We start from the raw sequence: 42,503 nt of genomic DNA on the forward strand, positions 1-42,503 counted from the left end.
CTGGAGCACCTCGCGCGCGAAACCGAAGTCGACAGCCGCGAAACCGTCCATCTCGTCAGGTTACGCGCGATCGGGCTCCGACGCCCCCTGTTACCGCCGACGCCCCCTCGTAACCGCGCAGGCAACAGGGGGCGTCGACGCGAGCAGGGGGCCTCGGCGCAGCTGGGCATGTTCCGACCTCTCGCGTGGTTGCACCCACCATGCGCATCGATCTAGACGGCAAGACCGCACTCGTCACCGGCTCCACCCAGGGCATCGGAAGGGCCATCGCCAGGGCCCTCGCCGACGCCGGCGCACGCGTCGCCATCAACGGCCGCAGCGCCGACACCGTGGCATCCGTGATCGCCGAGCTGCAGGCGGAGTCGGGCGAGCGCGAGTTCATCGCGGCGCCGGGCGACGTCACGAACCAGGCAGGGGCGGATGCCGTGCTCGCAGCGACCGGCGACATCGACGTGCTCGTCAACAACCTCGGGATCTTCGGGGCGGCGGATGCGCTGGAGATCTCCGACGAGGAATGGCGCCGCTACTTCGACGTGAACGTGCTCGCCGCCGTGCGGTTGATCCGCGCGACGCTGCCCGGCATGAAGACGCGCGGGTGGGGGCGCATCCTGAATATCGCCAGCGACTCGGCCGTCGTCATCCCGGCCGAGATGATCCACTACGGCATGTCGAAGACGGCGCTCCTCGCCGTCTCGCGCGGCTTCGCGAAGGATGCCGCGGGCACGGGCGTCACCGTGAACTCGGTGCTCGCCGGCCCGACGCATACCGGCGGCGTGGAGACCTTCGTCTACGAGCTCGTCGACTCGGCCCTGCCATGGGATGAGGCGCAGCGCGAGTTCATGCGCCTGCACCGGCCGCAGTCGCTGCTGCAGCGCCTGATCGAGCCCGAGGAGATCGCCAACATGGTGGCGTACCTCGCCTCCCCGCTGGCATCGGCGACGACGGGAGCCGCGGTGCGCGTCGACGGCGGGTACATCGACTCGATCGTTCCGTAGCCCGGCCGCACGCTCGCACAAGAAGGGCGCCGCGGCCGAAGCCGCGACGCCCTTGCACCCTCAGTGAGCGAGGGTGATCACTCGGTGACGACCCAGTCGAACTGGTCGCCGTTCTCCTCGAGCCACTTGTCGACGGCGTCGGCCTCCTGGCCCTCGCCGAACTCGTTGACGACGAGGTCCTCGAGCGAGCCGTACTGGTCGTCGTCGAGCTTGATCTGCTCGATGAGCTCAGCGGCCTCGGGGAACTCCTCGGCGAAGCCCTTGTGCGCCATGAAGTTCAGCGTCTCAGCCTCACCCATCGCACCCAGCGGGTCCTCGAGCTCCTTGACGTCGTACTTGCTGTTGGCCCAGAAGGGCTTCCACAGCGTGACGACGAGGTCCTCCTCGTTGTCGATGGCCTCACCGAGAACGGTGAGCATGCCCGAGGTCGACGACGTCTCGAGGGTGTACTCCCCGTCGAGGCCGTACTCGGGCATCATCGAGTCCTGCGTGACGCCGGTGAGGCCGGCGCCCGGCTCGATGCCGATGATCTTGCCGTCGAAGCGAGCGGCCTGCCCCTTGAGGTCCTCGATCGACGTGATGTCCATGTAGCTGGGCACCGCGATCGTGAGCTTGGCGTTCTCGTAGTACGCGCCGAGGTCTTCGAGGTCGTCGCCGTACGTCTTCATGTACTCGGCGTGCGTGACCTCTGGCCATGCCGACGGGAACAGGTCGACGTCGCCCTGGGCGAGACCGGTGTAGAGCGGGCCCGCCTCGGTCAGCGTCTCGAGCTCGACCGTGTAGCCGAGCTTCTCGAGCTGGTCCTGGACCAGGTAGGCCATGCTGAGGCCGTCGGTCCACGAGGGGATGAAGCCGAGGGTGATGGTGCCCTTGTCTCCGCCTTCGCTGTCACCGCCGCCGTTTCCGCCTGCGGTGTCGTTGCCCGTCGCGCAACCGGCGAGGGCGAGGGATGCCACGGCCCCCAGGGCCACGGCGGCTGTGATGTGCCGGAACTTCTTCATGGTGCTTCCTTCCGTATGTTCTGCTGCGTTTCGTATGGGACAGGGATGGGTCTATACGGCTCCGCCGCCGATGGGTGCGCGGTGCGGTGACGCCACTGCACGCGCGGCCTCAGCCGCGGCATCCGCCTTGCTCGCCTGCTGCGAAGCGCGGCGGCGATTCACCATGCCCAGCAGCGACGACGGGAACTCGCCGGGGGTGCCGAGCGCGGCGGTGACGCGGTCGAGGAACACGGCGAGCAGCACGACGGCGAGTCCCGCCTCCGCGCCCTTGCCGATGTTGACGGTCGCGATCGCCTCGACGACCAGCTTTCCGAGGCCGTCGGCCCCGGCCATGCCGGCGATGACCGCCATCGACAGCGAGAGCATGATGACCTGGTTGACACCGGCCATGATGGTCGGCATCGCGAGCGGGAGCTGGATGCCGCGCAGGATCTGCCCCGGCGTCGCACCGAACGCGTGTCCGGCCTCGACGGTCTCGGAGTCGACCCCGCGGATGCCGAGTTCGGTCATGCGCACGCCGGGAGGCAGGGCGAAGATCACGGTGGCGACGAGTCCTGGCACGACGCCGATGCTGAAGAACACGATGGCGGGGATCAGGTAGACCATCGCCGGCATCGTCTGCATGAAGTCGAGGATCGGCTTCAGCACCGCACGCACGGTGGCGTTGCGCGCCGACCAGATGCCCAGCGGAATGGCGATGACCACCGCGACCAGCGCCGCGACGATCACCAGCGACAGCGTCTGCATCGCTCCGACCCACAGCCCCATGCTGAGGATCAGCGCGAACGAGACGGCCGTGCCCAGTGCCATCCACAGCGAACGGACCGCCCAGGCGATCAGCGCGGCGATGATGATGAGCACGACGATCGGCGTGCCGAGCAGCACTTCGGTCAGGCCGTTGACGAGGAACTTGACGATGAACGAGATGAAGTCGAGCAGGCCCTCGAGGTTGTCCTTGACCCATGCGACAGCACCGGCGACCCACTCGCCGATCGGGATGCGGAAACCGTCCATCAGCGCACCTCTCCTTCGATCGCGGCCTCGGGGGCGACGGCATCGGCCGCCTCTCCCAGCACCGCGGCGATCTCGGCGTGCGAGACGGGGGGAAGTGGCAAGGTGATCTCCTCGGTGGAGTTCGGGCCTGGGCCGAGGGCTGCGAGCAGCGTGACTCGCGGGATGACGCCGGTCAGCCGCCCCTCGGCGTCGAGCACCGCGAGCGGTAGCTGCGACTCGACAGCGGGGACGAACAGGTTCATCAGCGTCTCGTCCTCCGAGACGGCCTGCGGAACGGCCTTCAGAATTGACGTCAGCGACGTCTCGCCCTTGCGCACGAGCTTGACGGCATCACGATCGGTGACCATACCGAGGAGCTTGCGGTCGCGGCCGGTGACGTATGCCGCCGACATGTAGGCGTCACGCATCTGGCGCAGCGCCGTCCGAGGGCCGGCGGTGTCTGCGACGACCGGACGTGGACGCTCCATGACGTTGGCTGCCGTGAGCACGCGTGCGCGGTCGACATCCTGCACGAACTGCTCGACGTAGTCGTTGGCCGGGTCGGTGAGGATGTCTTCTGGCGTACCGATCTGCACGATGCGGCCGTCGCGCATGACCGCGATCCGATCGCCGAGGAACATCGCCTCGTTCAGGTCGTGCGTGATGAAGACGATCGTCTTCTGCAGTTTCTCCTGCAGCTCCACCAGCTGCTCCTGCATCTCTCGACGGATGAGCGGGTCGAGGGCGCTGAACGCCTCGTCCATCAGGAGGATCTCGGTGTCTGCAGCGAGCGCACGCGCGATGCCGACGCGCTGCTGCATTCCACCGGACAGTTGCGAGGGAAGTTTGTCGCCCCAGCCGTCGAGGCCGACCATCGCGATGACCTCGTTGGCCTTGGCAAGGCGATCGGCCTTCGGCACGCCCTTGAGCTCAAGCGGGTAGGCGACATTGTCGGCCACGGTACGGTGCGGCAGCAGTGCGAAGTGCTGGAACACCATCGACACGTTCTCGCGGCGGATCTGGCGCAGGCGGGAGGCCGGCACTCCGGCGATCTCGTCGCCGTTGATGACGACAGAGCCGTCGGTGATGTCGTGCAGGCCGTTGAGCATGCGGATGATGGTGGACTTGCCCGAGCCGGACAACCCCATGATGACGAAGATCTCACCGCGGTTGACGGTGAAGCTGGCGTCGATGACGGCAGCGGTTCCGGCATCCTGAATGTCGGTGCGGGATTCGCCCGCCTTCAGGCGGCGGACAGCCTGGTTCGGATTACGTCCGAACACCTTGAAAAGATGGCGCGCTTCGAGAGCGGTTTCGGTCACGTTTCCCCCGGTGGCTTCCGATTCTTCGGGTCTCGGAGCCGACTTCGGTTGCGCCCGGGTGATGATCACGGGGCCGCTTCGACAGTTCTGCACTGGCGGCTCAGGCAACGGATTTCGGATCCGCGCAAAGAACATCGACCGTACGCCCACGCCTCTTCGCAGCACAGCTCATCGAAGGAAGGACGTGACCGCGGACTGGTCTATAAGCCGAAAGGCCTACATTTCAACGTAACAAAAGGGCCGGTCAGGGGCAAATCTCGTCCACGTTGACGTCGTACCTTTTTATTGCCTGAACGGGGATTCTGTCGAATGTCGACAATCTGAGTGTTGGCGTGTCAGCGGCGGATACTGCGCGTCACGGTGAACTTCGAGGTGCGATGCAGCTGCTCGGTCCAGCCGATCATCCTCGTCAGTTCCGGGCGATACGCGAGGCTCGAATTGAACACGGTGAGCAGTTCGCCGCCGGGGCGGAGAAGTCTCGCCGCGGCTTCGAAAAGGCGCGTCGCCGCCCCGGTGTGCACGCTCGCGCCGAGGTGGAACGGCGGGGTCAGCAGGATGAGGTCGGCGCTGCCGTCCGGCAGTTCGGAGCCGGCATCGTCGTGCGTCACCGTCACGCGGTCGGAGACGCCGTTCGCGATCATCGTCTCGCGGGCGGATGCCGCGGCTGCCGCCGAGCGGTCGGTCGCCGTGATCTTGGCTTCGGGGTGGTTCAGCGCGTAGTACGCGGCGAGCGCTCCTGTGCCGCAGCCAAGGTCGATGACGGTGGAGGCCGCTTCGACTCGTCGCTGCGCTCCTCGCTCAACGCGTTTCGTCTCGCCTTCGGCTCGCTCAACGACCCGCGAAGGTTCGGTCGGCGCGGGATCCCCATGGTGGGTCGTTGAGCGAGCGAAGCGAGACGAAACGGGTAGAGCGACCGAAGGGAGTCGAAGCCTTCCCTCCCCGCCCCGAAGCATCCGCCCCGAAGCATCCCCTCCAGCACCCCGAGCAGCACGCGGGTTCCGATGTCGATCCGGTTCGCGGCGAACGCCCCGCCGTGCGCGACGATGGTGAGCCCGAACCCCGGATGCTGCGCCCGCTGCGGATACGGCGGCTCATCCGGCGCTGGCAGCGGCTCGGATGCCACGACCAGGCGCGACTTCCGCTCGGCGCGCTGCGGCTGCACCTCGGCGAAGCGGCGTCCGAGCACCTCGTTCTGCGCGAGGGTCATGTGCTTCACTCGCCCCCCGGCGACCAGCACCACGTCGGTTGCGGCCCAGCGGGCGACGGCATCCGCGATCTCCTCCAGCTCGGCGAGCGCCTTCGGCAGCTGCAGCAGCACGAGCCGCGCACCCGACAGCAGCGTTTCATCCAGCTCGTGGGAGGTGAATCCTTCGAGGCCGATTTCTTCGGCGTTGCGCGTCAGCGCCCGCCTTCCGGTCACGAGATCCTGATGCACGCGGATGCCGATGCGCCCGGCATCCGTCAACGCGAGTGTGATCGCACCGTACTCGTCACCGATCACCGCGATCTCGTCGCCCGGCAGATCCACGGCGAGCGCACGCTGGACGAGAAGCTCGTCGGTGGCATCCCAGGCCTGGAGGTTCGTCGCCTCCACGTCGGGGTGACGGCGAAGCCGGCTGAAGGCGAACTCTGGCACCCGCCCACTGTACGCGGGCTGTGCTGCTCGCCGCCGCTACGCGCCCTCCTTCACGAGATGGATCTCGTCGGCGACGAGCCCGTGCGCTTCCCTGTGCACGGTGTTCGCGGCCTCGGCATCCGGTGCATCGACGAGGCAGAAGATCTTCCCGCCCGGCTCGTCGACCCAATAGCGCAGGTACTTCACGTCATGCTCATCCTGCAATTGCAGGTCGGCGGCGTGCGCCTTGGCGACGTCCTCCATGCTCACGGCATCGCCGAGCGTGTGGACGTCCATGTACAGCGGCATGATCCCATTCCCTTCGTCTGGAGTCGCGAAGGTAGGCGCGATCTGATGAGGCGCCCCAGCGGCCCGATACGTCGGATGCTACGCCGAACCGATGCGCGCGGCTACGGCAGTTCGCGGACCCTCCGGACGACTGCTTAACGCCTGGGTCCACACTTCTCGCCTGCGATCCGCGCATGACTCCGGAGATTCTTCGCCGACAGGCACCCGCGCTGCTCGGAATCCGCGGATTCTGAAGAATCCTCCGGAGTTATGCGGGCGGAACGAATCACGTCCATCGCCACAAGGGTTGACGCACTCCAGGTTCTATGGTTAGTTAGTCGAGTAAGTAACCAACTGACCACCAGGAGGCATCAGTGATCGAAGAAGGCAAGGCGCTCTTCCTCCAGATCGCCGAACAGATCGAGGACTCGATCCTCGACGGCTCGCTCGAGGAGGAGTCCAAGGCTCCGTCGACGAACGAGCTCGCCGCCTTCTACCGCATCAACCCCGCCACCGCCGCGAAGGGAGTCGCCATGCTCACCGACAAGGGCGTGCTGTACAAGCGCCGCGGAATCGGAATGTTCGTGCAATCAGGAGCCCGCGAACTGCTGCTCGGCGAACGGCGCTCCGCGTTCGCCGACCGCTACATCGATCCCCTCCTCGCCGAAGCCCGCACGCTGGGCCTCGGCGCCGACGACCTCGCCGCGCTGCTGCGCGAGCGCGCTGCAGTCGCGGCATCCGCATCCACCACCGAAGGGAACCCCGCATGACCGCTGTCATCGAGGTGAACAACCTCTCCAAGCACTACAAGGACAAGCGCGCGCTCGACAACGTCTCGCTGTCGCTCGAGGGCGATGCCATCTACGGCCTGCTCGGGCGCAACGGTGCAGGCAAGACGACACTCATGTCGATCCTCACCGCGCAGAACTTCGCCACCTCCGGCGACGTGAAGGTGTTCGGCGAGCACCCGTACGAGAACGCTCGAGCACTCAGCAGGATCTGCTTCGTGCGCGAGAGCCAGAAGTACCCGGATGACGCGACACCACGCCACGCGTTCAAAGCGGCGTCGCTGTTCTTCACCAACTGGGATCAGGAGCTCGCCGAGCAGCTGATCAAGGAGTTCCAGCTGCCGATGAAGCAGACGATCAAGAAGCTCTCCCGCGGGCAGCTCTCTGCCGTCGGCGTGATCATCGGCCTCGCCTCGCGCGCCGACATCACGTTCTTCGACGAGCCGTACCTCGGTCTCGACGCGGTCGCCAGGCAGATCTTCTACGACCGCCTGCTCGAGGACTACTCCGAGCATCCGCGTACGATCATCCTGTCGTCGCACCTGATCGACGAGGTCGCCAACCTCATCGAGCGGGTCATCGTGATCGATGACGGCAAGATCCTCCTGAACGAGGAGACGGATGCCGTGCGCGATCGCGCCGTGACCGTCGTCGGTGATTCGGCCGAGGTCGACGCCTGGGTGGCGTCGCGCGAAGTGCTGCACCGCGAGCGGCTCGGACGAGTGGCGTCCGTCACCGTGCTCGGCGCGCTGTCGTCCGAGGAACGCGCACAGGTCACGGCATCCGGTCTCGATCTCGCACCCGTGTCGCTTCAACAGCTCATCGTCCGCCTCACCCAGAAGGCCAGCGCAGAAAACGGCGCAGAAAACGGCGCAGAAAACCAGGAGGTCCGCTGATGTCCCGCACGCTCAATGTCATCCGTCTGCAGCTCATCAACAAGCAGACCTTCATCTGGGTGCCGCTGATCGTCCTCGCCGGCGCCACGCTCCTGTCAGTGCTGATCTACGCGATGATCCCCGGTGGTGAGCCCAAGTACGGCGGCGGCGGTCAAGCTCCGCTGTGGGTGTTCTTCGCGGTCGGCATGACGGCGATGACGCTGACTTTCCCGTTCTCACAGGCGATGAGCATCACCAGGCGCGAGTTCTTCGTCGGGACGTTGATCACCGCGGTGCTCGGTAGCGCGTTCATGGGCGTGCTGTTCCTGATCGGAGGGGCCATCGAGCTGCTCACCGACGGCTACGGCGTGAACGGCTACGTCTTCCACCTGCCGTGGCTGTGGGAGGCCGGTCCGCTCGGCGCATTCATCGTCTACTTCACGCTCGCCCTGTTCTTCTTCGTGGTCGGCTTCACCGGTGCCACGATCTACAAGAGCTGGGGGGCCGTGGTGATCACGGTCGTCGGAGTCGCGGTCGGCCTCTCGCTGATCGGGATCATCTACCTCATCACGCGGCTCGAGCTGTGGGAGCAGGTGTGGATCGGGATCCTCGATTTCGGAGCGCTCGGGTTGGCACTGTGGGGCCTGGTCGCGGTCGCGGTGCTCGCGGGGATCTCGTTCCTGGCGTTCCGTCGGGCGAAGCCGTAGTACCCGCGCGTTCACAACTCCTCAAGAATCGGCCCGATCCGCGTCAAATGCGCCTCGCTCGGGCCGATTCTCGTGTTCTCTGAGGAGTTGTGAACGGGCCGCGTCAGATCGTGTCGTCGGCGGCGACGATGTCGAGGCCCCAGATGCGGGTGTCCGGATCGTCGGGGTCGTGAGCGTCCTCGACCTCTCTGATCAGCTCGTGGATCCGCCGCTCAAGCTCTTTGAACTCGGCTTCTGTCAGCCGCAGGTTCGCCTGCGCGAAGGTGCCGTGCACCACCGGGTCACGACCGGAGACGTACTCCGGAGCCCACGCCACGACCCTGCGCACCATGTCGACATGGTCGTCGGCGAGCGCCATCATCAACGTTCCGCCGAGCTCCTCGTCGGCGATCGGATGCTCAGGGGACCCGACATTCCATGACCCCTCGGTGGCCTTCCACACCCGATCGCGCTTGTCACGGGCGTGCTCCGGCGCCTCTTCGATGAGGCCGGCGTCCGCGAGGACGCGCAGATGGAAGCTGACACTGTTGGCGGCGACTCCGAGATCGGCGGCGACGTCCGCTGCACGAGCGTGACCGCGTCCTGCGACCGCCTTGGCGATGCGACGGCGCAGCGGGTGCGCATACGCCTTGAGCATCGCGGTCGTCGCATGCCGCGCATCGGAGTGCACCCCGTCGGCGTGCGGCTCGTCCGGACGCACGTCGTCCACGGGCGCCGGGTTCGCAGGCGCCGGGTTCGCAGGCGTCGGCACGGACGACTGCTCAGGCGCCGGCACGGACGGCTGCTCGTTCACCGAATCCTTCTCGTCTGCCATGCACTGAGTCTATCCACAACAGATATTGCGCAATCTTAGTTGCGCAATATCTCTTGCGGATCTATTCTCGAACACATGACGACCGCAATCGCTCACCGCCTGACCCGCAACGTCCGCTACATCACGTGGCTGATCAGCGACACGGCCAAGGGCCTGGCCTCCGCGCTCTTCGGCTTCGCGATCCCGTTGATCGCGCTGTTCGTCACGAACGATCCGGCGCAGGCCGGCATCATCAGCGCGGTCGGCATGACGATCCGCACCATCACCACCGTGTTCGGCGGCGTGCTCGCCGACCGGCACAGCCGCATCGTCATGATGATCATCGGTTCGGCCACCGGCGTCGTGCTCGCTGGCGCGTTCACCGCTCTGGCCCTGACCGATGCGCTCACCTTCGTGACGCTGCTGGTGATCGATGTCGCCCTCGCCGCGCGTGCCGGATTCTTCGACATCGCAGGCGAGAGCGCACTGAAGGAGATCGTGCCCGATGACGCGATGGGCAGGGCCCAGGCCGCGAACCAGGGACGCGACGCCGTGCTGCAGCTCGCGGGCGGGCCGCTCGGCGGTGTGCTGCTCGCGGCGGGCGCGTGGTTGATCGGCGCAGCAATGGCCGCGTGCCACGTGATCGCGGTGGCGACGGCGTGGATGCTGCGCCGCTCCGCCCCCGATGATGCAGCCTCGAGCGCCGCAGCATCCGGCTCCGCGAGGCGCCACCCGAGGGAAAACGCAGACGACTCGGCGCGTCTTCGGCATGTCGCGCCGCGACGCGCCGACGCCACGCCAGATGGTCTGGGTTTTCCAGAACGAGAGGCGGATGCCGCGGCATCCGAGGTCGGCCTCGCGGCCGCAGCCGCGGCCATCGGCCGCCCGAACGCGCTGCGCGAGATCGCCGAGGGATTCCGGTGGCTGTTCTCCCGACGCGATCTGCGCGGCGTCCTGTTCGTCGCGACCATCGTGAATCTCGGATTCAGCACGGCGATGACGACCGTCATCTACGCACTGCAACAGGCGGGCCACTCGACCATCACGATCGGCCTGCTCGCGACCGGCGCGGGGGTCGCCATGCTCGTCGGCGCCCTCCTCGCCCCTCTGCTGGTGTCACGGATCCGCGCGAGCGTCGTCATCATCGGCGGACTCGGCGTCGCAACCCTTGGCGTCTTCGGGATGATCCCCGCCCGCGAACCGCTCGCGCTCGTCGGCGTGCTCGCCGTCACCGTGTTCTTCGTCCCCGCGGTGAACGCCGCGCTGATGGGCTACTTCATGGTCGCGACGCCGACCGAACTGCTCGGTCGGGCGAACAGCGCATCCGCCGTCCTCGGCATGGGGGCGATGCCGTTCGCTCCATTGATCGCCGGATTCGGTCTCGCTGCGATCGGACGCGAGAACACCCTGGTCGCGGCATCAGTCCTGTGCGCGATCTCGGTGCTGCTCGCCGTCGCGAATCGAGGGCTGCGCGCACTTCCCGTCGAGGCCGGATGGTCGGCGCACGCCCGTCAGTTCGAGTGAGTCACCGGGGAATCGAGATCAGAGAGCCCCGGCGAGCGCCGCGATGCCGGCGATCACGGAGACCAGTGCGATCACCAGTGCGAGTGCGATCAGCACGGCGTGCACCTTGAGGAACGTCGTCGCCCTGCCCTCGGCCTCCCGTGCCCGCGGGTCGTTCGCGACCCGCTTGTAGAAGCGCGGCCACACGACGATGTTGAAGGCCGCATTGATGAACAGGAGCACGGCAAGAGCGATCACGTCTTCAGCCTAGGCGTCACGATGTATCAGCGATCCCTTGCCGCGCTCCTGGTAGGTGTGAGCACAATGATCTTCATGACCGACGCCTCGCCCGCAGGCGCCGTCAGCGACGGATCCGCGCGCTGGGAACGCGCAGCTGATCTGTTCGCCGACTGGCGCTCCGGAGACAGGCGCGCCATGGATGACCTGGTGCGTCTCATGACCCCCGTGCTGTGGCACGTCGTCCGCGCATACGGGCTCGAACGCTCACTCGCCGAAGACGTGGTGCAGTCGACGTGGCTCGCGCTCGTGCGAGGGCACGACAGGATCGCGGACGGCCGGGCGGTCTCCGGCTGGCTCACCGTCACCGCGCGCCGTGAAGCGTGGCGGGTGAGCAAGGGCCACCGACGAGCGGATGCCACGGCTGACGATCTGCTCGAGCCGATGCTTCCGCCACAGGAATCGGCCGAGGACGAGGTCGCGGCATCCGATGAGGCTCGGCGCATCTGGACCGCTGTCGGCACGCTCAGCAAACGCTGCCAGCGCCTGCTGCGCATCGTGGCCTTCGACGACCGACCGGACTACGCCTCGATCGCCACCGATCTCGACATGCCGATCGGCAGCATCGGCCCGACTCGCAGACGATGCCTCGTGAAGCTGCGCACCGAGCTGGTGCGCACGGGGCTCGCACCGGCCGAGGGAGGTCATGATGAGCCGCTCGGATGAAGAGTTGTTCGCGCTTCTGCGCACAGCGATCGACGAGATCGACCCGATGCCGCAAGGCCTCGTCGACCGCACGATCGCCGCAGTCGCGGTCGCTGATGTCTCGCGCGAGTACGCGCTGCTGACGCTGATGGAGAATGCGCACGCAGCCGTTCGCGGCGACAGCGACACGACCACGCTGCAGTTCAGCGACGGTGCAGCGAGCATCCTGCTGCACATCAGCCGCACCGCGAGCGGTCGGCGCCGAGTGGACGGCTGGGTGGATGCCGACGCCACGGAGCTGTGTCTGATCCAGGGAGAAGGACCGGGCGAGCGCACCTGGACAGCCGTACCGGACGAGCAGGGACGGTGCGCATTCGATGAGATCCCCCCTGGTCTCAGCCGTGCGCTGCTCGTCAGCACCGGAGCTTCGAAGGATCTACTAACGCCGCAGTTCGAAGTCTGAGAGCGACGACGAGTCCGGCGCTGACGCAGTAGAGAGGGAGAGCAATGGAGCACCCGAGAGGCTGGAGCTGGCAGGACCGCGCCGAGGGGTCGATCCCCCGTGGTGCGGCACTCGATCCCGGTGTGGATCCCGTCGAGGGCATCCGCGCGTTCCCCACGGCCTACCTGCCGGATCGGATGCTGATCACCGAGCATCCCGATGACGAGAACGGTGCCTACGATCGCGACCTCAAGGCACTGATGGAGGCCGCGGGGGCCTTCGGATGGCGGCTGCAGGTCGAAGAGGACGACGTGCTGCGTGCTGGGCGACGCCCGAACACTCTCCCCGACGTTCCTGGGTTGCATCGCGCCCGACTCACGACACCGGACGAGCCGGGTGCGGGCGAATCGCCCGTGGCGCCGGATGCCTGGCGCGTGCTCCAGCGCGCGCGCAAGATCACCCGCGATCCGATGCCGCGTGCCGGCCTCGAGCACGTGCTCGCGATCGATCCCGTCGGGCTGAATCCGTTCACGCGCACGAACCCCTTCACGCGGACGAACCCGTTCACCCGATCCAATCCGGTGCGCGGCGCGGGCGCGGTCGGCAGCGACGACTACATGGAACCGGGTCGTGGCGGCAGGCAGCCGATCGCCTGGATCGGCGCCGCACCGGTGCGCACTGCGGACCCTGAGACCGGGCGCAGGGCGGTCGTCGCGGTGCTCGACACTGGATGCGGGGCGCACGAGTGGCTGCCCGATTCGATCGTGACCAGGACGGTCGAGCTGGATGGAACACCGATCGGCCTCACCGGCGCTGACGATCCCGAGGTCTACCCCGACCTCTACGGGCAGCTCGACGGCGAGATCGATGCGGTGGCAGGGCACGGCACGTTCATCGCGGGTCTGGTACGCCAGACCGCTCCGGATGCCGACATCCTCTCGATCCGCATCGCAGGGTCACTCGGAGTGGTGGATGAGACGACGTTCCTGCGGGCCCTTGCGGCCGTCGTCGAGCTGCACCGGCGGTTCGTGGAGGGAGCAGAGGGCGGTCGGCCGATCGACGTGCTGAATCTGTCACTCGGCTACTACCACGAGACTCCGAAGGACGGACAGTTCTCGCTGCTGTTGTACGAGCTGCTGCGCACGGCGCGCCGACTGGGCATGGTGGTCGTGTGCTCGGCCGGCAACGACGCGATCGATCGCCCGTCGTTCCCCGCGTCGCTGTGGGCGTGGCCGGGTGCCGACAACGGCCTGTCGACCGACAAAGCCGTCCCGCTCGTCTCGGTCGGGGCGCTCAACCCCTCCCGCCGATCTCTGGCGCTGTTCTCCAACGTCGGGCCATGGGTGCGCGTGTTCGCGCCCGGCGCCGCTGTCGTCTCGACGACTCCCGCCTTCACGGGCGGGACGCAGGCCGTCACCAGGGATGACGTCGGCGACCTGCCCCGCGAGACGATCGATCCGGACGACTATCGCGGCGGTTTCGCGGCCTGGAGCGGCACGTCGTTCGCTGCGCCGTACGTGGCGGGGAAGATCGCCGCCAGGCTCGATGACCTCCCGCACGACGGCTGCGCACCCGCAGCAGTGGTGAAGAAGGCGACGGATGCCGTGCTGAAAGAGCTGCCGCCCGTCGCGCCGTTCGGGTAGGTCGCTGACGCTCGGCTGATCGCGGTACAGATGTCAGTGGATTTTCACAGATGTCAGCGCGCAATGGCGATCTGAGCTGACATCTGTGCTTTCGACTGACGTCTGTACCGGCGCCGCGGCTTCCGCGCGGGCCGCGAACACGGCATCCTGAGGCAATGGGGACTACTGCGCGTGAACTGTATGAGCGGGGACGCGACGCCTCGAACGCGCAGCGGTACGCGGCGGCGCGCCGACTCCTCGAGCGCGCATCAGCGAGGGCGACGGATGCCGGGGCGGATCTGCAGTCCCGGATCGCGGGGACCATGGCCTATGTGCTCGCGCAGACCGGCGAGGCGGCGCGGGCCGAGGCGCTGTGCCGCGAAGCACTCGACCGCGACGGCGTGAGCGCGGAGACCCAGGCGATCGTCGCAGGCCAGTTGGGTCTTCTGTTCACGCGCGCAGGACGCCTGGACGACGCCGACGAGATGCTCACTCGGGCGATCACCGGCCTAAGCGGAACAGCGCGCGCCAACTGTCTGTTGAATCGCTCCCTCGTGCACATGCACCGACGGGCGTTCGCCGCGTCCACCGCCGATCTCGAACAGGCGGTCACGATCTACGAGGCCGAAGGCGACGCGGCCGCGGCGGCCGAAGCGCGCCACAATCTCGGCTACACCGCGTTGCTGCGCGGCGACCTCGTCGAAGCGCTCGAGCTCATGGCCAGATCGCGCCCGGTGATCGCCGCCGGCTCCCCCGAGGGCGCGGCGATGAGCGACCTCGATCGGGCCGAGGTGCTGCGCGACGCCGGCCTCGTCGACGAGGCGGAACGCCTGCTCGACAGCGTCGCCACGACCTTCGGCGCCGCTCGGATGCGCCAGTCGCAGGCCGAGGCGGAGTATCACCTCGCCCGCTCCCTGGTGCGACACGATCCTGCGCGGGCGGAGGGGGTCGCCCGCTCGGCTGCCCGCCGGTTCCGCGCGCTCGGTGCAGAGAGTTGGGCCGCGCGCAGCGACGCCATCCGCCTCGAGGCCCGACTCGCCCAGGCGGTCGCCAACGATCGCCTGGGCATCGGCGGACGCGATGCCGCTCTCCCGACCGCCGCCGAATTCGCCGCGACCGTCGATGCGCTCAACACCTGCGGATTCCCCGCCGAAGCCACGGCCGTGCGATTCAGCGCCGCCCTCGCCGCCGATCAGCGTGGCGATGGCGATTCGGCTGAGCGCCTCCCCCTGCTTCCGCGTGATTCCCCGACTCCGTTGCGCCTGCGCGCCGCCGAGGTGCGCGCCGCTCGCGCGCAGGCGCACGGACGCGCAGCGCAAGCCCGTCGCCATGCGGCCCACGGACTCGACCTCCTCTCCGATTGGCAGCGGTCGTTCGGCGCGCTCGACCTGCAGGTGTCGCTCGCGATGCACGGCACCGGTCTGATCTTCCGAGGACTCGCAGCCGCCGGCGACAGCCGGGACCCGGCGATCCTGTTCGACTGGTCCGAGCGCGCACGCCACCTCAGTCAGCAGGTGGCTCCCGTGCGCCCGCCGCGCGACGGTCATCTCGCCGACGACCTGGCGACATTGCGGATGCTGCGCACAGATCTCTCCGGGACGGAATGGACCACCGATCCCCGCGTGCGCGCGCTTCGTGATCGAGTGCGCGATCGCCAGTGGACGGAGACGGGCGCCGGGGATCTGCGTCCACGGGTCACTCTCGACGAGTTGAGGGCCTCGCTCGATCCGGACACCGCAGTGCTGTCGTACGTCTTCACCGGAGCGTCTCTGCTGTGCCTCGTCACGACCGCCGACGCCAGCCGCATCGTCGACCTCGACTGGCCCGACGTGAAGCGCGCCTCCGACGGACTGCGTGCAGACCTCGACGTGTCGGCCGCCATCCGCAGCGGTCCGATGGCAGAGGTCGTCGCTCGCGCGCTCGACGATCGGATGCTGCGCCTCGACGAGGCACTGCTCGGTCCGCTGCGCACCGCGATCGGAACCCGTCGCCTCGTGCTGACCGTGCCCGGTCTCCTCGCCGGCATCCCGTGGGCGATGCTGCCGACCAATCATGCCCGGCCGTTCACTCTCGCCACGTCGGTGTCGCGATGGATGCAGGAGCGTCCGACGACGGCGCAGATGCGGTCGGTGGGGTTCGCCGGCGGACCGCGCGTTCCCCGCGCCGTCGAAGAGGTGCATGCCGCAGCATCCGCCTGGCCAGACCCGGCCGTGCTCATCGGCGAGAACGCGAGAGTCGATGCGGTCACGGATCTCGCCGGACGCGTCGATCTGCTGCACATCGCCGCTCACGGACACCATGCCGTCGACAACCCGCTGTTCGCCGGTTTCGAGCTCGCCGACGGCACGCTGTTCGGGTACGACGTCGATCTCATCCCGCACGCACCCGGGACGGTCGTGCTCTCGGCGTGCGAGCTGGGCCACTCGTCGGTGCGGTGGGGTGAGGAGGCGCTCGGGATGACGCGGGTGTGGTTGCACGCCGGGACGCGCAGTGTGATCGCCGCCCCCGCCGTCGTCTCCGATGACATCGCCAGCACCCTCCTGGCCGCGGTCCACGTGGGCCTCAGCCGCGGCGAGAGTCCGGCCGTCGCACTGGCCGCGGCATCAGAGGCGACCGGCCACCGGACTCCGTTCCAATGCCATGGCAGCGGCTTCTGAGCGAATTCCCGTTCCGATGTATCAGGAGGAGTACTGATCGCTCCTGATATGAGGAAGGTGTCAGGCGAAGCGCTCCGGGAGGGTCAAGGAGCGCGAGGGGCGCCGGTCACTGGGGCTGCGTGTGGGGACGCGGACGACAGACACCGACCGCTCGGGGGTGCGCGCGATCAGTTCGCGCGCACCCCTCGTGTGTTCGATGCACGGCAGCCACTGCACCCGCAGGTCAGCGGGCGATGACGACGGTGTGCCCGACGGCATCCAGACCGACGCGATCGGCGTCGGCGATCCCGGTATCCGTGATGACCGTCGGGAAGAGCTCCGGACCGCCGACGAACGCGAATGCGACCTCGCCGATCTTGCTCGAATCCGCCACCACGATGGCCCGGGCCGCGCGCGACGCCATCATCCGGTTCACGGCGGCCTCGCGCTCATCGTGGGTGCTCGCGCCGTCTTCGGCGGAGAGCGCGTTCACGCCGATGAAGGCGATGTCGAGCCGGATGCCGCTGAGCAGCTGCTCCACGAAAGGACCGACGAGCTCGTAACTGCGGGAGTGGATCACGCCACCGGTGACGACGACCTTGATGTCGGGCCTGGTCGCGAGCTGCGCGGCGATGTTCACCGCGTTGGTGACGACGGTGAACTCGCCGAGGTCGGCGCGGGCGGCGAGCGCCGCCGCGATCGCGGTGGTCGTGGTGCCGCCGGAGAGCCCGACGACGGCTCCGGTCGTGACGAGGGCGGATGCTGCGCGCGCGATGGCGTCCTTCTCCTGCGTGCGCTGGTGGCTCTTGTAGCGGACGGGCAGTTCGTAGGCGACCGACTGCGCCACCGCGCCGCCGTGCGTGCGGGTGAGCAGTCGCTGCTCGGCGAGGCTGTCGAGGTCGCGCCTCGCCGTCGCCGGAGACGCATCGAGCCGCTCGACCAGTTCTTCGACAGTCACCTCGCCCTGGGCAGCGAGCAGGTCGAGGATCGCGGTCAGCCGCGATGCGCGCTTCACACCGATTCCCGAGACACGGCGGAAGTGGTGGGTTCTGCGTCCTGCAGCGCGAACAGTCGCAGCATCCGGGCCGCCTCGTCGACGACCGCCGCACGTCCGGGAGCGATGTACTTGCGCGAATCGACCAGGCGCTCGTCGCCGTCGAGAATCGAGCGCACCGACCGCGTGAAGAAGCCGTTCAGATGCGTGGACACGTTGATCTTCGTCATGCCTGCGCGCACAGCATCCATGATGACAGCATCCGCGACGCCGGACGATCCGTGCAGCACGAGCGGCACATCCGCACCATTCCGGCCGCTCTGCCGGAGCGCCGCACGCAGCCGGTCGATCAACGCGATGTCGAGTGACGCGCTGCGATCGGTCATGGCGTGCGATGAGCCGACTGCGACGGCCAACGCATCGACTCCGGTCTCGGCGACGAACACGCGAGCCTCGTCCGGATCGGTGCGCACGCCAGGCGCATGCGCGCCGTCCTTACCGCCGACCTCACCCAGCTCACCCTCGACGTAGACACCAGCGGCATGCGCGCGGGCGGCGACGGCGCGGGTCAGAGCGACATTGTCGTCGTAGGGCAGCGCCCCGCCGTCGAACATGACCGACCCGAATCCGAGGGCGATGGCCTCGTCGACGAGCTCGGGGTTCTCGGCGTGGTCGAGGTGCACGGCGACCGGGGTCTCGGCCCGACGCGCCACCGCGAGCGTGGCGAGGGCGATCGGCTCGAGCGCGCCGTGATACTTCGCGCAGTTCTGCGAGATCTGCAGGATGACCGGAAGATCTGCCTGAGCGGATGCTGCGACCAGCGCCTCTGCCGTCTCGAGGTGGATCACGTTGAACGCGCCGATCCCGCGGTTCTGGGTGGCGGCAGCGCGGACGAGGTCGGCGGCGGAGACGAGGGTCATGCGGGCTCTTCCGGGTCGTGTGGTGCGGCGGGAACGGGTGGGACACCATCTGCGGCATGAGACACCTCGTGCGCGGTGGTGTGTCGTGTCGGCGATGATGTCTCGCCGGTAACGGTGTCGAGTATCAGCGCGCGTTCGAGGTCGCGCCACGTGGGATGGATCTCGCCCGCGAGCGGCATGAGCACTGCCGCGGCCGACCACGCGGTCGCACGGCGCAGGATCGCTTCCGGGTCGAAGCTCGCGGCGAAAGGGTCCGCAGCACCGTTGCTCGCGGCACCGACGTTCTCGTCGAGGAGCGTCGCGGCGGCGGCGACAGCCGCGTCGCCCGCGCCGGTCGGGTTGCCGGCGAGTCGCTCGGGCAGGCGGGCGCGCAGCACCCGATCGGCCGTGACCGCATACATGCCCTCGGCGCCGAGCGACAGCAGCACGAGCCCCGCCCCGCGGGCGATGAGGGAGCGAGCCCCCTCGATCGGATCGGCCATGCCCGTGGCTTCGGCGAGCTCGGCCCTGTTGGGTTTGAGGACGGATGCTCCGGCATCCGCCGCAGTGAGCAGCGCAGGTCCGGAGGTGTCGACGATCACGGGACGCCCTGCGCCCGCCGCGATGAGCTCGGGCAGAATCGTTGACGGCGCCCCGGGAGGGAAGCTGCCCGAGATCACGAGCACGGATGCCGCGGCGACCCGCCCACGCACCGCCGCTGTGAACGCCGACCACTCCTGCGCGCTCGGGTTCGCGCCGCGTTCGTTGACGATCGTGGTGTCGCCGAGTGCACGATCGACCCACGCGACGCTGCGGCGGGTGGGGGCGGTGACCGGGATGAGCACGTGCGGAACCCCGCTCGCGTCGAGTTCATCGCGCAGCTCTGCGCCGGTCGCCCCGCCGCAGGTCGTCACGGCGCAGACCTCGAAGCCCTGCGCCTGAGCGATCCTGGCGACGTTGAGGCCCTTGCCTCCGGCACGCACAGCGCCGGTGTCGGCACGGTGCGCGCCGCCGATCTCGATGCGGTCGATCTCCCACGTCAGGTCCAGCGCGGGGTTCGCGGTGACGGTCAGGATCACGCCAGCTCCCTCGCCCGCAGGGCTGCGCCGAGGAGCCCGGCGTCGCCCTCGAGTTCTGCGGGCAGCAGTTCCGGCATCCGATGGAAGCTGAGTCTTGCCGCCAGGCGCGCACGAAGCTCGTCGAACAGCGCACCGCCGGCGCGCGAGAGACCGCCGCCGATCACGATCGCCTGGGGTGCGAACATCGCGGTCAGCTGCGCGAGCGACATCGTGAGCGCGCCGAGCGCGTCGTCCCAGATGCGCTCGGCGACGGCATCGCCGGCGGCAGCGCGGGCGATGACGTCCCTGGCTCCGTCGGGCGTGGTGCCGGTCTCTGCTGCGTAGCGGCGGGCGATGGCCCCAGCCGAGGCGATGGCCTCGAGGCAGCCGCGCGCTCCGCACGCGCACTCCGGTCCGTCGGCGATGGGAGAGTGCCCGATCTCGCCGGCGTAGCCGCCCGCCGTGTACGGCTCGCCGCCGACGAGGATGGCGCCCGCGATCCCGGTGCCGATGATCAGCACCACGACATCGTCGTGCGCCCGTGCGCCGCCGAGCCGGTGCTCCGCCCAGCTCGCCGAGCGCACATCATGATCGAACGCGATCGGCAGCTTCAACCGCTCCGCCGCAAGCTCGCGAAGCGGTGCATCACGCCAACCCAGATTGCTCGCGAAGACGCCGATCCCGGCATCCGCATCGACGATCCCCGGCACGACGAAGCCCAGCGCTGCCGGCACGACGAGCGGATGCTGCGCCCGCAGCTCCTCGGACAGGCGGTCCAGCTCCTCGATCAGCGCGGCGGCCGGATCATCGCCCAGCGGCGGTGTCGGCGTGCGGCGCAGCCCGAGAGCCGTGCCGTCCGCATCGAAGATCGCCGACTTGATGTCCGTGCCCCCGACGTCGAAGGCGAGCACCGCCGCCCCTGCGCCGATGCCGCGTGCCGCGTCTTCTACTCCACCTGCGGCCCGCCGCCCACCGGATGCGAGAAGAGTTTCCCGGCTTCGCAGGTCGTTGGAACCGGGAAACTCTTCTTCCATCCGCGTCATCACGCGTCCAGGACGACCGAGCGGGTGAGGTTGCGCGGCTGGTCGGGGTCGAGGCCCTTGGCCACGGCACGGTCGAGTGCCACGCGGTGCAGACGCACGAGGTCGGCGAGCGGGTCGACGTCGTGCTGCACGAAGCGGCCACCGGTCGCCTCGACCTGGCCCGCGAGCCCATCTGGTGCGACGCCGAACTGCCAGGTGATGCGGCCGGGAGCGGCGATCGCGATCGGGCCGTGCCGGTAGTCCATCGACGGGTACGACTCGGTCCACGACTGCGACGACTCGCGCATCTTCAGTGCGGCCTCGTGCGCGAGGCCGATCGTCCAGTTGCGGCCGAGGAACGTGTACTGCTCCGCCTCGGCGAGCGCGGCGTCATCGGTCTCGGCGAGCACGGTCGAAGCATCCGCGATCGAGCGCGCGACGTCGTCATCGAGGCCGAGCGAGGAGCGGAACAGGGTGAGCGCTGTGGTGGCGAAGCGCGTCTGCACGACCGACTGCTCGTCGGCGAACGGCATCAGGACGGCCTCATCGACCAGATCGACCAGGGGCGAGGTCGGGTCGCCGATCACGCCGATGACCGGGATACGGCCCTTGATCTGCTCGGTGATTTCGAGCACCTCGCTGGTCGTTCCCGAACGGGTGAGCGCCACGACGACGTCGTAGTCACGGTCGAGGAACGCCTCGGATGCCGCGAACGCATCCGTGACGCCGAGGCCGGCGGTCTCCCGCAGAGCGGCATACGACTGCGCGATGAACCACGACGTTCCGCAGCCGATGGCGGCCACCCGTGCGCCGGCCGCTGGCAGCACCTTCTGTTCGTCGCGCATGTCGGCGGCGCGCGCCCAGGTCTCGGGCTGGGAGAGGAGCTCCGCACGCATGAACGCGCCGGGGACCGAGTCGGTCATGTGATCGAGCCTTCCGAATGCTTTATTTTGATTGATTGCTTCTGCTTTCGATCATAGAGTATCGTGCGAGCATGACGCGGCACCAGTCGGCATCAGCGGAAGTGCGAGAGCGACTCGCGGAGCCTGATGTGCATCTCAGACGACGGTCGAGCGCCGCCGGCACGCAGCGCGAGCACGCCCGCACCGACCGCCCCGTCGACGACCGGAAGCAGTTCGAGACCGGCCGCGGCATCGCCGAGGCGCTGCATGAAGGCATTCCTGACGGCACTCGGACGGAAGAGCACGCTTCCTCCTACGACGAGAGGTCCAGGGCCGGACAGCACCGCGGCGAACGAATCGGCGAGGTGCTCGCCCGCTCGACGGAGGATGCTCTCGGCCACCTGGTCATCAGCCGCGAAGGCGAGCGGTGCGAGGGCTGCGAGCTCGATCGGCCTGGCGCCGTAGAGCGCACCGACCAGATTCTCGAGTGTGCGCGAGCGCCCTTCTCTGCGGGTCGCGTCCTCGACGATGTCGAGATGCTCGAGCACTGCGCCGGTCAGCGTCGTCGCCGGACCGGCGTCGTCGAGGTCCCGAACGACCGCCCTCGCCACCCGACGCCCGATCCAGAAGCCACTTCCGCGGTCGCCGAGCAGCCATCCGAGCCCATCGGCAGTCCCCGCGATCCGTCCGCCCGAGACACGGACGGCGCACGCGCCGGTTCCCGCCACGATCGCATAGCCGAAAGGCTCCACCGAGCCGCTGAAGTAGGTCGCGAGGAGATCGGATTCGAAGGTGAGTCTGCCGGCGAACCCTTCCGCGGCCAGTCGATCACCGAGCCACGCTCCTTCGCCCTCCGCGGCCTTCTGCCCGGCCATCGCCGCCGTGATCACCGACACATCTGCGAGGGCGCGAGATGACGGTGCGAGCGCCAGAGCGACGGCATCCAGCACCCCCTGCGCGGCGAGATCAGGACCCGTGGCGATCGGGTTCCCTCGACCCCCGACGCCGTACCCGACGCACTCCCCCTGGCTCGTCATCAGCACTGCTCTGGTCGACGTCCCGCCGGCGTCAAGTCCCAGCATCAGAGTGTTGTGACCCATTTGTTATTCGCCCTAACTTGACGTTCCTCGACGGTGAGAATAGTTTTCAACGCAACGCAGACCTACTGCGACGAGTTCTGGGGGCAATGGTGCCACGCAGCATGAGCACGGGCAATGGCGCGATCGTCGCCCGCTTGGCCGAGCGTCGCGACGCCATGCCCTCCGCGCTGTCGAAGATCGCCGATCTGGTGATCTCCAACCCGACCACCCCGGCCGAACTGACGATCACCGAGCTGGCCGAGCGGGCGGGAAGCTCGCCTGCGAGCGTCACGCGCTTCTGCCGATCCCTCGGCTTCGCGGGGTACACGCAGTTCCGCGTCGCGATCGCGACCGAGCTCGGACACGCGTCCGCCGAGCATGCCTGGATCACCGACATCGGCGCCGAGTTCGAGCCGACGGATTCACCGGAGAAGATTCTGCGCACGCTCCTCAACGTGCACGTGAGCGGCCTCGAGACGACGCGGGAGGGCATCGATCTGGATGCCGTCGGCCGGGCCGCGCGCGCGATCACCGCGAGCCGGCACGTCGACATCTACGGCCTGGGCGGCAGTGCGGGGATCGCCCAGGAGTTCCAGCGCAGGATGCACCGCATCGGGATCAACTCGCACGCGTGGTCGGATGTGCATGACGGCCTGGCGAGTGCCGCGCTGCAGGACGAGGGCTCCGTGGCGATCGGAGTGTCGAGCACCGGGCAGACCAACGAGACCGTGCAGATGCTCACGCAGGCCGGAGCCGTGGGAGCGCTCACCGTCGCGATCACGCACGACGTCGAGAGCTGGATCGCCGACGTGGCAGACGTGTCGATAACCACCGCAGCACCCGTCGGCTACCTGCGACCGGACGACATGTCGGTGAAGCATTCGCAGCTCTTCGTGATCGACCTGCTCTACCTACTCATCGCACAGCAGATGTTCGATCCGGCCACGCGGCGGCTTGCCGCCACCGCGACAGCAGTGTCCGCACATCGCCGACCGCGAACGCTGAACCAGCGTTCGGGCGATGAGCCGCCGGAATCCCCGTCCGAGATCCAGGAGGCTGCGAGTTGACCGCGACACCGTCCGATCTGTTCCGTGAGGCGAACGATCGCCTCACCCGCCTCACTGCGGATGCCGAAGCCGGCGCCCTCGATCCCGCGGTCGAGTTGATGGTCGCGGCGCTGGATGCCGGCGGAGTGATCCACGCCTTCGGCACCGGTCACTCCGAGGCGTTCGCGATGGAGATCTCCGGCAGGGCGGGCGGGCTCATCCCGACCAACAAGTTCGCGCTGCGCGACCTCGTGATGCATGGCGATCGCGAAGTGGACGTTCTGACCAGCGCACTGGAGCGCGAACCCTGGCTGGTCGACGAGCTGATGGCGACGGTCCCGGTGGGCGAGGGCGACGTCTTCATGATCGCCTCGAACTCCGGTGTGAACGGATCGATCGTCGGGGCAGCGCTGTGGGCGAAGGAGCGCGGACACAGCGTGATCGCGGTCACGAGCATGGAGCACACCATGCGCGTCGAACCGAAGCATCCGTCCGGCAAGCGCCTCGCCGACGTCGCCGACGTCGTGATCGACAACCTCGCCCCCTACGGCGACACGACCCTCGAAGTCACGGGCGGTATCGGCGCCGGAGCCATCTCATCGATCACCGCCGCGTTCATCGCCCAGCTGCTCACGCTCGGCGTCGCACGCACCATCGCCGACCGCGGCGAGACTCCCCCGATGTACATCTCCGCCAACATCCCCGGCGGCGATGAGCACAACTCCGTCCTGGAAGACCGCTATCGCGGTCGCATGCGCCGGGGCGCCTGAACCCGAACACTGATCACCACAATGAAAGGTACGAAGATGGAACTCACACAAACCTCCATCAGCCGTCGCAACCTGTTGCGCGGCGCTGCAGCGACGGCGCTGCTGCTGCCATTTGGCATGTCCCTCGCATCCTGCGCAGCACCGGGTGGCGGCGGAGGCGGAGGCGGCGCCAAGGGCGAGGTCACCGCGGACAACCCGTTCGGCGTCGCAGCCAACACCGAGGTCGACGCGGTCATCTTCGACGGCGGCTACGGCGTCGACTACGTCGAGAACGCGGCCAAGATCATGGCCGGCAACAAGGGCCTGGACGGCGTCACCGCCAAGGTCTCCGCCTCCACCAAGATCGCACAGGAGCTGCAGCCGCGATTCGTGGGCGGCAACCCACCGGATCTCGTCGACAACTCCGGCGCGAACTCGATCGGCTGGAACACCATCCTCGACCAGCTCGAGGACCTCAGCGACGTGCTCGAGGCCGAGAACCTCGAGGGCACGAAGATCGCCGACACCCTGTTCGACGGCGTGAAGGCCCCGGGCACCTTCGGCGACAAGTTCGCGGCGATCAACTACGTGTTCACCACGTACGGCATCTGGTATTCGGGAAGCCTGTTCGAGGAGAACGGCTGGGAGCCGCCGACGACCTGGCAGGATCTGAAGGCCCTCGGCGAGGCGGCGAAGGCACAGGGCAAGTACCTGTTCCTCTGGGGCAAGGAAGCGGCGACCTACTACCAGACTTTCGTCGTCGACTCTGCCATCATCCAGTCCGGCGACGATGTGCGCCTGCCGCTGGAGAACCTCGAAGAAGGATGCTGGTCGCATCCGACTCTGCAGTCCATCCTCACCGTCCTGTACGAGCTGATCCAGGCCGGCTACGTCAAGCCCGGTGGCGGTGGCACGCAGTTCACCGAGGCTCAGGCGCAGTGGAGCCTCGACCAGGAGGCACTGCTGTACCCGTCCGGGTCGTGGATCGAGAACGAGATGAAGAAGACCACGGCCGAGAACTTCCAGATGAAGGGCGTGCGTGAGATGCCCCTGGACGACAAGGCGACCACGCCTGCCGGCTTCATGCGGGCCGAGGCCGGTGAACCCTTCATCGTGCCGTCCAAGGCGAAGAACCCCGCCGGGGGCAAGGAGCTGCTGCGCACGATGCTCTCGAAGGAGGCGGCGTCGGCCTTCTCGAAGGAGAAGCTCGCCCCGACCGTCGTCAAGGACATCGTGCCCGAGGACGGCTTCGGCTCGACGGCGCTCGTGTCGCAGGTGGAGATGATCGCGTCGGCCGGGTCGGGCATGTTCACGATCCAGTCATTCAACCTGTACGGCATGAACTCCGACCAGCTGCCGATCTGGAACTCGTTCCTCGACGGCAAGATGACGGTCGCAGACATCACGAAGCAGCTGCAGGACCTGACCGACAAGATTCGCAACGACAGTTCCATCGAGAAGATCGAGATCAAGTGACCCTCAGCGCTCCTGGCCTCGACGCGGCGCTGGACACCAGCGCCGTCGTCACCGCCCGCACGGGACGCCGCAAGGCGCCCCGTGCGGGGCTGCGCCGCAGGATGACGTTCGACTATGTGTCGTTCCTGCTGGTGTTCCTCGGGCTTCCGGTCGCGATCTTCCTGATCTTCGTCATCTCGCCGTTCATCCAGGCCGTCTACTACGCGATGACGAACTGGACCGGCTTCTCGCCCAACATGGACTTCGTCGGCGTCGACAACTTCGTGAAGCTGTTCCAGGACCCGACTTTTCTTCAGGCCATGGGCAACAACGTCTTGCTCGCGATCGTCGTCCCACTGATCACGATCGTGATCGCCCTGATCTTCGCGAGCATGATCACCGTCGGCGGCCCGAGCCACGGTCAAGTACGCGGCCTGACGGGCTCGAGCTTCTATCGCGTGGTGTCTTTCTTCCCGTATGTCATCCCCGCGATCGTGATCGCGATCCTGTGGAACATGATCTACACGCCCAGCGGCCTGCTGAACGGTCTTCTCGGGGTGATCGGGGTCGACACGAACGGCTTCGCGTGGCTGGGCGACGCGCGCACCGCCATGGGCGCAACGATCTTCGTCATCGTCTGGAGCATGGTCGGCTTCTACATGGTGCTGTTCATCGCCGCGATCAAGGGGGTTCCATCTGAGACCCTCGAAGCCGCGCGCATCGACGGGGCCGGCCGGTTCCGCACTGTCACCTCGATAATTCTCCCGCAGATCCGCGACAACGTGCAGACTGCCTACATCTATCTCGGCATCCTGGCATTGGATGCTTTCGTCTACATGGTGGGCCTCAATTCCACCGGTGGTCCAGGCAACAGCACCCTGGTGATGAGCCAGTACCTGTTCCGCACCGCGTTCGAGAAGGGCCAGTTCGGCCTGGCGAGTGCGATGGGTGTGGTCCTCGCTGTGATCACGCTGCTGTTCGCCGCGATCGTGATCGGCGTGTTCCGCCTCATCGGCGGCAAGGATGAAGGAGGGCGCTCATGAGTCTCGACACGCGCGCAGCGGTCACGATCGATCCGAAGTCGGGGACTCGGCCGACCGCCTTGAAGACGAAATCCACCAAGGGCGACAAGGCCGTCGGCGGAGCATCCCACGTGGTTCTGATCATCTGGTCGCTCGTCGTGATCATGCCGATGCTGTGGACCCTCATCGGTTCCTTCAAGACCACGAAGGAGATCTTCGCATCGCCGTTCGGCCTGCCTGCGAACTGGAGCTTCGACAACTACATCAACGCCTGGGTGGGCAACAACTTCGGCGGCATGTTCATCAACACGGTCATCGTCGTGGGTGTCTCGCTCGTGCTCGTGATGGTGCTCGGCGCCATGTGCGCGTACGTGCTGGCACGGTTCTCGGTGCCGGGCAGCCGGGTGATCTACTACCTGATGCTCGCCGGACTCACCTTCCCGGTGTTCCTCGCGATCGTCCCGCTGTTCTTCATCCTGCAGGGCATGGGGCTGCTGAACACGCTGCCCGGCCTGATCATCACGTACGTCGCGTTCGCACTGCCGTTCACGGTGTTCTTCCTGTTCTCGTTCTTCAAGTCGCTGCCCTATGAGATCCAGGAGGCCGCATACGTCGACGGTGCGAGCGAATGGCGCACCTTCTTCCAGGTGATGCTGCCGATGGCCAAGCCCGGGATGGCTGCCGTGGCGATCATGAACTTCCTCGGCCTGTGGAACCAGTTCCTGTTGCCGATCTCGTTGAACACCGACAGGAGCAAGTACGTGCTCTCACAGGGCATGGCGTCCTACGCCTCGTCCGCGGGGTACGCGCTCGACTTCGGTGAGATGTTCGCGGCCGTGATCATCACGATCGTCCCGGTGCTGATCGTGTACATCTTCTTCCAGCGCCAGCTGCAGGGTTCGGTGTCGCAGGGGACTTCGAAGTAGCACGCCTCTCACGGACGGACTCAGCCCAGATGGATGCTCTCGCGCGCGTCGAGGGACCGCGCGACGGCATCCATCACGAGCTGTGCCTGATAGCCGTCGTCGATGCTCGGCAGCCCGTCCACGTGCTCACCGCGCGCGACGCGGACGAAGTCCCCGATCTGCGCGCCGGCGCCGTCCTGGAATGACCGCACCGGCACAGGCCGTCGTTCGATTCCGGATGCTGTGCCGATCACGACATCCGGCTCATTGGAGTCGACCCTGATCCATCCCGCGTCCCCGAGGACCTCGATCGTGATCCCGCCCGGCACCCCGGCATCCGGGGCGACGCGACTGATCGTCAGCGACGCGGTCGCGCCCGACTGCGCCGCCAGCTGGACGTCCGCGTCGTCGTGATTGGTGACCTGGCGAGCCCGACCGGACCCGGGATCCGGCCGCTCTGAGATCGTCGTGCGTGCGAACGCCGTCACCTCGGTCACATCGCCGAGCATCCACCGCACGAGGTCGATGGCGTGCGGGCCGAGGTCGGAGATGACGCCGAGCGGCTCGTCGGCCGCGTCGAAATGCCAGTCCCACCCGCGTGCGGGGGTCGCCGCAGAGGATTGCAGGTAACGGATGCGCACGTGCCTCACCGCGCCGACGGCCTGCGTCACGACGGCCTCGCGCAGTTGCTGGAACAGCGGATGCCATCGCAGTGTGAAACCGGTGAGCGCCGCCCTGCCGACGAGCAGATCCCTGATGCGACGGGCGCTGTCCACTTCCAGGGCGAGGGGTTTCTCGCAGAGGACCGCGGCGCGGAAGCCGGACACCGCGCGGACCGCGGACTCGTGGTGGGGCGGAGGAGTCGCGATGATCACGCCGTCGAGATGCTCGACAGCCAGCATCCGATCGATCGAGTCATAGGAACGCTCGATGCCGTGAGCGTCGGCGAACGCGGCTGCCCGCGCAGAATCGCGACCGCACACGGCGACGACATCCACACCATCCAGCTGGCGTGCGCCGGGGATGAGGTACGCGGAAGGCCACATCCCATGACCGATGATCCCGAGCCGGAACCGCGCATCCCTGTCATCGATCGCCGGCCGAGTCATCCGGTCAGCGCCCTTCTTTGGCCTCGGTGTGGTGGCGGATGACTTCCGCGACGACGAAGTTGAACCACTTCTCGGCGAACTCGGGGTCGAGATGCGCCTCCTCCGCGACGGCGCGCAGACGTGCGACCTGCTGCTCCTCGCGCTTCGGATCGGATGCGGGCATCTCGTGCTCTGCCTTGAGGACGCCGACCTGCTGGGTCGCGCGGAACCGCTCGGCGAGCATGTAGATGAGCGCGGCGTCGATGTTGTCGATACTGCCGCGCAGTCGCAGCAGCTCTGCGCGGGCGTCTTCTGCGTCGGTCATGTGTCTCCTCCAGGTCGCAGGTACGACGATATCGCGAAGGGCTCAGGGAGCGGCTCCCGATGGGCGGGTTTCCACGCTCTAGAGTGAGCGCATGAGTATCGATGAGCCTGCGGCATCCGACGATTCCTCCGCCGCCGAGGCGCCGGTCACCCGCCGGGCCGAAGCAGCGACCAAGACGAAGCCGAAGAAGCAGAAGGCCATCAAGGCGGAGCCACCTGCAGAACCGGAGATCAAGACCAAGCCAGTCGTCGAACCGGTCGCGTCGAATCGCTCGTTCTGGACCCGCATCGAGCGGCCGTTCGTGTTCGGCTTCCTCGTCACCCTCGGCGGGCTGGCCGCGATCCTGCTCGGACTCGCCCTGTCGAACCTCTCGACGGTCATCATCTACATCGCGCTCGCGTTGTTCGCGGCCCTCGGCCTCGACCCTGCCGTGCGCTTCCTGGAGCGCCGCGGTCTGAGTCGCGGATGGGGCGTGCTGATCGTCCTGTTCACACTCATCGTCGCGCTGGGCCTGATCATCTGGTCGATCGTCCCCGTCGTCGTGACGCAGATCACATCCTTCGTGAAGGACGTCCCAGGGATGATCGCGGACTTCCAGGGCAGCGATCTCTACGCGACCCTGGAGGATCAGTTCGGCGACCAGTTCGAGTCGATGGTGGGCGATGTCCAGGCGTTCCTGACGAACCCTGGCAACATCGCCGCGATCGGCGGAGGCGCGCTGCAGGTCGGAGCATCCATCGCCAACGGCATCTCCGGCGCGGTCATCGTGCTGGTGCTCATCATCTACTTCGTGGCGACGCTGCCCGGGATCAAGGCCGCGATGCTGCGCCTCGTGCCGGCGCGCGACCGGGCCAACGCCGACATCATCAGCACGCAGATCACCGACTCGGTCGGCGGTTACGTCATGGGGATGGTGACTCTGGCGTTCATCAACGCCATGGTCGTGCTGGTGCTGTACACGGCGCTCGGGCTGCCGTTCCCGCTGCTGCTGGCCGTCGTCGCGTTCCTCATCACGCTGATCCCGCTTGTCGGGTCGCTGCTGTTCTGGGTGATCGGTACCGGGATCGCCCTGTTCGGGGACAACATCGTCTTCGCGCTGATCTTCGCGGTCGTCTACCTCGTCTACATGCAGGTGGAGTCGTACTTCCTGACACCGCGCGTGATGAACAGGGCGATCTCGATCCCCGGTTCGCTGGTCGTCATCGGCGCCCTCGTCGGCGGCACGCTGCTCGGACTGCTCGGAGCGCTCGTGGCGGTGCCGGTCGCGGCATCCATTCTGATCATCATCAAGAAGATCTGGATCCCGCGCCAGGACTCCAGGATCTAGACGCCCTCGATCGACTGATCGACCACCCCGACGAACCGGCTCCCGACGCCGTCGAACTCACCGCGGTGGTGACCGGATGCCGGTTTCGGGAGCTCGCCCATCGAATGGTGGCCGCACATCAGATAGGTGAACTCCGGCCACCACTTCTTGGGCCTGGTCGTCTCGGTGTATCCGCACACGTCGCACGTCAGGGTCGCCCACACCGGACGGGCGCCCTTCTTGCGGTTCGCCCGCGACTGCACGAGCCATGCGGGTGGTTCAGCCTCGAGCGCGGCGAACTCCGCCTCGCTCATGCCGTCGCCGAGGCCGTGACGGTCGACCATCTCCAGAGGGATGTCGAGTCGCTGAGCGAGATCGCGCTTCGAGATCATGCGCGTGAGTCCATGGCCATGGGCTCCATTGTCTCAGGCGCCGCGTGCCGCGCACGCAGAAGGGCCTCCCGGTATGCACCGGAAGACCCCTCGATCCTGCGTGTGTCGATCCTGCGTGATCAGAGCAGATCGTTGTCCGTCAGCCACTGCGTGGCGATCTCCTCGGGCGACTTCTCGTCGACCGTGCTCTGCACTCCGAGCGCGACCAGGTCGTCGGCACCGAGCGCGGCGCTGACCGCGTTGATGACGTCGGCGATCTCATCGGCCACATCGCTCGAGGCGATCGGCACGACGTTCGATGCCAGGATCAGGTTCTCCGGGTCTTCGAGCGCGACGATGTCCTCGGTCTCGAAGGCAGGGTCTGCGCTGTAGATGTCGGCGACCTGGATCTCGCCGGCGAGCAGCGATTCCAGCGTGGTGTCACCGGTCGCGGAGAACGCGAGGTCGACGCCGTACAGCTCCTTGGCGCCGGCGGGCCCGTACGGACGCTGCTCGAACTCCGGTGCGCCGCCGATCGTGGCCTTCTCGCTGAGGCTGGCCAGGTCGGCGATCGAGGTCAGCTTGTTCGCCGCGGCGAACTCCTTCGTGACGGTGTAGGTGTCCTGGTCGCTGGCCTCGGCGTAGTCGAGGGCCGTCAGTCCATCCGGCAGCGCGTCCTGGAGCGCCGTGTACACGTCCTCAGGGCTCGTGACGTCGGCCGAGTCGTCGTAGAACTCCAGCAGGTTGCCGGTGTACTCGGGGAACAGGTCGATCGCGCCGGACTCCAGATCGGGGATGTAGGCGTCGCGCTGACCGATGTTGAACTCGCGTTCGACAGTGAAGTCGGCGTTCTCGAGCGCCTGAGCATAGATCTCGGCGATGATCTCGTTGGAGTAGTAGGCCTGCGATCCGATGACGATCGTGTCTGAGCCGGCGCTCTCGCCGCCGTCTTCGGTGGGGGTGTCGAGCGGGTTGCTGCTCGCGCAGCCGGCGAGCACGAGCGAGGCTGCGAGCCCGATGCCGCCGATGAGGGCGAGGCGTGACTTTCGTGCGGTGAACATGATGTTCCTTCCTGGTGGGGAGTGCTGTTCCTGGTGGGGAGCTGGTCAAGTGGGGGAGGCTGAGGCGGGTGCGGTCGCGGCCGAGTCCTCCGAGGCGGAAGGCGATTCGGCGGATGCTGCGCGCCGCGCCGCTCGCGGCGTCCGTGACCCGCGGGACGCGACGCGGATGCCGGCGGGAACCGCCGCCCGCTGGGCGAGCGCGAGCAGCATGTCAGCGATCAGTGCGAGCACGGCGACGAGGATGGCTCCGCCGAGCACCTGGTCGAAGCGGCGCAGTGGGATGCCCTGGATGATCGGCCAGCCGAGCCCGCCGAGGTTCACGTAGGCGGCGATCGTGACCGTGGCGATCACTTGCAGGGTCGCAGCGCGCAGGCCGCCGACCAGCAGGGGCAGCCCGAGCGGCACCTCGACCTTCCAGAAGATCTGCCACTCGGTCATGCCGGTGGCGCGGGCGGCGTCGATCACGCGGCGGTCGATGGCCTCGAGACCGGTGTAGGCACCGGCGAGCAGGGAGGGAATCGCGAGCAGCACGAACGTGATGGTCGCAGCCTGAGGTACGCGCAGCACACCCAGCAGCAGCACGAGCAGCACCATGAGGCCGAACGAAGGCACCGCGCGGGCTGCGCCGGAGATCGCCACGGCCACCTCGCGCCCGCGTCCGGTATGGCCGATGAGCCATCCTGCCGGGACGGCGATCACCGCCGCGATCACCACCGATATGACCGTGTAGAACAGGTGCTGGCCGAGCAGGACGGGCAGCGCGTACTGGCCTTCCAGCCGCTCAGGGGAGAACAGCCAGGCGAGAGCCTCGGCGAACAGATTCATGCGGCCGCCCTGACGATACGGGCGGGGCGGCGAGCGGCATTCGGAGTCTTGACCGCACGGGTCCATGGCATGAGCGCCCGCCCGGCGAGCAGGAGGAGAAGGTCGATGAGCAGGGCGATCACGACGACCGCGATCACACCGGCGAAGACCTCGGCGATGATGCGCCGCTGCAGGCCGTTGGTGAACAGGTAGCCGAGGTTCTCCACGCCCACGAGGATGCCGACCGTGGCGAGTGAGATCGTGCTCACCGCCGTCACGCGGAGCCCAGCGAGCACCACCGGCGCCGCGAGCGGGAAGTCCACCGTCCAGAACCGGCGGAGCCCACCGTAGCCCATCGCGGTCGCAGACTGACGGATGGCCGGATCGACCGAATCCAGGCCGTCGGCGACAGCCCGCACGAGAATCGCGATCGCATAGATCGTGAGGCCGATGATGAGGTTCGCCGGGTCGCGCGTGGAGATGCCGATCAGCGCGGGGAGCAGGATGAGAAGAGCCAGCGAGGGGATCGTGTAGAGCAGCCCGGTGAGGATGACCACTGGACCACGCACGAGTCGGTACCGCCAGGCGACCCATCCCAGCGGGAGAGACAGCACGAATCCGAGCACGATCGGGATCGCGCTCTGCCAGAGATGCGCGAGCGTCAACTCGAGGATGAGGCCGAAGTTGTCGGCGATCCAGTTCACGAGGTTCCGGCCCCCTCGGCGCGCACCTCTGACGCAGCATCCGCCGGGGCCTCGTCATCGAGGAGCGCGCCCTGAGTGCGCCCCTCTGAATCGACGACGACCCGGCCGTGCGAGGTCTGCTTGATCCTCAGTGCCCGCTTGCCGCGCTCGGCGCCGATGAATGCCGTCACGAAGTCGTCGGCCGGATTCTCGATGATCTCGCTCGGGCTGCCCACCTGCACGATGCGGGCGCCCTTGTCGAGGATCACGACCTGGTCTCCGAGCAGGAACGCCTCATCGATGTCGTGCGTCACGAAGACGACGGTCTTGTCGAGCTCGACCTGCAGCCGGATGAGCTCCCGCTGCAGGTCGGCGCGCACGATCGGGTCGACGGCGCCGAACGGCTCGTCCATGAGGAGGATGTTCGGATCGGCCGCGAGGCCGCGCGCCACTCCGACTCTCTGCTGCTGCCCCCCGGAGAGCTGGCTCGGGTAGCGGTCGGCGAGCGCGTGGTCGAGTCCGACGGTGTCGAGGAGCGTGCGGGCGCGCTCGTGCGCATCCTTCTTGGAGGTGCCGGTCAGGCGCAGCACTGTGGCGACGTTGTCGATCACCGTGAAGTGCGGCATGAGTCCGGAGTTCTGCATGACGTAGCCGATGCTGCGCCGCAGATTCACCGGGTTCTTGTCGAGCACGCTCTCGCCGTCGATCTCGACGTCGCCGCTGCTCGGCTCGACCATGCGGTTGATCATGCGCAGCAGAGTCGTCTTGCCGCATCCGGATGATCCGACGAACACCGTCGTCTTGCGTGACGGCAGCACGAGGCTGAAGTCCTCGACGGCGAGCGTGCCATCCGGGAACCTCTTCGTGACCGATCGGAACTCGATCATGCCTGCCCTGCTTCCGTTGCTCGGTCTATCATCCGACCTCGACGTCCGGTCCGAATGCGATGTGTCCGGAGATGTCCTTGCCGAGGCGCTCGAAGGCGGTCGGGTACGGGTTCGGGTAGCCCCACGCCTGATCGGCGTGCGTCTGACCGTCGACCTGCAGCGAGTAGTACTGCGCCTCGCCCTTCCACGGACAGGTGTACGGGGTCGGGCTCTGCACGAGCACTCCCGGCGCCACAGAGGTCAACGGGAAGTACCAGTTGCCCTCGATCGAGATGAGATCGCTCTGGTCGGCCTCGGCGATCACGGTTCCTGCGAGTACAGCCTTCATGGTGATGTCTCCTCAGATTCGGTTTCGAGCGTATGGGAAGGGTCAGACATATGTGGCACATTCTTCGGTTGTTCGCAGCCGTGCGCCAGATGGATGGAAAGCTGCCCGAACCGGCTCAGGCAGAATCCCGCCCGTACTGCTCGAGCAGCCGCAGCCAGACTTCACTGACCGTCGGATACGCGGGCACCGCGTGCCACATCCGCGAGATCGGTACCTCACCGACGATCGCGACGGTCGCCGCCTGCAGCAGGTCCGCGACATCCGGACCCACGAAGGTCACCCCGAGGATGACGTCGCGCTCGGTGTCGACGACCATGCGCGCCTGTCCGGCGTAGCCGTCCTCACGAAGGCTGGAACCCGCGATCGCGCCGAGATCCTGATCGATCACGCGGGTCTGGTAGCCGGCATCCTTCGCGCCCTTCGCAGTCAGCCCGACCGATGCGACCTCCGGCTCGCCGAAAACGACCTGCGGCACGACCGCGTGATCTGCAGTGGCGACGTGGCGTCCCCATGCGGCATCATCGACGTCGTCGCCGTTCGCTCGCGCTGCGATCACGTCGCCTGCCGCCCTGGCCTGATACTTGCCCTGGTGGGTCAGCAGTACGCGTCCGTTGACGTCACCGACGGCATACAGCCAGTCGCTGCCTTGAACGCGGAGGGTGTCGTCCGTCTCGATGTACTTTCCCGGCTCGAGGTCGACGGTCTCGAGTCCGATGCCGCCGCTGCGCGGACTGCGTCCGGTCGCGGCGAGCACCTCCTCAGCAGTGATCTCAGTCCCGCCATCGAGCGTCACTGTCACTCCGTCGTCGCCGCGCGCGACGCGAGTGGTGCCGGTGTTCGTGCGGACGTCGACGCCGAGCTCGCGCAGCCCCTTCTCGACCAGCTCACCGGCAAACGGCTCCATCTTCTCGAGCAGACCGCTGCGAGCGATCAGCGTGACCTTCGCGCCGAGACCTGCGTAGGCGGTGGCCATCTCGACTGCAACGACGCCGCCGCCGATGATGGCGAGGGATGCTGGAATCTCCTGCGCACTCGTCGCCTCGCGGCTCGTCCAGGGCGCAGCATCCGCCAATCCGTCTATCGGGGCGATCGCGGCATCCGTCCCGGTGCTGATCGCAACCGCCTGTCGAGCCCTGAGCACCCGCGTGGTGCCGTCTTCCGCCGTCACGGTGACTTCGCGTGGGCCGGAGATGCGGCCGTGGCCGCGGGCGAGGTCGATGCCGGCCGAGTTGAGCCACTTCACCTGGCCGTCGTCGGACCAGTCGCTCGTGAACGAGTTGCGGCGGGCGAGCACCGCACGCACGTCGAGCGTTCCGGTGACCGCCTCGGCAGCGCCCGCCACATGCTGGGCCGCGCGCAGCGCCTGTGCGGATCGCAGCAATGCCTTCGACGGCATGCACGCCCAGTACGAGCATTCGCCGCCGACGAGCTCGCTCTCGACGATGATCGCTGTGAGTCCGCCCTGGGCCGCTCGGTCCGCGACGTTCTCGCCTACGGGGCCTCCCCCCAGGACGATCAGGTCGTATTCTTCTGTCGGCATAGCGTCGCCCTCCGTCGGAACCGGTACTGCACCAGTCTTGTCGAGATGCAACGCGATGTCACCGGGGTTGTTCCCGCGCGCCTCGTGACGTATGGCGGAGGATGCGACACCCGTCGGAGGTTTTCGTCCGAAAAGTCCGTCAGACGCAACAACCTCCGACGGGCGCAACAGAATTCATCGGCATGCTGCTTGCGCGCCGATCTCACACTTGTCAGCGTCGATCACGGATGTCAGTCGATCTGGCCGGGTTTCGACATACGGGCGTGATCCGGACTGACAGGTGTATCGGCGGGACGTGCACCGGCTCAGCGCGCGAGCAAGATGCTGGTCGGCGCCGGCGCCGACGTGCGGTGCCGGATGCCGCGGGGCGCGCCCATGCGATCGTCGAGGTCGAGCACGCTGATCTCATTCGAGCGCTGCCCGGCGACGAGGAGCGCGCCGTCGTGGATGAGGTGGTGGCGCGGCCAGTCCACCCCTGACTCGGCGAGCGCGAGCGGGTCGACCGTCTCGCCGGCGCCGCGCACGCGAAGGGCGGCGATCGTGTTACTGCCCCGCAGCGCGGTGTACAGGGTCTCGCCGTCTCTGGAGAGGGCGAGTTCTGCGGGGAAGTCGGTGCCGATCTCGGCGCCGGGAGTCACCGTGGTCGCTGCGGCGAGCGCCCAGCGTCCGTCCGGCTGCACGGCGAGCGTGAAGATCTCGCACGAGTACTCGGTCACGATATGCAGGTGCCCGCTCGGGTGGACGACCATGTGCCGAGGACCGGTGCCCATCGGCAGCACGATCTCGTGATCCAGCGTCAGCCTGCCCTGCGTCGGGCGCCAGATGCGCACGAGGTCGAACCCGAGGTCGGTGGTCGCGATTCGTCCGTCCGGCAGGAATGCCGCGGCGTGCGCGTGGGATGAACGAGCGGGCTGCTCATCCTCTTCGACCGCCGCTTCGGGCTCCGGCGGCGCAGGAGTATTGAACCCGAGCACGTCGTCGAACAGCAGCAGCCCCGAACGCGGCGGTTCCACGACGGCGGCGGGAGGCTCTTCGAACGTCATGGAACCGCTGCGCAGCATGGCCGCGGCGATCTCCTGCGCGGAGGGCTGCGCAGCGTCGTCTCCTGCGGCATCCTGCGCAGCATCCGGGTCAAAAGGATCGAGCGCACGCGCCGCGATCGTCGACTTCACGAGCGACCCGTCCGCGGAGACGTCGATGCGCACGACCCGGCCGTCGCCGTAGCAACTGGCGATCAGATACGAACCGCTCGGGGCGACCGCGAGGTGGCAGACGGAATCGCCCGCCGCGACCGGGCGACCCATCGGCGCAAGAGCCGACTGGCCGGTGCGGACGAACGCCTGCACCGTACCGTCGCCCTCGAGCGCCGCGTAGACGACGTCGAGAGACGGATGCCGCGCGAGCCAGGAAGGAGACGCCGTCCGTGTCACGGCGCCACGGTAGGCGAGCGTGCCGGGCTCGCGCCCCTCGTCCCCCTCGAGCAGGCCGATGCCGGTGGCATCCCCACCCATGTCGGCGCCGTATCCGCCGACCCAGAACTGCGTCACGCCTGTCTCCTCGCCCCGGCAGGTGTCGCCTCGCGCCGCTTCCACCGCGATTCAGCGGCCACAAGCGCCACCTCCCACGCCGGCGTCACGCTCAATCGAGCAGGTCGTGGCGCACGATCACCTGATCGCGTTCAGGGCCGACGCCGATCACCGAGATGCGCGTCTTGCTCATCTTCTCGAGCGCGAGCACGTACTCCTGCGCGGTCTGCGGCAGGTCCTCGAACGTGCGGGCGGTGGAGATGTCTTCGCTCCAGCCGGGGAACTCCTCGTAGATCGGCTTCGCGTGGTGGAAGTCGGTCTGGTTCACCGGCACGTCGTCGAACCGCTCGCCGTCGACGTCGTACGCGACGCAGACCGGGATCTTCTCGAGCCCGGTGAGGATGTCGAGCTTGGTGAGCACGAGGTCGGTGATGCCGTTGATGCGCGTCGCGTAGCGCGTGATCGGCGCGTCGTACCAGCCGACGCGGCGTGGCCGGCCGGTGGTGGTGCCGAACTCGAAGCCGGCGGAGCGCAGCCAGTCGCCCTTGTCGTCGAACAGCTCGGTCGGGAACGGACCCGATCCGACGCGCGTCGTGTATGCCTTGACGATTCCGACGATGCGGTCGAGGCGCCCAGGTCCGACTCCGGATCCGGATGCTGCGCCCGCCGCCGTCGCGGTCGACGACGTGACGAACGGGTACGTGCCGTGGTCGATGTCGAGCATCGTCGCCTGGCCACCCTCGAACACCACGACCTCGCCGTTCTCGAGCGCCTCGTCGATCAGGTGTCCGGTATCGGCGACCATCGGTCGCAGCCGCTCCGCGTAGGAGAGCAATTCGTCGACGATCTCGTCGATCGTCACCGCACGGCGGTTGAAGACCTTCACCAGCAGGTGGTTCTTCTGATCGAGCGCGCCCTCGACCTTCTGGCGCAGGATGTTCTCGTCGAAGAGATCCTGCACGCGGATGCCCACGCGATTGATCTTGTCGGCGTAGGCAGGGCCGATGCCGCGCCCTGTCGTGCCGATGTTTCGCTTTCCGAGGAAGCGCTCGGTCACCTTGTCGAGCGTGCGGTGGAACTGCGTGATGAGGTGCGCGTTCGCACTCACCCGGAGCTTCGAGACGTCGATGCCGCGGGCGGAGAGAGCGGTGAGCTCGTCGAAGAGCACTTCGGGATCGATGACGACGCCGTTGCCGATCACCGGAGTGACACCGGGCGACAGGATGCCGGAGGGCAGCAGGTGCAGCGCGTACTTCTCATTGCCGACCACGACGGTGTGCCCGGCGTTGTTGCCGCCGTTGAACTTCACCACCCAGTCGGTCCGGTCGCCGAGCAGGTCGGTCGCCTTGCCCTTGCCCTCGTCGCCCCACTGGACGCCGACGATCACGATTCCTGGCATGGGTAACCCCCTGGGTCTTCTGCCGCGTAGCTGCGCCCGATCGGGCTTCTCCATCCTACCGAAGGGGTGTGCGGATGCCGTCGGCCTGCTCGGCGTTCTCGTCACACGGATGCGGCGACGCGCGGCGCGGTGAGCGTGATCGATGTTTTCCGCACGCATCTCTGCGACGCTCTTCGCGTGACGTGACGCGCTCGCTACAGTGATCGCGGAGGAATCATGAACAAGTGGTGGCCATACGCCCGTCTCGCAGCGGCCGTGCTCGGGCTCGCGGCGATCATCCGCCAGTTCTCGCTCGCGGTCGGGAATGCCCTCGCCGCTGAGACGCCATGGGCGAGTCACATACCGACCGTGGTGGCGAACTTCTTCAGCTATTTCACGATCCTGTCGAACCTCATCGCCGCGGTCGTGCTGATCATCGCGGCGATCTGGATGCTGCGCACGAGGCACAGCACGGCACCGGAGCCCGCGTGGCTGGCGACGCTGCTGCTGTGCGCGAGCACCTACATGATCGTGACGGGCATCGTCTACAATCTGCTGCTGCGCAACATCGCGATCGCCGGTATCTCGGATGTCTGGACCAACGAGACGCTGCACGTGATCATCCCGCTGTTCCTGCTCGCCGACGTGCTGTTCGCGCCGCGGCGTCGTGCGCTGCCGTGGGTAGCCATGCTGACCGCCGCCGCCTTCCCCGTCGTCTGGGCGGTGTACACGCTGATCAGGGCGAACTTCATCATCGGCCCCGCCCATGGCAACCACTACTGGTATCCGTACCCCTTCCTGGATCCGAACATCCAGGGCGGTTACGGCGGTGTGGTCGGCTACATCATCGGGATCGCCGCCGCGATCATCGGCGTGGCGGCCCTCGTCATCTGGATGGGACGCCGCCGCGGCATCCGCTCCCGCGGAGTGCGCGACCCGATCAGCGAGTCACGCGCGGTATAGAGCGCGCCGCCTCGTGCGAGAACCCTTCGTGCGAGAACCCTTCGAGGGAGAAGCCCTCGAGGGAGAAGCCCTCGAGTGATCGATAGGGTGTGAGTGTGGATGGATCTGTGCCGACGCCCGTGGTGAGTGCCCGCCGTCGCGATAATCGGATCTACGCAGCTGAGGTCGCTCTGCCTGCCGCGCAGCCGGTGCAGGGCGCCCGCGCATCGACGTCGGCATCCGCTGGAAGACGGCGGATCGCTCCGTGGCTGCTCGTGAGCATCGCGGCCCTGGTGATCGTAGGCGTGATCACCGCGGGGGCGCTCTCGCTGGGTCTGCGCGAGGACACCGCGCTCACGGCATCCGGCGCTGAGGCGATCTCGGGGCGCGATGCCATGAGCGCGCAGTGCGTGCCGCTCGCACTCAGTGAGAACGGTGAGCGGAGCGACCGGTGCAGCGCGATGTCAGACCGCGATGAGGTCTCTCAGCAGGCACCCTATGCACCGGCCGTTGAGACCGTCGACGACCAGGACGTCGACTCAGTAGAGGGCCCGCCGGGGAGTCCGCCTGCACTGCGCGGCACGACGCCCGACGCTCCCGGCTCGTCGAATCCGTCCACCGCGACACCGGGCGCAGACACTCCCGGCGTTCCCGCCGCGCCCGGCCCGGTACCAGCACCGGCACCAGCCGCGCCCGCACCAGCGCCTGCACCCGCCCCGGCCCCGGCCCCACAGTCTCTCGCTTTCACGGGCATCAGCGAGAACCACGTGATCGGGCTGCTCGGCATCAGGATCCTGTCCAGCTACACGCTCTCACTGTCAGGACAGCCGGGTGCGACAGCATCCGCCTCCTACGGCGCCTCCCGCGCCGGTTCGGTGACATTCGATTCCGGCGGCCGGGCGAGCATCTCCCTGGGCGGAGCGCTTCTCAGCGCGGGCCTCGACAATCCGATGATTCGCGTCGCCTACAGCGATGGCACTGCGGGATCCGCTATCCAGGCCCCGCGCGACTCGATCTGAGCTCAGACGGGCACGACATCGCGGTCGACGAAGTCCATGATCGTCTTCGTGAACAGCTCCGGGTCCTGGATGCTCCACACATGACGCATCCCCGGTGCCGTCCAGGTGCGCGTCTGCGGCATCGCCGCCGCGAGCGCCGGAAACGCCGCAGCCACGCTCCCGGATTCCCTCCCGCCGGCGATCGCGAGGATCGGCCCGGTGTATCCGGAGCGCACATCGGGCATCGAACCGTCGAAGATCTCGCGGTACATCCGCGTCGCGGCATCCTTGTCGACGCCCATCCCATCGGAGACGAACAGCTCACGTGCCTCGGCCGGAATGCGGAACATCGCCGCCTGCATGCTCCAGAACCAGCGCTTGTGCCACGAACGCAATTGCAGCTCCGCCAGCCGACGCTCGAATCCGCCCACCCCGGTCATCGCCGCGCCGGTCACCATGCAGGAGCGGACGACCTCCGGATGCCGCATGCCAAGATGCACGCCGATCACGCCGCCCATCGACAGTCCGACGACGTGCGCTCTGCCGCCGATCGCCCGCTCGCGGATGATCGCAGCGATGTCGTCGGCTGCGCCGCCGAGCCCCGGCCAACGCTCCCCTGACCGCGAGCCGAAGGCCACGACATCCGGGGTGATCACATGACGACCGGCGAGACCGTCGACCTGCGGCTCCCACATCCAGTTGCCGACATTGCCCCCGTGCAGCAGGATGATCGACTCGCCAGTGCGCGGGCCGTGCTCTATCGCGTATCTCTCGGTCATGGCATTTCCTTCTTCACTGAGATCCGCACATCCGCGAGCCACGAGAGCTCGGCTTCTGCCGCTCGCAGCCCCGCGTCGAGGGTCGCTGTGCGCAACACGGCACCGAGTCCTTGCGTCGCTCTCGGGATCTCGGCGAGCTGCTCGCGTTCGGCACGGACGGCATCTGCCCGTTCGTCGAGCAGCGCGAGTACGCCCTCGACGCCGAGCGACTCGGCGAAGAAGAGCCGGGCCAGGAACGGCTCCTTGGGCAAGGGCGCCTCGACCGGTGAGTGCAACCAGGCACGCAGCTCTGCGCGTCCGGCATCGGTCAGCTCATGCACGCGGCGATCGGGGCGTCCGGTCTGGACGATCAGCTCGGTCGCCACGGCGCCGTCGGTCTCGAGGCGATCGATGGTGCGATAGATCTGCGATTGGTCGGCGTGCCAGAAGTGCGCAACGGACCCGGCGAATGCCCGGCCGAGGTCGTAGCCGCTCTGGGGTGCGATGTCGAGGAGGCCGAGAATGGCGTGACGCAGTTGCATGACATTAGTAGACCACACATATATAGGACGATACAAGTATTTGTTCGGGATTCACCGAGATGGGGATCTCTGCCCTTGCTCTCGGGCTGTCCGAGTCGGATGCTGCGATTACGCTGGTCTGCGGGGGAGATCGGAGCACCGTTCCCCCGCGCATGCGAGGAGACAGTGATGACCGAGTCGAACGCCGCTTCCGGTGGTGGACAAGCCGGCGATCCAGTACGTGGTCGAAGAGGCCGCCGCAGCCGGCATCGATGACATCCTCGTGATCATCGGCCGCAACAAGAACATGATCTCCAATCACTTCGACTCCGTG

42 protein-coding genes and 3 pseudogenes (1 of these 45 only partly in view) are annotated in these 42,503 nt (G+C 67.5%); 18 read left to right on the forward strand and 27 right to left on the reverse strand.

The genetic code is table 11. From position 1 onward, the window contains the following. Positions 1-51: pseudogene (locus J1M43_RS00670) on the reverse strand (lipase maturation factor family protein); its annotated part reaches 477 nt to the left of the window's first position; the annotation flags it as partial. A 149-nt stretch (positions 52-200) separates the two neighbouring features. Here J1M43_RS00670 and J1M43_RS00675 point away from each other — a divergent pair. Further along, complete coding sequence (locus tag J1M43_RS00675) at positions 201-995, forward strand: SDR family NAD(P)-dependent oxidoreductase (protein ID WP_206475396.1); 795 nt, start codon at positions 201-203, stop codon at positions 993-995. 77 nt (positions 996-1,072) lie between these two features. On the opposite strand, the gene J1M43_RS00680 is transcribed toward J1M43_RS00675, so the two are convergent. From J1M43_RS00680 to J1M43_RS00705, 5 genes and pseudogenes are all read right to left on the reverse strand, one after another. Then, positions 1,073-1,996, reverse strand: coding sequence for a glycine betaine ABC transporter substrate-binding protein (locus tag J1M43_RS00680; protein WP_206475398.1), 924 nt, complete (start codon positions 1,994-1,996; stop codon positions 1,073-1,075). Positions 1,997-2,047: 51 nt separating this feature from the next. After that, the gene (locus tag J1M43_RS00685) at positions 2,048-3,010 is read right to left on the reverse strand and encodes a proline/glycine betaine ABC transporter permease (protein ID WP_206475399.1); all 963 of its coding nucleotides are present in this window, start codon (positions 3,008-3,010) and stop codon (positions 2,048-2,050) included. Further along, positions 3,010-4,311: a glycine betaine/L-proline ABC transporter ATP-binding protein gene (locus J1M43_RS00690; RefSeq protein WP_307823189.1), complete on the reverse strand. Its 1,302-nt coding sequence runs from the start codon at positions 4,309-4,311 to the stop codon at positions 3,010-3,012. Before J1M43_RS00690 ends, J1M43_RS00685 begins: the two co-directional genes overlap by 1 nt. Before the next feature lie 335 nt (positions 4,312-4,646). After that, positions 4,647-5,947: pseudogene (locus tag J1M43_RS00700) on the reverse strand (class I SAM-dependent methyltransferase). Between the two features lie 36 nt (positions 5,948-5,983). Then, complete coding sequence (locus tag J1M43_RS00705) at positions 5,984-6,235, reverse strand: DUF4242 domain-containing protein (RefSeq protein ID WP_033105498.1); 252 nt, start codon at positions 6,233-6,235, stop codon at positions 5,984-5,986. Between the two features lie 353 nt (positions 6,236-6,588). Between J1M43_RS00705 and J1M43_RS00710 the strand changes: the two genes are divergently transcribed. From J1M43_RS00710 to J1M43_RS00720, 3 genes are read left to right on the forward strand one after another with little or no spacing between them, the layout of a single operon-like run. Further along, on the forward strand, positions 6,589-6,984 hold the full coding sequence (locus J1M43_RS00710; protein WP_206475402.1) for a GntR family transcriptional regulator: 396 nt from the start codon (positions 6,589-6,591) through the stop codon (positions 6,982-6,984). Then, positions 6,981-7,898: an ABC transporter ATP-binding protein gene (locus J1M43_RS00715; protein ID WP_206475403.1), complete on the forward strand. Its 918-nt coding sequence runs from the start codon at positions 6,981-6,983 to the stop codon at positions 7,896-7,898. The genes J1M43_RS00710 and J1M43_RS00715 overlap by 4 nt, the downstream gene beginning before the upstream one ends. Beyond that, positions 7,898-8,584 carry a hypothetical protein gene (locus J1M43_RS00720; RefSeq protein ID WP_206475404.1) on the forward strand — a complete coding sequence of 229 codons (687 nt, stop codon included), beginning with the start codon at positions 7,898-7,900 and terminating at the stop codon, positions 8,582-8,584. Before J1M43_RS00715 ends, J1M43_RS00720 begins: the two co-directional genes overlap by 1 nt. A 103-nt stretch (positions 8,585-8,687) precedes the next feature. Here J1M43_RS00720 and J1M43_RS00725 read toward each other — a convergent pair whose 3' ends face one another. Beyond that, positions 8,688-9,398, reverse strand: a complete 711-nt coding sequence (locus tag J1M43_RS00725) for a helix-turn-helix transcriptional regulator (RefSeq protein WP_235272334.1) — start codon at positions 9,396-9,398, stop codon at positions 8,688-8,690. 75 nt (positions 9,399-9,473) lie between these two features. Here J1M43_RS00725 and J1M43_RS00730 point away from each other — a divergent pair, with 75 nt between their 5' ends. Beyond that, positions 9,474-10,901 (forward strand): MFS transporter, encoded by a 1,428-nt coding sequence (locus tag J1M43_RS00730; RefSeq protein ID WP_206475405.1) that lies wholly within the window; start codon positions 9,474-9,476, stop codon positions 10,899-10,901. 18 nt (positions 10,902-10,919) lie between these two features. Here J1M43_RS00730 and J1M43_RS00735 read toward each other — a convergent pair whose 3' ends face one another. Continuing rightward, positions 10,920-11,138 carry an SCO4848 family membrane protein gene (locus J1M43_RS00735; RefSeq protein WP_206475407.1) on the reverse strand — a complete coding sequence of 73 codons (219 nt, stop codon included), beginning with the start codon at positions 11,136-11,138 and terminating at the stop codon, positions 10,920-10,922. A 75-nt stretch (positions 11,139-11,213) separates the two neighbouring features. On the opposite strand from J1M43_RS00735, the gene J1M43_RS00740 reads away from it, so the two are divergent. The 4 genes from J1M43_RS00740 to J1M43_RS00755 all read left to right on the forward strand — a co-directional run bounded on the left by J1M43_RS00740 (position 11,214) and on the right by J1M43_RS00755 (position 16,543). Next, the gene (locus tag J1M43_RS00740) at positions 11,214-11,843 is read left to right on the forward strand and encodes an RNA polymerase sigma factor (RefSeq protein ID WP_241245168.1); all 630 of its coding nucleotides are present in this window, start codon (positions 11,214-11,216) and stop codon (positions 11,841-11,843) included. Further along, positions 11,827-12,285, forward strand: a complete 459-nt coding sequence (locus tag J1M43_RS00745; protein WP_241245169.1) for a hypothetical protein — start codon at positions 11,827-11,829, stop codon at positions 12,283-12,285. The genes J1M43_RS00740 and J1M43_RS00745 overlap by 17 nt, the downstream gene beginning before the upstream one ends. Before the next feature lie 44 nt (positions 12,286-12,329). Continuing rightward, positions 12,330-13,907, forward strand: a complete 1,578-nt coding sequence (locus tag J1M43_RS00750) for a S8/S53 family peptidase (protein ID WP_033105504.1) — start codon at positions 12,330-12,332, stop codon at positions 13,905-13,907. A 155-nt stretch (positions 13,908-14,062) separates the two neighbouring features. Then, a complete protein-coding gene (locus J1M43_RS00755) occupies positions 14,063-16,543 on the forward strand; it encodes a CHAT domain-containing protein (RefSeq protein WP_206475410.1) in 2,481 nt (826 codons plus the stop codon). A 223-nt stretch (positions 16,544-16,766) separates the two neighbouring features. Here the strand turns inward: J1M43_RS00755 and J1M43_RS00760 are convergent, their stop codons facing one another. The 6 genes from J1M43_RS00760 to J1M43_RS00785 form a co-directional block, all read right to left on the reverse strand. Beyond that, entirely contained in the window at positions 16,767-17,537 is a 771-nt protein-coding gene (locus tag J1M43_RS00760) for a DeoR/GlpR family DNA-binding transcription regulator (protein WP_206475412.1), read from the reverse strand. After that, complete coding sequence (locus J1M43_RS00765; protein ID WP_206475414.1) at positions 17,534-18,436, reverse strand: class II fructose-bisphosphate aldolase; 903 nt, start codon at positions 18,434-18,436, stop codon at positions 17,534-17,536. Before J1M43_RS00765 ends, J1M43_RS00760 begins: the two co-directional genes overlap by 4 nt. After that, complete coding sequence (locus J1M43_RS00770) at positions 18,433-19,494, reverse strand: 1-phosphofructokinase family hexose kinase (protein ID WP_206475415.1); 1,062 nt, start codon at positions 19,492-19,494, stop codon at positions 18,433-18,435. Before J1M43_RS00770 ends, J1M43_RS00765 begins: the two co-directional genes overlap by 4 nt. After that, positions 19,491-20,516, reverse strand: coding sequence for an ROK family protein (locus tag J1M43_RS00775; RefSeq protein ID WP_241245170.1), 1,026 nt, complete (start codon positions 20,514-20,516; stop codon positions 19,491-19,493). The genes J1M43_RS00770 and J1M43_RS00775 overlap by 4 nt, the downstream gene beginning before the upstream one ends. Further along, complete coding sequence (locus J1M43_RS00780) at positions 20,516-21,418, reverse strand: SIS domain-containing protein (RefSeq protein WP_206475417.1); 903 nt, start codon at positions 21,416-21,418, stop codon at positions 20,516-20,518. The genes J1M43_RS00775 and J1M43_RS00780 overlap by 1 nt, the downstream gene beginning before the upstream one ends. A 92-nt stretch (positions 21,419-21,510) precedes the next feature. Next, the gene (locus J1M43_RS00785; RefSeq protein ID WP_206475419.1) at positions 21,511-22,479 is read right to left on the reverse strand and encodes an N-acetylglucosamine kinase; all 969 of its coding nucleotides are present in this window, start codon (positions 22,477-22,479) and stop codon (positions 21,511-21,513) included. A gap of 119 nt (positions 22,480-22,598) precedes the next feature. Here J1M43_RS00785 and J1M43_RS00790 point away from each other — a divergent pair, with 119 nt between their 5' ends. Genes J1M43_RS00790 through J1M43_RS00810 form a run of 5 tightly spaced genes read left to right on the forward strand, consistent with a single transcriptional unit; the run spans position 22,599 to position 27,674 of the window. Continuing rightward, the gene (locus J1M43_RS00790; RefSeq protein WP_160175042.1) at positions 22,599-23,543 is read left to right on the forward strand and encodes a MurR/RpiR family transcriptional regulator; all 945 of its coding nucleotides are present in this window, start codon (positions 22,599-22,601) and stop codon (positions 23,541-23,543) included. Continuing rightward, positions 23,540-24,292, forward strand: coding sequence for a sugar isomerase domain-containing protein (locus J1M43_RS00795; protein ID WP_052166815.1), 753 nt, complete (start codon positions 23,540-23,542; stop codon positions 24,290-24,292). Before J1M43_RS00790 ends, J1M43_RS00795 begins: the two co-directional genes overlap by 4 nt. Positions 24,293-24,328: 36 nt before the next feature. Continuing rightward, positions 24,329-25,747 carry an N-acetylglucosamine/diacetylchitobiose ABC transporter substrate-binding protein gene (ngcE, locus tag J1M43_RS00800; protein WP_206475420.1) on the forward strand — a complete coding sequence of 473 codons (1,419 nt, stop codon included), beginning with the start codon at positions 24,329-24,331 and terminating at the stop codon, positions 25,745-25,747. Continuing rightward, positions 25,744-26,769, forward strand: a complete 1,026-nt coding sequence (locus tag J1M43_RS00805; RefSeq protein ID WP_307823190.1) for a sugar ABC transporter permease — start codon at positions 25,744-25,746, stop codon at positions 26,767-26,769. Before ngcE ends, J1M43_RS00805 begins: the two co-directional genes overlap by 4 nt. After that, on the forward strand, positions 26,766-27,674 hold the full coding sequence (locus J1M43_RS00810; RefSeq protein WP_206475422.1) for a carbohydrate ABC transporter permease: 909 nt from the start codon (positions 26,766-26,768) through the stop codon (positions 27,672-27,674). The genes J1M43_RS00805 and J1M43_RS00810 overlap by 4 nt, the downstream gene beginning before the upstream one ends. 20 nt (positions 27,675-27,694) lie before the next feature. Here the strand turns inward: J1M43_RS00810 and J1M43_RS00815 are convergent, their stop codons facing one another. Next, positions 27,695-28,762 (reverse strand): Gfo/Idh/MocA family protein, encoded by a 1,068-nt coding sequence (locus J1M43_RS00815; protein WP_206475424.1) that lies wholly within the window; start codon positions 28,760-28,762, stop codon positions 27,695-27,697. Between the two features lie 4 nt (positions 28,763-28,766). Beyond that, entirely contained in the window at positions 28,767-29,066 is a 300-nt protein-coding gene (locus J1M43_RS00820; RefSeq protein ID WP_033105511.1) for a chorismate mutase, read from the reverse strand. 91 nt (positions 29,067-29,157) lie between these two features. Between J1M43_RS00820 and J1M43_RS00825 the strand changes: the two genes are divergently transcribed. Beyond that, complete coding sequence (locus J1M43_RS00825; RefSeq protein WP_033105512.1) at positions 29,158-30,393, forward strand: AI-2E family transporter; 1,236 nt, start codon at positions 29,158-29,160, stop codon at positions 30,391-30,393. On the opposite strand, the gene J1M43_RS00830 is transcribed toward J1M43_RS00825, so the two are convergent. From J1M43_RS00830 to J1M43_RS00870, 9 genes are all read right to left on the reverse strand, one after another. Further along, on the reverse strand, positions 30,390-30,764 hold the full coding sequence (locus J1M43_RS00830) for a hypothetical protein (protein WP_206475426.1): 375 nt from the start codon (positions 30,762-30,764) through the stop codon (positions 30,390-30,392). The two genes, J1M43_RS00825 and J1M43_RS00830, sit on opposite strands and share 4 nt — an antisense overlap. Positions 30,765-30,883: 119 nt before the next feature. Further along, a complete protein-coding gene (locus J1M43_RS00835) occupies positions 30,884-31,804 on the reverse strand; it encodes an ABC transporter substrate-binding protein (RefSeq protein ID WP_033105514.1) in 921 nt (306 codons plus the stop codon). A 45-nt stretch (positions 31,805-31,849) separates the two neighbouring features. Further along, positions 31,850-32,629, reverse strand: coding sequence for an ABC transporter permease (locus tag J1M43_RS00840; RefSeq protein WP_206475427.1), 780 nt, complete (start codon positions 32,627-32,629; stop codon positions 31,850-31,852). Continuing rightward, positions 32,626-33,312 carry an ABC transporter permease gene (locus J1M43_RS00845; protein WP_206475428.1) on the reverse strand — a complete coding sequence of 229 codons (687 nt, stop codon included), beginning with the start codon at positions 33,310-33,312 and terminating at the stop codon, positions 32,626-32,628. Before J1M43_RS00845 ends, J1M43_RS00840 begins: the two co-directional genes overlap by 4 nt. Then, entirely contained in the window at positions 33,309-34,178 is an 870-nt protein-coding gene (locus J1M43_RS00850) for an ABC transporter ATP-binding protein (RefSeq protein WP_206475429.1), read from the reverse strand. The genes J1M43_RS00845 and J1M43_RS00850 overlap by 4 nt, the downstream gene beginning before the upstream one ends. 28 nt (positions 34,179-34,206) lie before the next feature. Continuing rightward, complete coding sequence (locus tag J1M43_RS00855) at positions 34,207-34,506, reverse strand: DUF427 domain-containing protein (protein WP_033105517.1); 300 nt, start codon at positions 34,504-34,506, stop codon at positions 34,207-34,209. 115 nt (positions 34,507-34,621) lie between these two features. Beyond that, positions 34,622-36,046: an NAD(P)/FAD-dependent oxidoreductase gene (locus tag J1M43_RS00860; protein WP_206475430.1), complete on the reverse strand. Its 1,425-nt coding sequence runs from the start codon at positions 36,044-36,046 to the stop codon at positions 34,622-34,624. A 305-nt stretch (positions 36,047-36,351) separates the two neighbouring features. Then, positions 36,352-37,593: a beta-propeller fold lactonase family protein gene (locus tag J1M43_RS17050; protein WP_206475431.1), complete on the reverse strand. Its 1,242-nt coding sequence runs from the start codon at positions 37,591-37,593 to the stop codon at positions 36,352-36,354. 91 nt (positions 37,594-37,684) lie between these two features. Beyond that, positions 37,685-38,971 (reverse strand): adenylosuccinate synthase, encoded by a 1,287-nt coding sequence (locus tag J1M43_RS00870; protein WP_033105519.1) that lies wholly within the window; start codon positions 38,969-38,971, stop codon positions 37,685-37,687. A gap of 216 nt (positions 38,972-39,187) precedes the next feature. On the opposite strand from J1M43_RS00870, the gene J1M43_RS00875 reads away from it, so the two are divergent. Further along, a complete protein-coding gene (locus J1M43_RS00875; RefSeq protein WP_206475432.1) occupies positions 39,188-39,913 on the forward strand; it encodes a Pr6Pr family membrane protein in 726 nt (241 codons plus the stop codon). A gap of 95 nt (positions 39,914-40,008) precedes the next feature. Next, entirely contained in the window at positions 40,009-40,911 is a 903-nt protein-coding gene (locus J1M43_RS00880; RefSeq protein WP_206475433.1) for a hypothetical protein, read from the forward strand. Between the two features lie 2 nt (positions 40,912-40,913). On the opposite strand, the gene J1M43_RS00885 is transcribed toward J1M43_RS00880, so the two are convergent. Then, positions 40,914-41,669 (reverse strand): alpha/beta fold hydrolase, encoded by a 756-nt coding sequence (locus tag J1M43_RS00885; RefSeq protein WP_206475435.1) that lies wholly within the window; start codon positions 41,667-41,669, stop codon positions 40,914-40,916. Continuing rightward, on the reverse strand, positions 41,666-42,190 hold the full coding sequence (locus J1M43_RS00890) for a PadR family transcriptional regulator (protein WP_033105524.1): 525 nt from the start codon (positions 42,188-42,190) through the stop codon (positions 41,666-41,668). The genes J1M43_RS00885 and J1M43_RS00890 overlap by 4 nt, the downstream gene beginning before the upstream one ends. Before the next feature lie 193 nt (positions 42,191-42,383). Between J1M43_RS00890 and J1M43_RS16605 the strand changes: the two are divergent. After that, positions 42,384-42,503, forward strand: a pseudogene (locus tag J1M43_RS16605) (UTP--glucose-1-phosphate uridylyltransferase); the annotation flags it as partial.

Origin of the sequence: Microbacterium sp. KRD172 (assembly GCF_017168295.1) — a bacterium.
Classification (GTDB): Bacteria; Actinomycetota; Actinomycetes; order Actinomycetales; family Microbacteriaceae; genus Microbacterium; species Microbacterium profundi.

Bases quoted from the DNA above. Each gene is read 5' to 3' on its own strand.
- J1M43_RS00675 (WP_206475396.1), top strand. From the start codon at position 201: ATGCGCATCGATCTAGACGGCAAGACCGCACTCGTCACCGGCTCCACC.
- J1M43_RS00680 (WP_206475398.1), bottom strand. From the start codon at position 1,996: ATGAAGAAGTTCCGGCACATCACAGCCGCCGTGGCCCTGGGGGCCGTG.
- J1M43_RS00685 (WP_206475399.1), bottom strand. From the start codon at position 3,010: ATGGACGGTTTCCGCATCCCGATCGGCGAGTGGGTCGCCGGTGCTGTC.
- J1M43_RS00705 (WP_033105498.1), bottom strand. From the start codon at position 6,235: ATGCCGCTGTACATGGACGTCCACACGCTCGGCGATGCCGTGAGCATG.
- J1M43_RS00715 (WP_206475403.1), top strand. From the start codon at position 6,981: ATGACCGCTGTCATCGAGGTGAACAACCTCTCCAAGCACTACAAGGAC.
- J1M43_RS00720 (WP_206475404.1), top strand. From the start codon at position 7,898: ATGTCCCGCACGCTCAATGTCATCCGTCTGCAGCTCATCAACAAGCAG.
- J1M43_RS00725 (WP_235272334.1), bottom strand. From the start codon at position 9,398: ATGGCAGACGAGAAGGATTCGGTGAACGAGCAGCCGTCCGTGCCGGCG.
- J1M43_RS00730 (WP_206475405.1), top strand. From the start codon at position 9,474: ATGACGACCGCAATCGCTCACCGCCTGACCCGCAACGTCCGCTACATC.
- J1M43_RS00740 (WP_241245168.1), top strand. From the start codon at position 11,214: ATGACCGACGCCTCGCCCGCAGGCGCCGTCAGCGACGGATCCGCGCGC.
- J1M43_RS00745 (WP_241245169.1), top strand. From the start codon at position 11,827: ATGAGCCGCTCGGATGAAGAGTTGTTCGCGCTTCTGCGCACAGCGATC.
- J1M43_RS00750 (WP_033105504.1), top strand. From the start codon at position 12,330: ATGGAGCACCCGAGAGGCTGGAGCTGGCAGGACCGCGCCGAGGGGTCG.
- J1M43_RS00755 (WP_206475410.1), top strand. From the start codon at position 14,063: ATGGGGACTACTGCGCGTGAACTGTATGAGCGGGGACGCGACGCCTCG.
- J1M43_RS00765 (WP_206475414.1), bottom strand. From the start codon at position 18,436: ATGACCCTCGTCTCCGCCGCCGACCTCGTCCGCGCTGCCGCCACCCAG.
- J1M43_RS00775 (WP_241245170.1), bottom strand. From the start codon at position 20,516: ATGACGCGGATGGAAGAAGAGTTTCCCGGTTCCAACGACCTGCGAAGC.
- J1M43_RS00780 (WP_206475417.1), bottom strand. From the start codon at position 21,418: ATGACCGACTCGGTCCCCGGCGCGTTCATGCGTGCGGAGCTCCTCTCC.
- J1M43_RS00785 (WP_206475419.1), bottom strand. From the start codon at position 22,479: ATGCTGGGACTTGACGCCGGCGGGACGTCGACCAGAGCAGTGCTGATG.
- J1M43_RS00790 (WP_160175042.1), top strand. From the start codon at position 22,599: ATGAGCACGGGCAATGGCGCGATCGTCGCCCGCTTGGCCGAGCGTCGC.
- ngcE (WP_206475420.1), top strand. From the start codon at position 24,329: ATGGAACTCACACAAACCTCCATCAGCCGTCGCAACCTGTTGCGCGGC.
- J1M43_RS00810 (WP_206475422.1), top strand. From the start codon at position 26,766: ATGAGTCTCGACACGCGCGCAGCGGTCACGATCGATCCGAAGTCGGGG.
- J1M43_RS00815 (WP_206475424.1), bottom strand. From the start codon at position 28,762: ATGACTCGGCCGGCGATCGATGACAGGGATGCGCGGTTCCGGCTCGGG.
- J1M43_RS00820 (WP_033105511.1), bottom strand. From the start codon at position 29,066: ATGACCGACGCAGAAGACGCCCGCGCAGAGCTGCTGCGACTGCGCGGC.
- J1M43_RS00825 (WP_033105512.1), top strand. From the start codon at position 29,158: ATGAGTATCGATGAGCCTGCGGCATCCGACGATTCCTCCGCCGCCGAG.
- J1M43_RS00830 (WP_206475426.1), bottom strand. From the start codon at position 30,764: ATGATCTCGAAGCGCGATCTCGCTCAGCGACTCGACATCCCTCTGGAG.
- J1M43_RS00835 (WP_033105514.1), bottom strand. From the start codon at position 31,804: ATGTTCACCGCACGAAAGTCACGCCTCGCCCTCATCGGCGGCATCGGG.
- J1M43_RS00840 (WP_206475427.1), bottom strand. From the start codon at position 32,629: ATGAATCTGTTCGCCGAGGCTCTCGCCTGGCTGTTCTCCCCTGAGCGG.
- J1M43_RS00850 (WP_206475429.1), bottom strand. From the start codon at position 34,178: ATGATCGAGTTCCGATCGGTCACGAAGAGGTTCCCGGATGGCACGCTC.
- J1M43_RS00855 (WP_033105517.1), bottom strand. From the start codon at position 34,506: ATGAAGGCTGTACTCGCAGGAACCGTGATCGCCGAGGCCGACCAGAGC.
- J1M43_RS00860 (WP_206475430.1), bottom strand. From the start codon at position 36,046: ATGCCGACAGAAGAATACGACCTGATCGTCCTGGGGGGAGGCCCCGTA.
- J1M43_RS00870 (WP_033105519.1), bottom strand. From the start codon at position 38,971: ATGCCAGGAATCGTGATCGTCGGCGTCCAGTGGGGCGACGAGGGCAAG.
- J1M43_RS00875 (WP_206475432.1), top strand. From the start codon at position 39,188: ATGAACAAGTGGTGGCCATACGCCCGTCTCGCAGCGGCCGTGCTCGGG.
- J1M43_RS00885 (WP_206475435.1), bottom strand. From the start codon at position 41,669: ATGACCGAGAGATACGCGATAGAGCACGGCCCGCGCACTGGCGAGTCG.
- J1M43_RS00890 (WP_033105524.1), bottom strand. From the start codon at position 42,190: ATGCAACTGCGTCACGCCATTCTCGGCCTCCTCGACATCGCACCCCAG.